The organism is Streptomyces flavovariabilis, assembly GCF_000725785.1.
In the GTDB taxonomy this organism is placed as follows: domain Bacteria; phylum Actinomycetota; class Actinomycetes; order Streptomycetales; family Streptomycetaceae; genus Streptomyces; species Streptomyces hawaiiensis.
On sequence record NZ_JNXD01000009.1, the window covers coordinates 171,001 to 225,375 of the forward strand.

The 54,375-nt window shown below is 69.4% G+C and carries 57 protein-coding genes and 8 pseudogenes (2 of these 65 cut by a window edge); 37 read left to right on the top strand and 28 right to left on the bottom strand.

The features are described 5' to 3' along the window. Positions 1–263 carry the start of an MBL fold metallo-hydrolase gene (locus IO24_RS0117775; RefSeq protein WP_031136848.1) on the bottom strand. It extends 526 nt beyond the left edge of the window, so 263 of the gene's 789 nt are visible here — the first part of the coding sequence; its start codon is at positions 261–263; its stop codon lies off the left edge, out of view. Between the two features lie 91 nt (positions 264–354). On the opposite strand from IO24_RS0117775, the gene IO24_RS0117780 reads away from it, so the two are divergent. The 5 genes from IO24_RS0117780 (at position 355) to IO24_RS0117800 (ending at position 4,922) form a co-directional block, all read left to right on the top strand. Then, the gene (locus tag IO24_RS0117780) at positions 355–954 is read left to right on the top strand and encodes a CGNR zinc finger domain-containing protein (RefSeq protein ID WP_037667979.1); all 600 of its coding nucleotides are present in this window, start codon (positions 355–357) and stop codon (positions 952–954) included. 279 nt (positions 955–1,233) lie between these two features. After that, positions 1,234–2,139 carry an NADP-dependent oxidoreductase gene (locus tag IO24_RS0117785; protein ID WP_031136852.1) on the top strand — a complete coding sequence of 302 codons (906 nt, stop codon included), beginning with the start codon at positions 1,234–1,236 and terminating at the stop codon, positions 2,137–2,139. Between the two features lie 76 nt (positions 2,140–2,215). After that, positions 2,216–3,277 carry an alkene reductase gene (locus IO24_RS0117790; protein ID WP_031136854.1) on the top strand — a complete coding sequence of 354 codons (1,062 nt, stop codon included), beginning with the start codon at positions 2,216–2,218 and terminating at the stop codon, positions 3,275–3,277. Positions 3,278–3,288: 11 nt separating this feature from the next. After that, positions 3,289–3,768 carry a MarR family winged helix-turn-helix transcriptional regulator gene (locus tag IO24_RS0117795; protein ID WP_031136856.1) on the top strand — a complete coding sequence of 160 codons (480 nt, stop codon included), beginning with the start codon at positions 3,289–3,291 and terminating at the stop codon, positions 3,766–3,768. A 698-nt stretch (positions 3,769–4,466) separates the two neighbouring features. Next, positions 4,467–4,922, top strand: coding sequence for a hypothetical protein (locus IO24_RS0117800; RefSeq protein ID WP_157851265.1), 456 nt, complete (start codon positions 4,467–4,469; stop codon positions 4,920–4,922). 445 nt (positions 4,923–5,367) lie between these two features. On the opposite strand, the gene IO24_RS40750 is transcribed toward IO24_RS0117800, so the two are convergent. The 4 genes and pseudogenes from IO24_RS40750 to IO24_RS0117815 form a co-directional block, all read right to left on the bottom strand. Next, positions 5,368–6,177, bottom strand: a complete 810-nt coding sequence (locus tag IO24_RS40750) for a hypothetical protein (protein WP_031136859.1) — start codon at positions 6,175–6,177, stop codon at positions 5,368–5,370. A 40-nt stretch (positions 6,178–6,217) separates the two neighbouring features. Continuing rightward, positions 6,218–6,727, bottom strand: a complete 510-nt coding sequence (locus IO24_RS0117810; protein WP_037667981.1) for a hypothetical protein — start codon at positions 6,725–6,727, stop codon at positions 6,218–6,220. A 57-nt stretch (positions 6,728–6,784) separates the two neighbouring features. Beyond that, positions 6,785–6,991: pseudogene (locus IO24_RS47615) on the bottom strand (hypothetical protein); the annotation flags it as partial. 103 nt (positions 6,992–7,094) lie between these two features. After that, positions 7,095–7,970, bottom strand: coding sequence for a LysR family transcriptional regulator (locus IO24_RS0117815; protein ID WP_031136863.1), 876 nt, complete (start codon positions 7,968–7,970; stop codon positions 7,095–7,097). A gap of 122 nt (positions 7,971–8,092) precedes the next feature. On the opposite strand from IO24_RS0117815, the gene IO24_RS0117820 reads away from it, so the two are divergent. Both IO24_RS0117820 and IO24_RS0117830 read left to right on the top strand, forming a co-directional pair. After that, a complete protein-coding gene (locus IO24_RS0117820; RefSeq protein ID WP_031136865.1) occupies positions 8,093–9,091 on the top strand; it encodes an NADP-dependent oxidoreductase in 999 nt (332 codons plus the stop codon). Between the two features lie 326 nt (positions 9,092–9,417). Then, a complete protein-coding gene (locus IO24_RS0117830; protein WP_031136866.1) occupies positions 9,418–10,251 on the top strand; it encodes an SDR family oxidoreductase in 834 nt (277 codons plus the stop codon). 115 nt (positions 10,252–10,366) lie between these two features. On the opposite strand, the gene IO24_RS0117835 is transcribed toward IO24_RS0117830, so the two are convergent. After that, positions 10,367–10,984: a hypothetical protein gene (locus IO24_RS0117835; protein WP_031136867.1), complete on the bottom strand. Its 618-nt coding sequence runs from the start codon at positions 10,982–10,984 to the stop codon at positions 10,367–10,369. 195 nt (positions 10,985–11,179) lie between these two features. On the opposite strand from IO24_RS0117835, the gene IO24_RS0117840 reads away from it, so the two are divergent. After that, a complete protein-coding gene (locus IO24_RS0117840; protein ID WP_031136869.1) occupies positions 11,180–11,512 on the top strand; it encodes a hypothetical protein in 333 nt (110 codons plus the stop codon). Positions 11,513–11,668: 156 nt separating this feature from the next. Here IO24_RS0117840 and IO24_RS0117845 read toward each other — a convergent pair whose 3' ends face one another. Both IO24_RS0117845 and IO24_RS0117850 read right to left on the bottom strand, forming a co-directional pair. Beyond that, positions 11,669–12,160 (bottom strand): SRPBCC family protein, encoded by a 492-nt coding sequence (locus tag IO24_RS0117845; RefSeq protein WP_031136871.1) that lies wholly within the window; start codon positions 12,158–12,160, stop codon positions 11,669–11,671. Then, complete coding sequence (locus IO24_RS0117850; protein WP_031136872.1) at positions 12,157–12,549, bottom strand: metalloregulator ArsR/SmtB family transcription factor; 393 nt, start codon at positions 12,547–12,549, stop codon at positions 12,157–12,159. Before IO24_RS0117850 ends, IO24_RS0117845 begins: the two co-directional genes overlap by 4 nt. Positions 12,550–12,717: 168 nt before the next feature. On the opposite strand from IO24_RS0117850, the gene IO24_RS0117855 reads away from it, so the two are divergent. Both IO24_RS0117855 and IO24_RS0117860 read left to right on the top strand, forming a co-directional pair. Beyond that, positions 12,718–13,938 carry a HEAT repeat domain-containing protein gene (locus IO24_RS0117855; protein WP_051905930.1) on the top strand — a complete coding sequence of 407 codons (1,221 nt, stop codon included), beginning with the start codon at positions 12,718–12,720 and terminating at the stop codon, positions 13,936–13,938. A 305-nt stretch (positions 13,939–14,243) separates the two neighbouring features. Beyond that, positions 14,244–14,852: a pyridoxamine 5'-phosphate oxidase family protein gene (locus tag IO24_RS0117860; protein WP_051905931.1), complete on the top strand. Its 609-nt coding sequence runs from the start codon at positions 14,244–14,246 to the stop codon at positions 14,850–14,852. Positions 14,853–15,070: 218 nt separating this feature from the next. Here the strand turns inward: IO24_RS0117860 and IO24_RS0117865 are convergent, their stop codons facing one another. Together IO24_RS0117865 and IO24_RS0117870 are read right to left on the bottom strand one after the other, a co-directional pair. Next, the gene (locus tag IO24_RS0117865; RefSeq protein WP_031136877.1) at positions 15,071–15,781 is read right to left on the bottom strand and encodes a hypothetical protein; all 711 of its coding nucleotides are present in this window, start codon (positions 15,779–15,781) and stop codon (positions 15,071–15,073) included. Between the two features lie 267 nt (positions 15,782–16,048). Continuing rightward, positions 16,049–16,396 (bottom strand): annotated as a pseudogene (locus IO24_RS0117870) (LysR family transcriptional regulator substrate-binding protein); the annotation flags it as partial. Between IO24_RS0117870 and IO24_RS0117875 the strand changes: the two are divergent. The 5 genes and pseudogenes from IO24_RS0117875 to IO24_RS40755 all read left to right on the top strand — a co-directional run. Further along, positions 16,389–16,859: pseudogene (locus IO24_RS0117875) on the top strand (LLM class flavin-dependent oxidoreductase); the annotation flags it as partial. The pseudogenes IO24_RS0117870 and IO24_RS0117875 sit on opposite strands and share 8 nt — an antisense overlap. A 27-nt stretch (positions 16,860–16,886) precedes the next feature. Further along, positions 16,887–18,104, top strand: a complete 1,218-nt coding sequence (locus tag IO24_RS0117880) for an acyl-CoA dehydrogenase family protein (protein ID WP_031136882.1) — start codon at positions 16,887–16,889, stop codon at positions 18,102–18,104. A 12-nt stretch (positions 18,105–18,116) separates the two neighbouring features. Then, entirely contained in the window at positions 18,117–18,674 is a 558-nt protein-coding gene (ssuE, locus tag IO24_RS0117885; protein ID WP_031136883.1) for an NADPH-dependent FMN reductase, read from the top strand. Continuing rightward, on the top strand, positions 18,671–19,861 hold the full coding sequence (locus IO24_RS0117890) for an SfnB family sulfur acquisition oxidoreductase (RefSeq protein WP_031136885.1): 1,191 nt from the start codon (positions 18,671–18,673) through the stop codon (positions 19,859–19,861). Before ssuE ends, IO24_RS0117890 begins: the two co-directional genes overlap by 4 nt. A 34-nt stretch (positions 19,862–19,895) precedes the next feature. Beyond that, a pseudogene (locus IO24_RS40755) lies at positions 19,896–21,052 on the top strand (LLM class flavin-dependent oxidoreductase). A gap of 135 nt (positions 21,053–21,187) precedes the next feature. On the opposite strand, the gene IO24_RS0117900 reads toward IO24_RS40755, so the two are convergent. Further along, a complete protein-coding gene (locus IO24_RS0117900; RefSeq protein WP_031136886.1) occupies positions 21,188–21,772 on the bottom strand; it encodes a DinB family protein in 585 nt (194 codons plus the stop codon). A 486-nt stretch (positions 21,773–22,258) separates the two neighbouring features. On the opposite strand from IO24_RS0117900, the gene IO24_RS0117905 reads away from it, so the two are divergent. Then, positions 22,259–22,630: a VOC family protein gene (locus IO24_RS0117905; protein WP_031136887.1), complete on the top strand. Its 372-nt coding sequence runs from the start codon at positions 22,259–22,261 to the stop codon at positions 22,628–22,630. A 216-nt stretch (positions 22,631–22,846) separates the two neighbouring features. Here IO24_RS0117905 and IO24_RS0117910 read toward each other — a convergent pair whose 3' ends face one another. From IO24_RS0117910 to IO24_RS0117935, 6 genes are all read right to left on the bottom strand, one after another. Next, complete coding sequence (locus IO24_RS0117910) at positions 22,847–23,743, bottom strand: aminoglycoside phosphotransferase family protein (RefSeq protein WP_031136889.1); 897 nt, start codon at positions 23,741–23,743, stop codon at positions 22,847–22,849. Between the two features lie 376 nt (positions 23,744–24,119). After that, on the bottom strand, positions 24,120–24,548 hold the full coding sequence (locus IO24_RS0117915; protein ID WP_420823218.1) for a hypothetical protein: 429 nt from the start codon (positions 24,546–24,548) through the stop codon (positions 24,120–24,122). 366 nt (positions 24,549–24,914) lie between these two features. Continuing rightward, on the bottom strand, positions 24,915–26,024 hold the full coding sequence (locus IO24_RS0117920) for an NADH:flavin oxidoreductase/NADH oxidase (RefSeq protein ID WP_031136893.1): 1,110 nt from the start codon (positions 26,022–26,024) through the stop codon (positions 24,915–24,917). A gap of 62 nt (positions 26,025–26,086) precedes the next feature. Next, positions 26,087–26,425: an SRPBCC family protein gene (locus IO24_RS46475; protein WP_051905932.1), complete on the bottom strand. Its 339-nt coding sequence runs from the start codon at positions 26,423–26,425 to the stop codon at positions 26,087–26,089. Positions 26,426–26,456: 31 nt separating this feature from the next. After that, positions 26,457–27,107, bottom strand: a complete 651-nt coding sequence (locus IO24_RS0117930; RefSeq protein ID WP_031136895.1) for an NAD(P)H-binding protein — start codon at positions 27,105–27,107, stop codon at positions 26,457–26,459. A gap of 49 nt (positions 27,108–27,156) precedes the next feature. Beyond that, positions 27,157–27,588, bottom strand: coding sequence for a VOC family protein (locus IO24_RS0117935; RefSeq protein WP_031136898.1), 432 nt, complete (start codon positions 27,586–27,588; stop codon positions 27,157–27,159). Positions 27,589–27,704: 116 nt separating this feature from the next. Between IO24_RS0117935 and IO24_RS0117940 the strand changes: the two genes are divergently transcribed. The 4 genes from IO24_RS0117940 to IO24_RS0117955 all read left to right on the top strand — a co-directional run bounded on the left by IO24_RS0117940 (position 27,705) and on the right by IO24_RS0117955 (position 30,694). Beyond that, positions 27,705–28,373 carry a GntR family transcriptional regulator gene (locus tag IO24_RS0117940; protein ID WP_031136900.1) on the top strand — a complete coding sequence of 223 codons (669 nt, stop codon included), beginning with the start codon at positions 27,705–27,707 and terminating at the stop codon, positions 28,371–28,373. 581 nt (positions 28,374–28,954) lie between these two features. Then, positions 28,955–29,734 (top strand): aminoglycoside adenylyltransferase domain-containing protein, encoded by a 780-nt coding sequence (locus IO24_RS0117945; RefSeq protein WP_157851266.1) that lies wholly within the window; start codon positions 28,955–28,957, stop codon positions 29,732–29,734. A gap of 15 nt (positions 29,735–29,749) precedes the next feature. Continuing rightward, positions 29,750–30,070, top strand: a complete 321-nt coding sequence (locus IO24_RS46485) for a hypothetical protein (RefSeq protein WP_234335252.1) — start codon at positions 29,750–29,752, stop codon at positions 30,068–30,070. 240 nt (positions 30,071–30,310) lie between these two features. Then, entirely contained in the window at positions 30,311–30,694 is a 384-nt protein-coding gene (locus IO24_RS0117955; RefSeq protein ID WP_031136905.1) for an AQJ64_40280 family protein, read from the top strand. Between the two features lie 105 nt (positions 30,695–30,799). On the opposite strand, the pseudogene IO24_RS46490 reads toward IO24_RS0117955, so the two are convergent. Next, a pseudogene (locus IO24_RS46490) lies at positions 30,800–30,925 on the bottom strand (IS630 family transposase); the annotation flags it as partial. On the opposite strand from IO24_RS46490, the gene IO24_RS45200 reads away from it, so the two are divergent. Beyond that, complete coding sequence (locus tag IO24_RS45200) at positions 30,876–31,235, top strand: NAD(P)/FAD-dependent oxidoreductase (RefSeq protein ID WP_338055581.1); 360 nt, start codon at positions 30,876–30,878, stop codon at positions 31,233–31,235. The pseudogene IO24_RS46490 and the gene IO24_RS45200 sit on opposite strands and share 50 nt — an antisense overlap. Positions 31,236–31,333: 98 nt before the next feature. Here IO24_RS45200 and IO24_RS42105 read toward each other — a convergent pair whose 3' ends face one another. Next, on the bottom strand, positions 31,334–31,498 hold the full coding sequence (locus tag IO24_RS42105; RefSeq protein ID WP_157851268.1) for a hypothetical protein: 165 nt from the start codon (positions 31,496–31,498) through the stop codon (positions 31,334–31,336). A 25-nt stretch (positions 31,499–31,523) separates the two neighbouring features. Here IO24_RS42105 and IO24_RS0117965 point away from each other — a divergent pair, with 25 nt between their 5' ends. Next, positions 31,524–31,832: a hypothetical protein gene (locus IO24_RS0117965; protein WP_031136906.1), complete on the top strand. Its 309-nt coding sequence runs from the start codon at positions 31,524–31,526 to the stop codon at positions 31,830–31,832. A gap of 612 nt (positions 31,833–32,444) precedes the next feature. On the opposite strand, the gene IO24_RS0117975 is transcribed toward IO24_RS0117965, so the two are convergent. Together IO24_RS0117975 and IO24_RS0117980 are read right to left on the bottom strand one after the other, a co-directional pair. Beyond that, the gene (locus IO24_RS0117975; RefSeq protein ID WP_031136910.1) at positions 32,445–33,128 is read right to left on the bottom strand and encodes a response regulator; all 684 of its coding nucleotides are present in this window, start codon (positions 33,126–33,128) and stop codon (positions 32,445–32,447) included. 5 nt (positions 33,129–33,133) lie between these two features. Further along, complete coding sequence (locus IO24_RS0117980) at positions 33,134–34,339, bottom strand: sensor histidine kinase (RefSeq protein ID WP_031136912.1); 1,206 nt, start codon at positions 34,337–34,339, stop codon at positions 33,134–33,136. A 143-nt stretch (positions 34,340–34,482) separates the two neighbouring features. Between IO24_RS0117980 and IO24_RS0117985 the strand changes: the two genes are divergently transcribed. Together IO24_RS0117985 and IO24_RS0117990 are read left to right on the top strand one after the other, a co-directional pair. Beyond that, positions 34,483–35,619, top strand: a complete 1,137-nt coding sequence (locus tag IO24_RS0117985) for a glycosyltransferase 87 family protein (RefSeq protein ID WP_051905935.1) — start codon at positions 34,483–34,485, stop codon at positions 35,617–35,619. Beyond that, positions 35,616–36,779: a glycosyltransferase family 4 protein gene (locus IO24_RS0117990; protein ID WP_031136914.1), complete on the top strand. Its 1,164-nt coding sequence runs from the start codon at positions 35,616–35,618 to the stop codon at positions 36,777–36,779. Before IO24_RS0117985 ends, IO24_RS0117990 begins: the two co-directional genes overlap by 4 nt. A 301-nt stretch (positions 36,780–37,080) precedes the next feature. Here IO24_RS0117990 and IO24_RS0117995 read toward each other — a convergent pair whose 3' ends face one another. Continuing rightward, positions 37,081–37,551 carry an RICIN domain-containing protein gene (locus IO24_RS0117995; protein ID WP_031136916.1) on the bottom strand — a complete coding sequence of 157 codons (471 nt, stop codon included), beginning with the start codon at positions 37,549–37,551 and terminating at the stop codon, positions 37,081–37,083. A 309-nt stretch (positions 37,552–37,860) separates the two neighbouring features. On the opposite strand from IO24_RS0117995, the pseudogene IO24_RS47620 reads away from it, so the two are divergent. Next, positions 37,861–38,030, top strand: a pseudogene (locus IO24_RS47620) (helix-turn-helix domain-containing protein); the annotation flags it as partial. Further along, complete coding sequence (locus IO24_RS0118000) at positions 38,025–38,426, top strand: MFS transporter (RefSeq protein WP_420823219.1); 402 nt, start codon at positions 38,025–38,027, stop codon at positions 38,424–38,426. The pseudogene IO24_RS47620 and the gene IO24_RS0118000, both read left to right, overlap by 6 nt. Here IO24_RS0118000 and IO24_RS47380 read toward each other — a convergent pair. Then, positions 38,386–39,168, bottom strand: a complete 783-nt coding sequence (locus tag IO24_RS47380; protein WP_031136920.1) for a Rid family hydrolase — start codon at positions 39,166–39,168, stop codon at positions 38,386–38,388. The genes IO24_RS0118000 and IO24_RS47380 overlap by 41 nt on opposite strands. Positions 39,169–39,240: 72 nt before the next feature. On the opposite strand from IO24_RS47380, the gene IO24_RS0118010 reads away from it, so the two are divergent. Next, positions 39,241–40,149, top strand: a complete 909-nt coding sequence (locus tag IO24_RS0118010; RefSeq protein ID WP_031136921.1) for a LysR family transcriptional regulator — start codon at positions 39,241–39,243, stop codon at positions 40,147–40,149. Between the two features lie 600 nt (positions 40,150–40,749). On the opposite strand, the gene IO24_RS0118015 is transcribed toward IO24_RS0118010, so the two are convergent. Both IO24_RS0118015 and IO24_RS0118020 read right to left on the bottom strand, forming a co-directional pair. Next, a complete protein-coding gene (locus IO24_RS0118015; protein WP_031136923.1) occupies positions 40,750–41,868 on the bottom strand; it encodes a fatty acid desaturase family protein in 1,119 nt (372 codons plus the stop codon). 7 nt (positions 41,869–41,875) lie between these two features. Further along, on the bottom strand, positions 41,876–42,931 hold the full coding sequence (locus IO24_RS0118020) for a ferredoxin reductase (RefSeq protein ID WP_031136925.1): 1,056 nt from the start codon (positions 42,929–42,931) through the stop codon (positions 41,876–41,878). 87 nt (positions 42,932–43,018) lie between these two features. On the opposite strand from IO24_RS0118020, the gene IO24_RS0118025 reads away from it, so the two are divergent. From IO24_RS0118025 to IO24_RS46505, 9 genes and pseudogenes are all read left to right on the top strand, one after another. After that, positions 43,019–44,158, top strand: coding sequence for a PucR family transcriptional regulator (locus IO24_RS0118025; RefSeq protein WP_031136926.1), 1,140 nt, complete (start codon positions 43,019–43,021; stop codon positions 44,156–44,158). Between the two features lie 745 nt (positions 44,159–44,903). After that, on the top strand, positions 44,904–45,443 hold the full coding sequence (locus IO24_RS0118035) for an RNA polymerase sigma factor (protein ID WP_031136927.1): 540 nt from the start codon (positions 44,904–44,906) through the stop codon (positions 45,441–45,443). After that, the gene (locus tag IO24_RS0118040) at positions 45,440–46,240 is read left to right on the top strand and encodes a hypothetical protein (RefSeq protein ID WP_031136929.1); all 801 of its coding nucleotides are present in this window, start codon (positions 45,440–45,442) and stop codon (positions 46,238–46,240) included. The genes IO24_RS0118035 and IO24_RS0118040 overlap by 4 nt, the downstream gene beginning before the upstream one ends. A 31-nt stretch (positions 46,241–46,271) precedes the next feature. Beyond that, positions 46,272–47,066, top strand: coding sequence for an ABC transporter ATP-binding protein (locus tag IO24_RS0118045; protein ID WP_031136931.1), 795 nt, complete (start codon positions 46,272–46,274; stop codon positions 47,064–47,066). Continuing rightward, positions 47,063–48,316, top strand: a complete 1,254-nt coding sequence (locus IO24_RS0118050; RefSeq protein ID WP_031136932.1) for an ABC transporter permease — start codon at positions 47,063–47,065, stop codon at positions 48,314–48,316. Before IO24_RS0118045 ends, IO24_RS0118050 begins: the two co-directional genes overlap by 4 nt. Then, entirely contained in the window at positions 48,313–48,903 is a 591-nt protein-coding gene (locus IO24_RS0118055; protein ID WP_031136934.1) for a hypothetical protein, read from the top strand. The genes IO24_RS0118050 and IO24_RS0118055 overlap by 4 nt, the downstream gene beginning before the upstream one ends. Before the next feature lie 64 nt (positions 48,904–48,967). After that, positions 48,968–49,384: a hypothetical protein gene (locus IO24_RS0118060; protein ID WP_031136935.1), complete on the top strand. Its 417-nt coding sequence runs from the start codon at positions 48,968–48,970 to the stop codon at positions 49,382–49,384. Positions 49,385–49,538: 154 nt separating this feature from the next. Then, positions 49,539–49,700: pseudogene (locus tag IO24_RS45205) on the top strand (hypothetical protein); the annotation flags it as partial. A 140-nt stretch (positions 49,701–49,840) separates the two neighbouring features. After that, a pseudogene (locus IO24_RS46505) lies at positions 49,841–50,089 on the top strand (nucleoside triphosphate pyrophosphohydrolase family protein); the annotation flags it as partial. A gap of 287 nt (positions 50,090–50,376) precedes the next feature. Here IO24_RS46505 and IO24_RS0118065 read toward each other — a convergent pair. From IO24_RS0118065 to IO24_RS40765, 3 genes are all read right to left on the bottom strand, one after another. Beyond that, positions 50,377–51,054: a hypothetical protein gene (locus tag IO24_RS0118065; protein ID WP_234335253.1), complete on the bottom strand. Its 678-nt coding sequence runs from the start codon at positions 51,052–51,054 to the stop codon at positions 50,377–50,379. A gap of 1,207 nt (positions 51,055–52,261) precedes the next feature. Next, on the bottom strand, positions 52,262–53,170 hold the full coding sequence (locus IO24_RS0118070) for a helix-turn-helix domain-containing protein (RefSeq protein WP_031136938.1): 909 nt from the start codon (positions 53,168–53,170) through the stop codon (positions 52,262–52,264). Between the two features lie 443 nt (positions 53,171–53,613). After that, positions 53,614–53,886, bottom strand: coding sequence for a hypothetical protein (locus IO24_RS40765; protein ID WP_031136940.1), 273 nt, complete (start codon positions 53,884–53,886; stop codon positions 53,614–53,616). A 92-nt stretch (positions 53,887–53,978) separates the two neighbouring features. Here IO24_RS40765 and IO24_RS0118080 point away from each other — a divergent pair, with 92 nt between their 5' ends. Continuing rightward, positions 53,979–54,375 carry the 5' portion of a hypothetical protein gene (locus IO24_RS0118080; RefSeq protein WP_031136942.1) on the top strand. The gene runs 128 nt beyond the window's last position, so the window shows 397 of its 525 coding nt (coding positions 1–397); the start codon lies at positions 53,979–53,981; the stop codon falls past the right edge of the window.

The following is a 54,375-nucleotide window of genomic DNA, read 5'->3' on the forward strand; positions in this document are numbered from 1 at the left end:
GCGAGCATGGCCCGGCCGGAGGTGTCGAGGTTGTCGGCGTGCTCGTCGTGCGAGAGGAGCACAACGTCGATGGGACCGAGATCGGCGGGCGCGGCGGCGGAGGGGGCGGTCTTGGTCAGGACCACGGCGGGCGCCTGGAAGTCGCCGGGACCGTCAAAGGTCGGGTCGGTCAGAAAGCGCAGACCGCCGTACTCGAAGAGCGCGGTCGGGCCGCCGAAGACGTGGACCGCGACCTGGTCGGTCACTGCGGAGGGAGAAGACATGAAGAGAGCACCTCACGGATATGTGTCGCTTGAACCGTGAGATGACCGTAGCGGTTTCTCACGGAAGTGTGCAAGCCGTACCATGAGGGCTATGAGCGAGTCCGTGATCGGAGAGTCCGCCCTGCCACCCGCACAGGGGGAGGAGGGGCACCTTTCCCTCGCCCTCGTGAACAGTGCGATCGCGATGCCCGGCGGGCATACGGTCGATCGCTTGGGTACTCCCGCACAGACCAACCAGTGGCTGACGGAACGCGGTCTCGCGCCGGTCGACGCCGGCATGCTGGACATGTGCGCGTCACAGCTGCGCTCGCTGCGCGAACAGATCAGGTCGCTGTTCGCCGCCCGCGCCGCAGCGGTTCCCGCCCTCCCTGCCGCCGTCGCGGCGGTCAACGACGCCATGACCCGCGTTCCCACTGCCCCGCTGTTGCAGTGGGACGACAAGTCGGGCCCCTATCGCGCCACCCCTCACCCCACCACCCAGATCGTCGACCACGCCCTGGCCACCCTCGCCGCCGACGCGGCCGACCTTCTCACCTCCCCCGACGCCGAACGCCTCACCGCCTGCGGCTCCCCGCCCTGCAATCGCTACCTGCTTCGACACGGACGCCGTCACTGGTGCTCCACCCGCTGTGGCGACCGCGCCCGCGCCGCCCGCGCCTACGCCCGCCGCACCCGGCCAGGGACCGCGTGACGAGCCCGGCCGACGAGAGGCGCCCCCTTCTCGCGGGCGGCGAGCTCGTTCCTCGCCATCCGGATGCCGGCAACTGAGGCAATTACGCGAGGAGTTCGTGTCGCGTGCGCTCCCTTTCCCGGGGCTGTAGAAGCGCGGGCGCGGGCCACCGTGCCCGCGTACGCCCCGGTCGTCGTGATCGATGCGGACAGGTCACCCGAATACTTGGCTAGCCACATATTGTCCGCTACATTATGTGTCTAGCCACCTAAACGGGTGGTGCCTCTGAGGAGCGTTGTCATGAAAGCCATCCTGTTCGACCGTTTCGGTGGCACTGAAGTGCTGCACGAGACGGACATCGAGGTCCCCCAGCCCGGCCCCGGGCAGCTCCGCGTCCGCGTCAAGGCGGCCGGGGTGAACGGGCTCGACGGCAAGATCCGGTCCGGGGCGCTGGAGGCCCTGTTCCCGACGTCGCTGCCCGCCGTCCCCGGTGGCGAGCTCGCCGGCGTGGTGGACGCCCTGGGGGAGGGCGTGCAGGACGTGCAGGTGGGTGACGAGGTGCTGGGCTGGTCGGACACCGGTTCGTACGCCGAGTACGCGCTGGCCACCACCGTGGCCCCCAAGCCCGCCGGCCTCGACTGGCAGCACGCGGTCGCGCTGCCGGTGGCGGGGGAGACGGCAGAGCGGGTCCTGAACCTGCTGGGCGTCGCAGCCGGGGAGACCGTGTTGATGCATGGCGCCGCCGGAGGGGTCGGAACCCTGGCGGTTCAGCTCGCCACGGCCCGCGGAGCACGTGTCATCGGCACCGCCGGTCCTGCCAACCAGGAATACCTCGCCTCGCTCGGTGCCACCGCGACCCTCTACGGCGAGGGCCTCGTCGAGCGGGTGCGGGCACTAGCCCCCGATGGCGTGGACGCGGTGTTCGACCTGGCCGGGAAGGGAGCCCTGGAGGACTCCATCGCCCTGCGCGGCGGCACCGACCGTATCGTCACGATCGCCGACTTCCGGGCGCATCAGCTCGGCATCACCTTCGCCAACGGTCCCCACGAGCGCTCGGCTGCCCGCCTGGCCGCCCTGGCGCAGGACGCCGCGGCCGGCAAGGTCGTCACCACCGTCACCGCCTACCCGTTCGACCAGGCCGCCACGGCCCAGCAGGTCAGCGACGCCGGGCACGTCCGGGGCAAGCTCGCCCTCACCCTCGACTGATCACGCCCGCCACTGCGCACCACACCCCCCGCCATCCCGATGACCACCTGTTCATCACCGCACCGAAGGACCACGCATGCTGAATTCCCTGTGGACACCGACCACCGTGGGTGACATCTCCCTGCCGCACCGCCTGGTCATGGCCCCCATGACCCGTGACCGCTCCACGCCGGAAGGCGTACCGACCGAACTGAACGCCGAGTACTACGCCCAAAGGGCCTCGCACGCGCTCATCATCACCGAGGGAACCCAGCCCTCCGCCGACGGCCAGGGCTACCTCCTCACCCCCGGCATCCACCATGACGAGCAGATCGCCGGGTGGCGCAAGGTCACCGACGCCGTGCACGCGGCCGACGGCCGGATCGTCATCCAGCTGATGCACACCGGCCGTATCGCCCACCCCGACAACACCCCCCACGGACGCCGGCCGGTCGCCCCCTCGGCCATCCGGCCGGAGGGCGCGATGTTCACCGCGTCCGGCCCCCAGGAGATGCCGACACCGCGTGCTCTGTCGACGCAGGAGGTCGCAGCGACCGTCGACGACTTCCGCCGCGCGGCAGCGGCTGCCGTCGCAGCGGGCGCCGACGGCGTGGAGATCCACGCCGCCAACGGCTACCTGGTGCACCAGTTCCTGTCCGACAACACCAACCAGCGCACCGACCGCTACGGCGGCTCCCTCGACAACCGCCTTCGATTCGCCGTCGAGGTCGCCGCTGCCGTGGCCGACGAGATCGGCGCCAACCGCACCGGCCTGCGCATCTCTCCCGGCAACCCCTACAACGACATCGCCGAGTCCGACACCGCCGAGCTGTACCCGGCACTCATACGCGCCCTCAGCCCGCTCGGCCTCGCCTACCTCCACGTGCTCCACGCGGGCGACGACGCGCTGCTGCACACCCTGCGCGCGTTGTGGCCGGCCACGCTGATCCTCAACCGGGCCGGCACCGATATGCCCACCCGCGCCAAGGACATCGACAGCGGCGCGGCCGACCTCGTCTCCGTCGGCGCGCTCGCGCTGGCCAACCCCGACCTGGTCGAACGGCTACGCTCTGACGCGCCGCTGAACACCCCCGACCCGGCGACCTTCTACGGCGGCGGAGCGGCCGGTTACACCGACTACCCCACCCACACCGTCTGAGGAACCCCACCATGCCCGCCCCCACACCCCGCACGCCCACCACGGCCAGCGAGGGGCCGATGAGCTACGCGATCTTCCAGCTGGCCCGCACTCACCGCGCCCACGCAGCCGCCATGCTCCGTGAGATGGACCTGCACCCCGGGCAGGAGCTGCTGCTGATGCAACTCCTGGACCGGGACGGCCAGACCCAGTCCGAGCTTCTCGAAAGCGTCGGCCTGGACCACTCCACCGTCTCCAAGTCCCTACGCCGCATGCAGGACGCCGGCCTGCTCGTCCGCGAGCCGGCCGAACACGACCGGCGCGTCATGGTCGTCCACCTCACCGACAAGGGCCGTGCCATGCGTGAGCCCATCGCGGCCATGTGGCAGGCCCTGGAGGAGACCTCCACACGGACCCTGTCGGCGCAGCAGGCAGAGTCCTTCGTCCGCACCGCCTACGCCGTCGCCGACGCGCTCAACAGCCGCGTGCTGCCGCAAGAAGAGGCCAAGTAACCGCCTCCGTTCGCACCGGGGTTGCGGCCCGGCGTTGCGGCCCTGGGTGCACGTCGGCTGCCCCTCCCGGACGGTCGCGTCACCTTCGTCCGGGCCCGCATCACCCGCGTCCGGGCCGCCTCCGATCTCTGCACCGTACCTGCAACGGCGGCGATCCCTGTCACTGATCCGCTCGCCGGGGTCCGGCCCTTGAAGGACCCCGACGGCGCCCACACCCGTGGCCACACCGTTCCGTTCACCCAAGCACTCCACCACCGACCGATGGGAAAGTGACACCCCCATGGCCACCACCCGCCCCGCCACCCTCCCGGTCCTCGCACCATGGCCGCGGGGCGCACCGGATCGAGCCAGGTGGTGAAGAACGCGCGGCTGCTGCGCGAGACACTGGGCTGACCGGCCCTGCATCGCGCTGTCCGCCCGGGCGACTTGCGCAGCTCCGCGAAGGACATCATGACGCGGTGACCGCCGCACGACTGGCTACCCCTTGCTCTTCAGCCGCACTGAGGCGTGCTCGACGGGGTCGTGGCAGGATCGAACGGCGACGGCGACACCCAGCTCTGCTGGTCGTTCACGGGAGACACCTGCCTCAGCCGTGAGAGCTACCACCCGAACCAGACGGGGACCAGCGCTTACGCACAAGCATTCATGAGGGCTGGCCCGATGGCAGCCGTCACACGAGAAAACCAGTGAGGACGAGCATGTCTGATCACGGCACCGTGGCGCCGCAGCACCGCGTAACGGTGCCGGCCCCGGGATGCCTCGTAGCCCTCCTGGCGCCTATCGTCGCGGTGCTGATCGCGGCCCTGGTGCTCATGGTCATGTTCCACCGCCAGGAGCGGGCGAATGAACGAAACGAGTCTGAAGCCCTCAACAGGACAGCGGCCTTGGCCCGGTCGTACGCGCGTGACGTGCTGGCGGCCCCGGACGGCTTCCCCGGCCGGGAAGCGGTGCGCGGCATCGCCGAGCGGCACGACGGCAGGCTCATCTCCTACACACGGTCGGATCGTTCGCTGACCAACACCGTCCGCTTCTTCGGAGAGTACAAGGACACGAGCATGTTCGGCGTGTCGTACTCCCGGGCCTATCGCTGCTATTCCATCGTGCTTCGGGTGGGGGCTGAGGGGTGCGCTGCAGGAGAGTTCAACTCCGCTTGAGAAATGCGATGTCATCTGATCCAGACGAGGACTGTTCTCGTCAGCCGCCCCTCTTCGGGTTCGGTGTGAATGCGGTATTTGCCTGATCGGTGCTTCCGGTGCTTCCGGTGCTTCCGGTGCTTCCGGTGATCCGGTGATCCGGTGATCCGGTGCTTCTGTGCTGAGTGAACCGGAAGCCGTCCGGGCGGTATGCCTCGACATATCTCATCAGCCAGGCGTGGGTGGCTTCGATGGAGTTTGCGGTCCCGGAGGCCAGTACGCCTCGTCCCTCGGCGGCAAGACCCGGTGGGTCAATGTCGCGGCGTGGTTTCTCGCCCTCGCCAGCCCGAACTGCCGTGCGCCGCCGCCCGTATGACCCGCGAGGATGCCGGCTTCATCGTCGCACAGGCCCGCGATCGCACCCCTGGTCGCGAGCAGGCCGCCGCGTCTCAGCAGCGTAATGGTGTCAGTACGCCCCGAAGGACCAGAAGACGCCTACCTCTTCCTCGTTCACCGCGATCACGCCCAGGTCTTCGAATATGTAGAGGCCGGCGATGTACTCGGAGGTGTGGAAGCGGTGGGACGTGGTGCCCTGGAGGCCCGACGCGAGAAAGTCCGGGGCCGGATCGGATGCGGCGGCCGTCGCGTTGGTCCAGTAGCCGGCACCGGGCCCGTACCGGTCGAGCAGGCACCGGGCATCCGCCAACAGGGCGTCCCGGTCCGGGCGGGAGCGGACGGGGGCCGGCTCCGCCTGCCATTCCTCCGCCATGATGGCCAGCGCCGTGACCGCCGACTCTGTCTCCAGGGGGTACAGGTGGGCCGGCAGATCCGCCGGGTCCAGCGGGCCGAAGGGGTAGGCGGGCACCGTCCGGCGCGCGGGGTTGGCGCGGTCCCAGTCCAGCCGGACCCAGCCGCGGGGATCGGCGACCGTCCGGTGCAGCACGGCGTGGACGTCGTGCGCCCAGTCCTCGTGCCGTCGAGGGCCGGTGGCCACGAAGGTGTACGTGTCGTCCAGCAGCCGCAGCGCCGCCGCGTTCCAGGTGCTGCGACGGGAGCGGAACTCCGCGAGCAGGCTGCCGACTTCACGGGAGAAGGCGTCCTTCGGCTCGCGTGGCACGCTCCGGAGCCGGTCGAGGGCCCAATGGACGAGCCCCCCTGCTTCCTGCGCGAGGCCGAACAACGGCTCCGGCGAAAGCGCGTCGCCCGTCGCGTCCCACAGCGCCTCCAGATGAGCGTCCAGCAGGTCCAGGGCGCTCCTATCGGAAGATGCAAGCATCCCGCCACTGTAGGCCGTGACCGTCAGAACGAACCGCTGGTCAGTCCCTCGCCTCGGCTGCCGACCCTTTGCTGAGGAACTGCTTCGCTGCCTCAACCGCTTCCCCTTTGAGTTCCTCGACGGAACCTCCCCAGCTCTCCTCCCAGCAGTCCAGGCTGTGCGCGCAGTGGACGAGGGGTTCGAGTTCCACGGGGTAGCCGAGCTCGTAGGCGATGTCTGCCGAGATGAGGTGGGTGCCGACTGCGGGATCCAGAGTTCCGTCGGCGATCTGACCGGCCACCCAATAGGCCATGGCCCACTTCGCAGCCCGAGGGTCGGCGGGCGGGTGGAAGAGGAGTCCCAACTCCTCCAGCACCTGGTCGAAGAGTGCCGGAGCCTCGGGCTCTTCGCTCCGGAAGAGACCGGCCAGCATGGCGAGGGAGGGACTATCGGCCCCGGCGATCAGCGCGTCCAGCCCAGCCTGGATGAGCCGGTCCGACCCGACGTGCCTACCGAACGCCCGCTCGCGCGCGATGTGGCTGAGCTGCTTGAGAGCGTCGTCGTGGGTCATCACGGTTTCCTCGATAGGCCATCTGGAAAGCTGAGACTCGCACGTTCTCAGACGGTGCTACCACCGAGTTCCTCCTGCGTGTCGGCGATCAGGACATGAGAACCCGTTGCGCAGGGGGGCGAAGCCCGCGCGACCGAACCTCCAGCGCTTGGGCATGTTGATCCTGTTGACATGTCCTTCGACGACACCTGAGTTCCAGGGCAGGGACAGGTCGGCGATGACGGCGCCCCGGTCGCATATGAGTCCTGCGGCGAAGGCGCGGAGCAGACACCCCCTGACCCCGACCGATACCGCAGACGCGCGACGAACACGGCGCGCGCGAGCACCGCTTGGTGCAGTGCGGCGCCAAGCGGTTCGGCTGGTCCGGTCAGGCTGCCGGGGCGGTCAGGACGGCCTCGGCAGCCAGCCGGAGATTCCTGATCATCGGATTCGGGTCGCCCTTGCGGCTGACCAGGACGACCTGGCTGGGGGGAGCGCCCTCGATCGGGAGGGTGACGAGGTCGGAACGGAGTGAGCTACGCCGATCGCCGACCGGCAGCACGGCGATCGCCCTGCCACTCGCGACGAGTTCGAGCTTGTCCTCGTAGCTCTCGATCGGCGGTACGTCGGCCCCGAGGATCCGGTAGGAAGCCCAGTCCGCGGTCTGCAACGCGCACGGCGCCGCCTCCTCGCCGGCCAGTTCTTCCGCGGTCACCGACGCGCGGTCGGCCAAGGGATGGGCGCGCGGGACCACGAGCATCCGGGGTTCCTCGTACAGCGGGGTGGTGAACACGTCGTCGGCGGCGAGCGGCAGCGGGGCCCGCGCGATCAGGGCGTCGACGCGCTTGTCGGACAGTGCCCCGATGTCGCGGCAGCTCAGGTACCGGGTGGCGATCTCGGCGTCCGGGTAGCGGCGGCGTAGTTCCCGTACGGCGGCAGTGATCACCAGGTCTTCAACGTAGCCGATGGCGATTCGTTCGGTCTTTGCTTGTTCACGTACGGCCAGCTCGGCCTGGCGGGCGGCCCGCAGGAGGGCTTGGGCCCGGGGGAGGAACTTCTGACCGGCCGGAGTGAGCCGGGTGCCCTGGGGCACGCGGTCCAGCAGTCGCACGCCGAGATATTTCTCGAGCCGTTGGATCTGGCGGCTCAGCGCCGGCTGGGCCACGTGCAAGTCGGCGGCGGCCCGGCCGAAGTGCTGGTGCGCCGCCACCACGGTGAAGTAGCGCACCAGCCGCAGTTCCAAATCCTGTCCGAGATCGTTCACCCTTCCAGCGTACGCGTCATGCCGTTTCGGAATGATCAGGTTACCGAACCGGTCTTGGACGGCCATGCCGTCCTGGGCCTTGACTGAAGGAGCAACGTTTCCCCGAGAAAGCGACAGGCGCGATGAAGGCGATCCAGTTCCACGCAGCGGGCGGGCCGGAAGTTCTGCAGTATGACGAGGTGCCGGTTCCCGAGATCGGCCCGGGCGAGATGCTCGTCCGGGTGCACGCGGCGGGCATCAACCCGCCGGACTGGTACCTGCGTGAGGGGATGAAGGTCATGCCGGCCGAGATGAGGCCGGCGCTGGAGTTCCCCCAGATCCCCGGAACGGACATGTCGGGCGTGGTCCAGGCGGTCGCTCCGGACGTGCTGGGGTTCGCCGTCGGTGACGAGGTCTTCGGCATGCTCCGGTTCCCCGGATTCGACGGCCGGACGTACGCCGAGTACGTGGCCGCGCCGGCTTCGGACCTGGCTCACAAGCCGGCCGGTATCGACCACGTGCAGGCGGCCGGGGCGCCGATGGCCGTGCTGACGGCCTGGCAGTACCTGGTGGATCTCGGCCACGACGTGCCGTCTCCTTTCACCGGCCAGGTGCACCAGCCGGTGCCGATCACGCCAGACATGACCGTGCTGGTCAACGGAGCCGCAGGTGGAGTGGGCCACTTCGCGGTGCAGCTGGCGAAATGGAAGGGGGCACGCGTCATCGCGGTGGCATCGGGCCGGCACGAGCAGTTCCTGCGCGAGCTCGGCGCCGATGAGTTCATCGACTACACCAGGACGCAGGCCGCGGACGTGGTCAGCGGTGTCGACCTGGTGATCGACACCGTCGGTGGCCCGGACAGTGCACGCTTCCTGACCGTGCTCAAGCGCGGCGGCACCATGCTTCCGGTGTTCTTCGCCCAGTTCGACCCGGAAGAGACGGCGAGTCTGGGCATCACAGTCTCGAACATTCAGGTGCGTTCCAACGGCCCTCAACTCGCCGAGATTGGGCGCCTGTTCGACAAGGGCAAGCTCCAGGTCGGGGTGGACAGCATCTACCCGCTGCCCGAGGCGGGCAGCGCACACACGCGAGCCGCGCGGGGCCACATCCAAGGCAAGATCGTGCTGACGGTGGTCTCGTGATCGCCGAACTCCAGCAGGCGGTGGCGAACTACGCCCACGCCCTGGACGAGCTGAAGGTGCCCGAGCTGGAAGCGGTCGGTCCTGTCCCATACCGACACTCAGCAGTGCCTCTGCTCGGCGACGGTCAGGGTCGGTGAGTTTCGATGTCACTCGGGCGTACGGCAAGGGCACGGGCAGATCGTTGGAGCGTAGTACCTGGCGCGAAGCGCCGGGGTGTCCGTGTGTGTTCCTGGCGCGGGAAGGCCCAGGAGTCTCCTTGACCTGAAGTGCGATTGAGCTTCTAGCGTGTCTTCGAGTTGATCATCTGACGACAGGAGAATGCGCTCGTGATCCTCGTGACCGGAGCCACCGGGAACATTGGGAGTGCGCTGCTGAGGGAGTTGCACGGATGTGGTGCGGGGCCGCTGAGAGGATTCACTCGCGATGCCGCACGGGCCGCGTTCCCTGACGGGGTCGAAGCCGTTGAGGGTGATTTCGCGGAGCCAGAGTCATTGAAGCCTGCTCTGGAAGGGGTGCGCTCGCTGTTCCTGGTGTCGCGTCTGGGTTCGGATGCTGACATCCTCGAGGCCGCCCGGCTGGTGGGTGTGGAGCACGTGGTGCTGGTGTCGTCCATCACCGTCCAGACCCATCCGCACTTGGGCCCCGCCGGCGAGAACCTGGCGGTCGAGCGGCTGCTCCAGGGCAGTGGCATGGCATGGACCATCCTGAGGCCGACGCAGTTCGCCTCGAACGCCCTGATGTGGGCGGCGTCGGTTCGCGACCGTGAGACGGTCCGTGCGCCGTATGCCGACACCGGGCTGCCCACGCTCCACCCTGCGGACATCGCGTCGGTGGCGCGGGTGGCGCTGACCGAGCCCGGCCATCGGGGGCGGACGTATGCCCTGACCGGTCCAGAGCCGGTGACCGCCCGGCAGCAGGTCGAGGCCATCGCGGCAGCACTCGGGCGGCATGTGCCCTTCATGGAGATCAGCCGGCAGGAGGCTCGCGCTCAGATGGCCGCGGCCTTCGGAGACGACGCCGCGGATGCGGTGCTCGACGTTACGGGCGGAGACGTCAATGACGAACTGCTGGTGGTGCGCGACACGGTTTCACGGGTCACCGGCTCCCCGGCCAGACCGTTCCGGCAGTGGGCTGCGGAGAACGCCGACATCTTCCGCTGAGACACCCGGCCCGTCAGAGCCGGTCGTGCCTCAGCAGACGGGAACCACCACGGTCCACCGCCCGCTTGCTCATGGTTCCGTGCAGTGGTCCCGAGCGGCTGGCGGCCGTAAGTGCTCAACTCCGCAGGCCGATGACGGCCCAGTCGCGGTGGGCGGCCTGGCTGACGACGTCACCCCATTCGGTGATAAGTCGGGAAAATGATGTGAAGTCCGTAATCCAGCCGATGGGTTCGGTGAGGTGGCGGTCGAAAGGCTCGCGCAGTGAGCCGAGGTGCGGCCCGACCTGCCCCCAGAAGTGATGCAGCGCCGCCACCTCCTCCGGCAACAGCCAGAGCATGACATCGAGTCGAGAGTTCCAGTCGCAGGCGTCCGGCTCTACGGTCGGGGAGAAGCCTGAAGTCTGAGACGCGTAGGTGTATCCATCCCAGAACAGCGGGGCGCTGAACTGATCGAGAGCGTCCCGCAGCGGCGTGTCGACGAAGGCGCGCAGGTCGTTCCAGCGTTCGCCGGCCCAGAAGTGCGCTTTGTACGAGGTCATGGTGTCGAGGAACTCGTAGCGTGCCCACCACCGGGCCTCCGTGGGGTCGGGCCATGTCCACCCCGGCGGAAGGTCGTAGTCATACGCATCGTCCGGGCCGAACGCGGCTGCCTCAACCAGTCCGTCCCGCTGGCCAGCCGGCACCGACTTCAGATGGGCCCAGTCGACGATCAGGACCTCCATGCACACGCCCACGCGGTCAGCATACGAACCGGCTGGCCCCCACCGGAGGCGGTTTGAGGAACGCCGAGTCGCGACGTGCCTCGTGACCCCAGCGCAGCGACACCAGCAGCGTCTGGGCACACCCTGACATACGTCAGGTGCCCAGGGCCGCCGCCGTGCCCTTCACTGGTCAGCACATGCAAACCGCAACCTCTCGGGGGCACGAAAATGATCCGACGTAAGAAGATGGTCGCCGCAGGTCTGGCCACGACCGTCTCGGCGGTGGCCCTTTCCGTCGGCGCCATGGCCGCCCCGGCGTCGGCCGCGGGCTCGGTCGACTGCCGTGGCGCGGTCCACGGTGTCGACACGGACCGGGGCATCGCCAGCTGCACGAACAACAGCGACCGCACCATCCGGTTCCGCGCCGAGGTCGTCTGCGGCCAGGCACTCGACGTCTCCGGTGACTGGGTGACCCTGAACCCGGGCCAGTATGGCCAGTCCTCCGCCACTTGTGCCTGGTACAGCACGGGTGTCGGCAGCGTCGGCTGGACCATCGAATAGTACCCGGACGAACGGGGGAAGGAGCGGCGGCCGGATGCTTGCAGGAGTACGGCCGCCGCTTCTTCCCCCGGGGCTTACCTTGTGATTCGACGCCCTGACGTGAGCGGTGCGCACCCTTCTCGGTGGCCCTTCGAGCTCGGAGGTTGGGAGACGAGCTCAGGCCAGGGACTCGAAGTATGCCTTCTGCGCGGGGTAGTAGTCCTCGAAGTCAGGCCGTGGCCCGCCCGTGCGTGCGGCGGTGAGCATGTCCAGGTAGTACTCCCAGCCCGGGCCGGTCTCGCCGAGGTGCTCTGCGGAGGCGAGATGCTGGATCAGCCGGAGTTCGGTGGTGCCGTCGCTTTCGGCCAGCAGCAGCTCCATGGACCAGGATCCGGCCTCGTCCTCCATCGAGACGGCGAGTCGGCGCGGCGGCTCGCAGGCTTCGATTCGCAGTGGGCACCAGGGCGCCGACTCCTCGAACACCATCTGCACTTCGACGGTGCGCCCGGCCGCCGCCTGGCCGCGCCACGGGCCGAACCAGCGGGCGGTGCGCTCCGGATCGGTGACACTCGCCCATACGTCGTCGGCGGAGGCGCGGTAGCTGCGGGTGAGGATCAGGTCGTGCCCCGTCGGCGTGGGGATGAGTCGCCCGGTGGGCTCAGGGGTCATGCCGTGTCCTCCTTGGGGTGGCGCGCGGTGGGCTGATCATTGGCGGGCTCAGCCCGCTTGCGGTCCCGTCGGGTGCGGTGAACCTCGGTCTCCAACGCCGCCAGTCGCTGCGACCAGTCGACACGCTGGGTGTCGAACTGAGCGAGCCAGGCGGCGAGGTCGCCCAGCCGGGAACGGACGAGGGAGTAACGCCGATGGCGTCCGATCTGCTGGTCCCGGACCAGGCCGCTCTCCCGCAGGACGCGCAGGTGACGGCTGACCGCGGGTCGGCTGATGGCGAACCGGGCAGCGATGTCGCCCGCCGTCAGTGGGGTACGGCGCAACATCATCAGGATCTCCCGGCGCACCGGATCGGCGATGGCGTCGGCCACCATGCTCAGGTCGTCCACAACCAAAGCGTAACCTATAGGTTACGCGTCAAGATGGCGAGCGTCGGTGGGGGAGCTGCTGCGGGCCGTTCCGCCCCCTAGGCGACCGACGTCGTGAGCTCTTTCAACTGTGACGAAGCAGCGTTGTCTGTGAGCGATCGCAGGGGAGGGGGCCTGGCCGGGGGCCCGATGGTGCGCGATAGCCTGATCGGCCGCCTGCGCTTCCCGTACGGCCCGCACGGCAGGCCGGTGCGGGAGTCGTACCCGTCCCAGACAGCGTGTGTGGTGGCCTGCGCGGTCGTCCGCGAGAACCCGGGGCTGTTCGACGGTGCGCAACTGCGTCCGGTTCTGAGGAGGCTGCTGCTCGCCGAGGGGACACCTCGACCGGTGCGGCAGGCCGCGGCCGAGGTACTCGGGGCGCTGGGCGGCGACAGCGCGGTCGGCATCCTGCTGGACGCGCTGGGCAGCGACCGGGTCGACGAGGGTGTCGCCAGGGTCCTCGCGGGGCTGCCCGAGCCGCCCACCGGGCTGCTGCTGGACCTTCTCGACGGCGTGGGCGGCCCGCATCGCCGCCGGGGCGCAGTCATGGCTCTGGGGTTCCTGCGATGCACGGACGCCGGACCGCGCCTTGTGGATCTGCTCGGACCCTCTCAGCCAAGGCCACTGCGCGTCGCGGCCACCGACGCCCTGGGCCTGATCGGGCATCGGCCTGCGGTCGGGCCGCTCGCGGACCTCGTCGCCGACGAAGCGGAGGCGCGCGGCCTCCAAGCCCGCGCGGTGCGGGCGCTGGGGCTGATCGGCGCCCCGGAGTCGGTCGTGGCGCTGTTGTCGGCGACGCGTTCGCCCTCGCAGGCGCTGCGGCTGAGGGCGGCCGAGGCCGTGGGCTCCTTCCCCACAACCGAAGTGGTCGCAAGGCTGGAGGAGATGGCGGGAGAGGACGACTCCGAGATCACACGGGCGGCGGTGCGATCGCTGTGCCGGATCGGCTCTGGCGACGGGCTGGTGCTGTCCGCGCTGGTCGGGCGAGCGGCCTGGTGGCCGTTGCCGATGCAGCGGATGCTGGTGGCGGCGCTGGCCGATTGCCAGGCGGCCGAGGCGACCGCGGCCCTCGGACGTCTGGTCGACGGTCCCTTCGGGGAGGAGATCCGGGCCAGGGCGGTCCAGGCGCTCGGCAGGCGACGAGCTCCGCAGAGCGTCGCTGCGTTGCTGCGCTATCTGGACGATCCACGGACCCCGTACCTGTGGCGAGGCCACGCGGCGCGTGCCCTTGCGCTCACAGGCGATGAGCGGGCCGTCGAGCGTGTGGTCGCCCACTTCGAGAGCCAGCGGTCCTTCACCAGCAGCGACTTCCGGGACCAGGCACGCCAAGCGCTCGGCATGGTGGCAGCAAACCACGTCACCCGCGCTTAGACCGTGGCGATGGGGCCGGTCCCGACCCGGATCCGGCCCGGCGCCGAGGCCCGGCCCGAGCCCCTCGGCCGGCCTGCTCTACCCTCATGGGCACGGCCGGTGCGATTTTCGGCCTGAGTAGCGCTGCAATCAGGTCACGTGAGTTGTGTGCACACCGGGAGCCATGGCCCGGACACAGGCGCTCGCACTCCCTCGGCCCAGTGGACCGCTGCACTCGACTGAATGCCTGTCAGGGAGGACCGTTGCACCACGACGAACGGGCAGACCGGCCCGGAAGCCACGGAGAACACCAGATCCAGCAGGATATGGGCACCGTCGACCGCGCGGACCGGTTCTACGACGAACAGGTGCTCGACCGGCTCAACCCGCGGATGACGGAGTTCATAGCCCGCCAGGAGATGTTCTTCCTTGCCACGGCCGACAGGCACGGGGAGTGCGACAGCACGTTCCGGGCCGGACCGCCCGGTTTCCTCCAGGTGCTCGATGCCGCGACCCTGGCATACCCGGAGTACCGCGGGAACGGTGTCATGGCCTCGCTCGGCAACATCCAGGAGAACCCACACGTCGGCATCCTGATGATCGACTTCTCCCAGGACCGTATCGGTTTGCACGTCAACGGCCGCGCCCAGTTGGTCACCGATGAGGACATGCGCCGCACCCACCCTGGCCTGCCCGTCGATCCGGTCCCCGGCCGCCGTCCTCAGATGTGGGTGGAGGTAGAGGTCGAGGAGGCATACATCCACTGCTCGAAGCACATACCGAGGCTGGTCAAGGCGCCACTGCGGCCAAGCGCCGACGGGGCGCAGGGACCGTCTGGTGACGGCGGGCAGGCATGGGGCACGGACGACGTCAGGCGCAAGGGCGGCGACTACTTCGAAGCGGCGGCCCGACGACACGGGCTGGCTCCCCGCTGAGAGGAAATACCGAAGCGGCGCTTCTCACCGGGGGGTGTCCTACGCCCGACTCCGTGGCCGTGGCCGTGGTCTTGCGGTTGCTCGGCGCCGCCGCGCTCGCCGATCGCTCGTCTGGGGCGACGTAGCGTCACGCTGAGCAGTTCACGCCCCGCGTCGGCGACGGCGACAGTTTTGGGACAGAGGTCTTGAACGGCGGGTCAGGACCGTCTGAGGTCGATCTATCGGTGCAGCCAGATCCGCAGTGGACCGACCGGTCCGAAGCCATGGCGCATGGCGGCCTCGAGGCCATCACCGTGCTCATAGCCGACCACCGGCAAGGCGGGGAACAGCCGGTGCACCGCCTCCAGTACGACCGGCCAGGCCGCATCTGGTCCGCCGTCCGTTGCGAAGAGGTTGGAGACTCCAACCACCTGGTCGCTGCGGTTCGCCACCGCTCCGGTGACCACCCGGCCGCTGGCGGACCGTCCGGCGAGTACGAACGTGGCCGGGTCGTCGAGCAGTTCGGGCCGGAAGAGGTCCGCGTTGCCGTTACCGTCGTCCCAGGCCAACGCCCAGGCGTGCAGCGTGTCAGGGTCGGTGGCCACGTCCCAGGCAAGATCCGACACGATAGCGGGTGCGCTCGCCGGGCGGTGGATCCACTGCGCCTCGAACAGGACGTGGAAGCCGGCCTCGGTCAGATCGAGGTCGGCGAAGCTGTCCTTGACGGAGGCGCCGGCCGTGGTGGTGTCGATCCGGGCCGCCAGCGCGGCCGGGTCGACGCCTGGCACGAGCGTCACCGCGTCGGGGTAGTACAGCGGTGTGCGGGCCGGGGCGGCCCAAGCCTGCGGCCCGAACTCGCTCATCAGGCCGTGCGATCGGCTCATCGCCGCGCACCACTCGGCGTTGTTGCGGGCGGCAGCCCGGATTGTCAGTTGTTTCGGCGTCGTCACGAATACGGATCCTGGCTTGTCCCGGCTCGGACGGTCGAGCGCTTTTCCGTTTCCCTGCAGGATGGCCGCCTCGCCGGGAGGTCCGCCGGTCATTTTCCAGGCGAATCATGTGATCGTCCAGCACTGCCAACGATCAAGGTTTCCCCATCTCGGCGGTCTGAGTGCTATGTGATTCTCTAGTCAGAATCCTCCGGATTGGTCATAGGTAGCGCGGAGGCCGGGTCTGAGGGACCTGGTCGTCGCGAAGCTGCCCTGGCACTGCCGCCGTCACGCGCCCGAAGCGGCACGGTACGCCCCGGCGTTGCGTACGAACAGCTCGTGCAGATCGCGGACGGCCCGCGGGACGGAACCGGCATGCCGGCGCTGCAGAACCAGCAGCACCTCGGTGGCCTCCTCCGCGAGCGGCCGTACGGTGAGCGTGCCCCGCCGCTCCAGCGGGTCCCCGACGACACTGAAGTCCGGTAGCACCGTCGCCCCCAGTCCCTCCGCGACCATCAGCTTTCCCATCTCCGCTCCGTCGGTGGAGTAGGAGAAGACCGGAGCGCGGCCGCGGAGCAGACGGTGCAGGAAACGGTGCATGACGTAGCCGGACCGCATCACGACCAGCGGCTCGGCCGAGCAGATCACCGTCGTCCGCGCCTCCGCCGCTCAAGTGGGCCGGATGGCACCGAAGTTCGGCCTCAACGGCTTCCTCATCGCCCGTGACACCGAGGCCGAGGCCCGCGAGACGCTCCGCGAGATCGTCGCGAAGGCCGACACGCCTGCCGTTCACGGATTCCGCGACGCCGTCCGGCAGGCTGGGCAGTCCACCGCCGACGGCAAGGGCATGTGGCAGGACTCGAGCTTCGAGGACCTCGTCCAGTACAACGACGGCTTCCGCACCGGTCTGATCGGCACGCCCGAGCAGATCGCCGAGCGGATCGTCGCCTACAAGCGACTCGGCGTGGACCTCCTCCTCCTCGGCTTCCTGCACTACCTCGAGGAGGTCGAGTACTTCGGCAAGCGGGTGCTGCCCCTGGTGCGCGAACTGGAGGCGCAGCAGCCCGAGACCGAACCGTCCGCCGCCGCACACGTCTGACCACCCCCCACGAAAGGAAGACGCCCCATGAGCACCGTCGCACGCACCGACTGGCAGACCGCCCCCCTCCCGAAGGACGCGCAGGGCTGGATCACCCGCGCCTCGGAGGTCGCCGCCGTCCTCGCCACCGACGCCGCAGCCCGGGACAAGGCCGCCGCCACCCCCTACGAGGAGGTCCGGCTCCTGAAGGACTCCGGCCTGGTCACCCTGCTCGGCCCGGTCGAGCATGGTGGAGGAGGCCAGGATTGGCCCACCGCCTACCGCGTCGTCCGCGAGGTCGCCAAGGCGGACGGCTCCATCGGCCAGCTGCTCGGCTACCACTACCTGTGGAACTGGGCCGCCCGTCTGGTCGGCACCCGCGAGCAGTGGGAGCAAGTGGAGGCCGAAGCCGCACGCAACCGTTGGTTCTTCGGCGGCGCCGTCAACCCGCGCGACGCCGATGTGGTCGTGCGTGACGAGGGCGACACTCTCACCTTCACCGGACGCAAGACCTTCTCCACCGGCAGCAAGGTCTCCGACGTGACCGTGCTCGAAGGCGTCCTGGAGGGCACCGACGACCACGTCTTCGCCATCGTCCCCTCCGACAGCGAGGGCCTGACCTTCCACGACGACTGGGACAATATCGGCCAGCGCCTCACCGAGAGCGGCGGCGTCACCCTCGACGCCGTACGCGTCCCCTGGTCGGTCGCCGCCGGGTACGTGGACAAGCGGTTCCGGCCCCGTGTGTACAACACGCTCAACGTGCCGACCATTCAGCTCGTCTTCGTCAGCTTCTACCTCGGTATCGCGGCCGGCGCCCTGGAGACCGCCGCCACCTACACCCGTGCCAAGTCCCGCCCCTGGCTGCACGGCGGCCACGACCACGCCGTGGACGAGCCGTACGTCATCGACACCTACGGCGACCTCACCGCCAAGCTGTGGGCGGTCGAGGCACTGGCCGACGCCGTGGCCGCCGAGGGCCGGAAGCTGCACGACGACCCCGACGCGGTCACCGAGCAGGCCCGAGGCGAGTTCGAGGTGCGGGTGGCGGCGGTCAAGGCCCGCGCCACCGACGTCGCCCTGGAGATCACCAGCCGCATCTTCGAGGTGACCGGAGCCCGAGCCACCGCCTCCGCCGAAGGCCTCGACCGCTTCTGGCGCAACGTCCGCACCCACACGCTCCACGACCCCGTCGCCTACAAGCGCCGCGAGGTCGGCCGCCACGTCCTGACCGGCGAACTGCCGCAGCCCACCTGGTACTCCTGAAAGGTCCCTCCCATGGCCACGATCCTGTCCGTCTCCGGCAGCCCCTCCGCCACTTCCCGCACCGCGCGCCTCCTCCTTCACCTGGACCAGCGGCTCACCGCGCAGGGACACGAGGTGATCCCCTTCGACGTCCGCGACGTGCCGGCCGAGGCCCTGCTCGGGGCGGACTTCCGGCACCCGGCCATCGTCCAGGCCACGGCGCTGGTCGCGCAGGCGGACGGAGTCGTGGTCGGCACCCCCGTCTACAAGGCCGCCTACTCCGGCCTGCTGCAGTCGCTCCTCGACCTGCTCCCGCAGTACGCACTGACCGGCAAGACGATCCTGCCGCTGGCCACCGGCGGCTCCACCGCCCACGTGCTGGCCATCGACTACGCGCTGCGTCCCGTGCTCAGCTCCATGGGCGCCACGCACATCGTCCCGGGCTGGTTCACCCTCGACAAGGACATCACGGCGGGCGACGACGGCACCCTGGCCGTCGCGCCCGGCGCGGCGGAGGCACTGGCTCAGATCACGGACCAGTTCTCCGCCGCCGTGGGCGGCCGCACGACAGTACTGGCGGCCACGGGGTGAGCGCCGCACACGTGATCGCCGACGACGCCGAGGCCCTCGCCGCCTCACTCGCGGCGGAGTTCCGTAAGGGTGCCGCCGAGCGGGACGCCCGTCGCCTGCTGCCGCACGCGGAGGTGGAGCGGCTCTCGGCGTCCGGGCTGCTCGCCGTGTCGGTACCGGCCGAGTTCGGCGGCGCCGACGTCGGCGCCACCACACTCGCCGAGATCTTCCGGCTGCTGGCCACCGCCGACGCCAGCCTCGCCCAGATCCCGCAGAGCCACTTCGTGTACGTCAGCGTGCTGCGCCGGCAGGGGACGCACGAACAGCGGAAGTTCTTCTTCAGCGAGGTACTGGCCGGCAGACGGTTCGGCAACGCCCAGTCCGAGGCGGGAACCCGGCACGTGCAGGACCTCCGCACCCGGCTCGCGCCGCAGGCGGACGGCTCGTACGTCCTCGACGGCGTCAAGCAGTACTCCACCGGCGCTCTGTTCGCCGACTTCATCCCCGTCCTCGCCCGCGCCGAGGACGACACCCTGCACGTGGCGTACGTGCCGCGGGACGCCCCGGGGCTCACCGTGGTCGACGACTGGGACGGCATGGGGCAGCGCACCACCGCCAGCGGAACCGTCCGCCTGGAGTCGGTGCCCGTCCCAGCCGACCGTGTCGTCCCGCACCACCTCACCTTCCGGGGGCCGCAACTCCACGGCGCTGTGGCCCAGTTGCTGCACACGGCCATCGACACCGGGATCGCCTCCGGTGCGCTGGCCGAGGCGGTGGAGTTCGTCCGTACCAAGAGCCGTCCGTGGTTCGAGAGCGTCGACGAGGGGCACGCCACCGCGGCGGAGGACCCACTGCTGATCCAGCGGTTCGGTGAACTGGCGATCCGGGTCCGGGCAGCCGAGGCGCTGCTCCGCGAGGCGGCCCGCGCTGTCGGCACTGCGGACGTCGACCTGACCGACGACTCGGCCGCCGCCGCCTCCATCGCCGTGGCCACCGCCAAGGTGGCCGCGGCCGAGGCGGCCGTGGAGCTCGGCAGCGCCCTCTTCGAGGTCGCCGGGACCCGCTCGGCCCTCGACTCCCTGGGCCTGCACCGCCACTGGCGGGACGCCCGTACCCACTCCCTGCACGACCCGGCCCGCTGGAAGGTCCAGCACATCGGCCGCTACGTGCTCAACGGCACCAGGCCGCCCCGGCACGGACTTCTCTGACGAACACCCCCAGCGCACCTGATCGGAGCCCCGCGTGTCCCTCACCTTCCACTGGTTCCTGCCCACCAACGGCGACAGCCGGCATGTCGTCGGCGGCGGCCACGGCACCCCCGCGACGGAGACCGGCCGCGACCGGCCGCCGTCGGTCGGCTACCTGAGCCAGATCGCCCGTGCCGCCGAGGACCTCGGCTTCGTCGGCGCCCTCACCCCGACTGGCGCCTGGTGCGAGGACGCATGGCTGACCACAGCCATGGTCGCCCAGCACACCGAGCGGCTGAAGTTCCTCGTCGCCTTCCGGCCCGGTTTCGTCTCGCCGACACTCGCCGCGCAGATGGCCTCCACCTTCCAGCGGCAGACGGGCGGACGCCTGCTGCTCAACGTCGTCACCGGGGGCGAGCCCATGAGCAGCGCGCCTACGGCGACTTCCTCGACAAGGACGCCCGCTACCGCCGCACTGGCGAGTTCCTCCAGGTCGTACGCGAGTTGTGGGCCGGCAAGACCGTCGACCTGCACGGCGAGCACCTCCAGGTCGAGGACGCGCGTCTGGCGCGGGTGCCCGACCCCGTTCCCGAGGTCTACTTCGGTGGTTCCTCGCCGATCGCCGGAGAGGTCGCCGCCCGGCACGTCGACGTGTACCTCACCTGGGGTGAGCCCCCTGCCCAAGTGGCCGAAAGGATCGCCTGGATACGGTCGCTGGCGGCCCGGGAGGGCCGCCGCATCCGCTTCGGCATCCGGCTGCACGTCATCACCCGCGACACCTCGGAGCAGGCCTGGGCGGAGGCGAACCGGCTCCTGGACGGATTCGACCCGGAGACCGTGGCCTCGGTCCAGGCCGGGCTCGCCCGCAGCGAGTCGGAGGGGCAGCGGCGCATGCTCGCCCTGCACGGCGGCGGCAGCCGCGACCGCTTGGAGATCCATCCCAACCTGTGGGCCGGTATCGGTCTGGTGCGCGGCGGCGCGGGCACCGCCCTGGTCGGCAGCCACGACGAGGTCGCCGAGCGGATCCAGGAGTACGCGGCCCTGGGCATCGAGGAGTTCGTGCTCTCCGGCTATCCGCACCTGGAGGAGGCGTACTGGTTCGGCGAGGGCGTCCTGCCCAGGCTTCAGGCGCAGGGACTGTGGCAGCATCCCTTCGGCCCGCGGACGGCCCCCTCCGCGCAGGTGCCGTTCGCCGGCACGGGGCGTTCGTGACAGCACGTGCGGCTTGCAGCCCTTCTTGCCGCGATCGACCGGGTGCGGCCCGGTCAGCGATCCCCCCTTTTGGCGCGAACGGAGGCCGCGTCGACGATCGCCGAGGACCGGTCCATCAAGTCACGTAAACGACCTCTAAGCCTCGATTGGTGCGGCCGACCTGGCGGCCTGCTCGATCTTCGCGCAGTAGGCTGCACGGGCTGCCTCGTCGATCTGCTGCTCGTGTTCGGCGCGCACCCCGGTCCGGCCGTCGAGGCCCTCGCGCAGAATGTCAGCGTGCCCGGCATGCCGGATGGACTCGCCGAGGACATGGACCATGACGGCGAACAGGTTCGTGTTGGGGTAAGGCTCCGGCCACCACGGCACGTGGCCGGGGGCGTCGAGGGGGAGCTCGTTGATCGTCGCGTCCGAGTGTTCCCACGTGCGCCGGTAGAACCCGATGATCTGATCGCGGGTCTCGTCCTCGGTCGCCCACAGATCGCCGCCGTTGTGGTCCTGCCATCGGGGCAGCGGTTCCGGGGAAGGGCGGTCGAAGACCTCGCCGAAGTACCTGGCCTCGACGGTGGCCACGTGTTTGACCAGGCCGAGGAGGTTGGTCCCGGTTGCTGTCAAAGGTCGGCGGGCGTCGTATTCGGACAAGCCGTCGAGTTTCCAGAGCAGCGCCTTGCGGTCCCGCCGCAGTCTCCCGTGCAGGTCGCCTTTCGCGAATTCATCGATCATGCGGCATGAGCCTGCCATGGGCTGCTCGTGGTCTCAAGATCCCGCACGTGGTCCGCAACGACTGGCAGCTCGCGAACTTGCCACGTGAGACACCGCCTTACGGTCCCTCTCCGCATTGAGCCACGGCCACCGCAGACCCAAGGCCCGGCCACTGCGACGGACCAGGCAGGGATCGGAACCCGCGAGATCTGCCCACCACGACCGTCCGATCGCATGGTTGGCAGGTTGGCAGGTCGGCAGCGGGGCCCCTTTGGCGGGCCCCGGCGTGCCGACCCAGGCCAGGTGGCCGGCTGGATCGGCTTCCGCAATCAACGCGGTGAAGTCACGTTCCCGAGCCACTTCTCTCGCCCAGTTCCCCAGCTCGTACAGAACCCATTCCACGGGCTGTACTCGGCGGGGGAGGTGCACCCACTGAGCTCGCTCTCAACATGGGCTGGACACATGCCCTTCGGCCCGCTCACATGCGGCTGTGGCAAAGTGAGCCGGATGATCGGACGCCTGTACACCGTCGTCATCGACTGCCCCGACCCGGGGGAGCTCGCCGGCTTCTACGAGAAGCTGCTGTCGCTGTCACGGCAGGAAGACGCTGGCGACTTCATCGTGCTCCAGAACGCCGCGGGCACCCCGGTGGTCGCCTTCCAGCGAGTGGAGAACTTCCGCGCTCCACGGTGGACGGACTCCGCGCGCCCTCCGCAGATGCACATCGACGTGATGGTCGCGGACCTCAATGTAGCCGAGGAACAGGTGCTCGCCCTCGGTGCGACGCTGCTTGATGGTTCGGACAAGCCGATCGGTTACCGCGTGTACGAGGATCCCGTCGGCCATCCCTTCTGCCTGATCACTCCCGAAGAAGCTTGACCTCGGCGCCTGAGCTCCGGCGTCGAAGTGTGTCTTGAACCAGGTCGCTGACCTGTGGATTCTCCGGCCGTGGAGGTGGCGCGATGCTGCGGGCACCCGGCCCGGCAGCAGCGGGGGAGAGGTGGTCACACGCACCGATCGCCATGAGGATGACGACTCCGAGTTCGTCCAGGGCGAAGGAGCCGAAGTCGGTGAACATGTTCAAAGAAGCGCGCGTCAAACGCCCTTCAGAACACGATCGAGTGCCGCCCGGCCTACAGGGCCCCAGTTCGGCTTGCCCCCGGGAAGACCCCGCTCTCCGTTCTGCCCCATGAGCATCAGGAAGAGGCTCTTCATAGTGGCCAGCCCGCGGGCGCGCCGGATCGCCGCCTCGTCTGCATGCGCGTACCTGTCGAAGAACCGTGAGGCCGTGCTCGCGGGTAGCAGCACCCATGCGGCGGCGAGGTCCCAGGCCGGATCGCCGGCGCACATGGCACCGAAGTCGACGATGCCCGAGAGCGTTCCGTCCGAGACGACGACGTTCGCGGGATGAAGGTCACCGTGCACCCAAACCGGCGGACCCTCCCACTCGGGCGCCGCAACGGCATCATCCCAGACGGCCCGGACCTCGTCGGCAATGCCGGCGGGGACAACGACTTCAAAGAAGTGATCGAAGCCGTCCGTGCACTTGTTGGGGTGAGCGCCGAAGTCCGAACTGGTCGGCGCCTCAGCGGGCGCCTCCACGTGGAGCGCCCGGAGGAAGGCCGCCAGCGTGTCGGCCGCGTGGTCGCCGCGGCTGATCGAGCCGTGGTCCAGCGGCTCGCCGGGAACCCACGTCATCACGGTCCAGTGCTTGGGGAAGCGCTCGGACGGTTCACCGAACCGCACCGGAGTGGGCACCGGGAGCGGCAGGCGCGGAGCCAGCACGGGTAGCCACCGCCGCTCCTTGAGCTGGAGCTCCGGGGTGGGGTCCATGCGCTGCATGCGCACGGCCAACTCGTCCCCGAGACGCCACATTTGGTTGCCCCAGCCGCCCGCCACCTCGCGGATGGCCAGCCCTGCAAGGTCTGGATGTTGCTCCAGCAGCAGGTCGCGAACCAGGTCTGCGGTGATCTCGATCTCGGTGTCGGTCATGCGAAGTCACAGTACCGAGGCGACAGGCGGAGCGGCTCTCGCTCTGCGGAACAACTCACTGTGATTCCTCTGGCATCACCGATTCGGTTTCAGAGAGCTACTGATCAGAGGCTTCGGGACGGACCTCTCCTCCAAGTTCGGTGCAGCCTGCGTCCGTTCGGGCGCGGCGTAGTCCTGGTCGGCGGCGGAGACCAGGCCACATGATCCGCTCGGTGCTCTCTCGCGATCGCCTGCCAGGCAGCCCTGCACCTTGCGGGCATCACCACGGACAAACCAGGCTCCGACACAGCGCTTCGTTGATCGGCTTCATGAAGGGCACTACGCACAGGGGGCGCCGCGTTCTCAAGGGACCGCGTCACGCCGCTTCACCCACTCGTCACGGCGGAACATGACACCGCAGCCCCACCACGCCCGCTCCGCGAAGGCCCTGGCCGTGCAGACTGGTCAGGGCAGTGCCCAGGGCAATCAGGATCACGGCGCGGATGCTCACCTTGGCGACGGCCTGGCGGCCGGCCAGGCCGGTCTTCGGTGTGCGGCGCCCGGTGATGAGGGCGACCGCGAAGCCGGCCAGCACGGCGAACAAGACGGAGGAGCGGCCTTGCGTCAGCTCCATCAGCAAGCCGATGACACCGTCCTGACCCGGGGCGGGGCCCACATGGACCGCGTACATGCCGAAGACGGCCAGGCCCCGGGCCAGGTCCAGTCCGACCAGCCGGCCCACGCCGGGCGGGCCCGGCGTGGGCTCACCGCGCTCGTGTTCAGGGGATGGTGCGTGGGTCGGCGGGGAGTCTGCGTGCTGTGTCATGGCTCTCAGGCTGGAGGCCGGGCGAGCCGCGGACTATCCGGCGGGAGGCTGCCGTGCCCCTGCCGACTGGAGGGCGATACCCCGCCGGGTGGTTGGAGCTGGCACGAGACGCTGCAGGGACGCTCCGGGGCTCAGGGTCGAGGCCGTAGTGCGTGGCCTTGCCGCGGACGTACCCGATCACCTCGTCGCCCGGCCTGAATCCCGTATGCCGCCGCGGTGCCGCTCGCCAGCCCAGCCCAGCCCGGACTGGACTGGGAGGTCCCGCACGCCCCCGCCTCTCTCGTGCCAGAGGGCTGACTCCATCAGCGACGAGCCACTCCCCGACGCCGGCGTCGGCCCTTGAGGCTGTGCAGGGGTGAGAGAGGGTCAGCGCTTGCGGCGCTTGACGACGTAGGCGTACTGGTCGGGCCAGGTCGGCTCGGCGTCGAGTGCGAGCGCGGCGTGCTGGGCCCAGTAGGGGTTGCGGAGCAGTTCGCGGCCGAGGAAGACGGCGTCGGCCTGCCCGCTGGTGATGATGTCCTCGGCCTGCCGTGGCTCCGTGATGATGCCGACGGCGGCGGTGGGGATGCCGGTGGCCTGGCGGGCCTGAGTGGCGAAGGGGACCTGGTAGTTCGGTCCGGGGACGATCTTGGCGTCGCGGACCGTGCCGCCGGTGGACACGTCGAGCAGGTCTACGCCGCGGGCCTGGAGTTCCTTGGCGAGGCGGACGGTGTCGTCCCCGGTCCAGCCCTCGCGGGTGTCCTCGGGGTTCTCGGTCAGCCAGTCGGTGGCCGAGGTGCGGAAGAAGACCGGCAGGTCCTCGGGCCACACGGCGCGGACGGCGTCGACGACCTCGAGAGCGAAGCGGAGCCGGTTCTCGAAGCTTCCGCCGTAGGCGTCGGTGCGGTGGTTGGAGGCCGGGGAGAGGAAGGAGTTGATCAAGTAGCCGTGGGCGCCGTGGACCTCGGCGACCTGGAAGCCGGCGGCCAGGGCGCGCCGGGCGGAGTCGGCGAAGTCGCGTACGAGCTGCTGGATCTCTTCCACGGTCAGCTCGTGCGGGACAGCAAGGCCGTCGTAAGCGATCGCGCTGGGGGCGACGGGCTGCCAGCCGCCCTCGGACCCGGACAGGTAGCGGTCGGACAGCCAAGGCTTGTCCACCGATGCCTTGCGGCCGGCATGGGCGAGCTGAATGGCGGGGACGGCGCCGTGGGCCTTGACGGCCGCGGTGATGCGGGTGAACGCCGCCTGCTGGCGGTCGTTCCACAGGCCCAGGTCCCAGGGGCTGATGCGCCCGTCGGGGCGGACACCGGTGGCCTCGGCCATGACCAGACCGGCGCCGCCGGCGGCGCGGGAGGCCAAGTGGGTGAGGTGGAAGTCGGTCGGCACCCCGGTCTCCTCGCCTTCGGGGGCGGCGGAGTACATGCACATCGGGGACATCCACGCCCGGTTGGGTATCTGAAGGGAACGCAGGGTGAAGGGGGTGAACAGGGAACTCATGCGGGGGTGCTTCTTTCGTGGTCGGTGATCGATGACAGCGCGGGCCCGGCTGCCGTCGGAGGTCAGGCGATGATCGTGTGGAGGCCCGCGACGGCCGGGGCGTAGGCCGCTTCGAGAACCGTGGTGGCTTCCTGGCCGGTGGCTCCCTCGGCCGGATCGAAGCTGGCGTGCCGGCTGAGGAAGGCGCCACCGGTATCGGCGACGGGCTGGACGTGCAGCGTCGAGCGGTACAGCCGGGTGTCGATGACGAAGGCGGTCTCGATGAGCTGGCCGGGGAAGGTGGGCGACGCCGATGGCGCTGCTGGTGGGGCGGTGGTCGCCGAAGTAGCCTTGATGGCCTGGGCGAAGCCGAACTCGCGCTCGCCCGAGACGCCGTGGCCGTACGAATCGATCGCAGTCATGGTGGCCGTCCTTCTCTGGTGGGGGCCAGGCTCAGGCGGTGAGGCGGGCGACCGCGTCTGCGACGGGGGTGTCGCCGGAGGTCAGCTCGACGATGACGCGGCCCAGGGTGAGCTCATGCAGGGCGGCGTCAATGAACGCGGCGACATCGTCGCGGTGCACGTCGCCGTACTCGACGGCCGGGCCCGCCGTGACCCGGCCGGTGCCGGGGGAGTCCAGCAGGGTTCCGGGACGGACGATCAGCCAGTCGAGATCGGTGCGCGTCAGGTACACGTCGGCGCTCTTCTTGACCTTGATGTAGTGCTCGAACCCCTCACCGGCCTCGCCGCCGCGCAGCGCGTCGGGGAAAACCGAGACCAGGACGAACCGCGTCACCCCGGCGAGCGCGGCCGCGTCGGCGGCCTTCTGCAGGCCCTTGCCGTCGATCAGGGTCGTTTTGTCCATGCCGGTGCCGTGCGCGCCGGCCGAGAAGACCACCGCGTCATGGCCCTGCATCTTCTGCGCGAGGTCGTCGACCGTGTCGCTGATGAGGTCGCCGATCACCGGTTTCCCGCCGGCCGCTCGCACGGTCTCGCCCTGATCGGGCCCGCGGTGCATGCCGGTCGCCGAGTCCCCGCGCGCTGTGAGGAGTTGGGTGAGACGGCGGCCGACTCCACCGGCAGCGCCGATCTGGAAGACCTTCATGAGTTCGTCCCGTCTTTCGTGGGTGGAAAAGGGGTGTGGTGTCTGCCGGTCAGGCAGCGAACACCTGGGAGTCGTCAGCGAACGCTTTGAACTCCAGGGCGTTGCCGGCCGGGTCGAGGAGGAACATCGTGTGCTGCTCGCCTTGCTGGCCCTCGAAGCGGACGTAGGGCTCGATGACGAACTCGGTGCCCGCCGCACGCAGTCGGTCGGCGAGGCACTGGAAGGCGGGGATCGTCAGGATCAGCCCGAAGTGCGGTACCGGGACGTCGTGACCGTCGACCGGGTTGTGTATGCGCTGCGCGCGCTCCGGTGCGAGGTGCGTGACGAACTGGTGGCCGTGCAGATTCCAGTCCACCCAGGTGTGCGCACTGCGGCCCTGCTCCAGACCCAGCACGTCGCCGTAGAAGCGACGCGCGGCGGACAGGTCGTCGACCGGCACGGCCAGGTGGAACCGCGGGATCGGGGACGCAAGAACGCTCATGACACTGCCTTCCGAGAGTGGGGTCCAGAGGGTTTAGCTAGTTGTCCTAATGTTAACAATGAGACACTCGAATGATGTTAACATTAGGACGTGCTCGGAGGAGGTGCAAGCCAGACATGAGTGATCAGGGCAAGGTGTCTCCGGCCCGCCGTCGCGGCCTGTCCGACGAGGTCGCGGACCGGATCCGCGAGGCCATCTTCAGCGGGGTCTACGCCCCCGGTGCCCAGCTCCGCGAGGTGGAACTGTCCGTCACGATGGATGTCAGCCGCGGCCCGGTCCGTGAAGCACTGCGCGTGCTGGAACGTGAGGGGCTGGTCCACTGCGCGTGGCATCGCGGAACGACAGTGACGACGGTGTCTGCCGAGGATGTCGCGGAGCTCGACAGCCTGCGTGGCGCACTGGAAGACCTGGCTGTCCGCCAGGTGATCACGCGCGCCTCGGACGAAGACCTCGCGTCCCTCGCCAAGACGGCCGAGGTCATGAAGCACGTAACGGACGCGCACGAGATGGTGCGACTGGACATCGCCTTCCACGACGCCGTCTTCGCCGCCGCAGGCCACCAGCGCCTCGCCGACGCCTGGGACGGCATCCGATGCCAGGTCCACCTGTTCCTGCTGACCCGCATCAACCTCAGCACCGACGGGTACCTCGGCTGCATCCCGCGCGAACACCACGGGCTCGTGACCGCGCTGCGCTCCCGCGACACCGAAACCGCGCTCGACCTCTTCGCCGCACACCGCCGCCACGCCGTCGACGTAGTGACCGCGAACGCCGACCCGAACTGACTGCTGCAGGCGGCCGTCCACAGCCAGTCGGCCCAAAGTTTCCGAGGGCCACGGCTACGCCACCACGGATGACGCCTGGGCGACCCACCAGGCACCCCCAAAAAAGCCGACTCCCCCCGGGCAGGGCGAGGCACCGGGCGGCGTGCTGGCCATCGACCCGGATCACGCCGCCGAGCGGTACGGCGAGCCCGAAGTCGTCTTCTGCATGGACGAGTTCGGCCCGCTCGGCCGCGCGGATCCTGGGCGGTCCGAGCTCCGGAGGACTCATCCGGCTGAGTGCCGGGGAAGTCGTCGTCGAAACTGGCACGGACAGCCTCCCGGTGGGCATCGACGGGGAACACGTCGTCCTGCCGTCACCCGTTGTGTGCCGCAGCGCGCCCGGGGTGCTCCGGGTGCGTGTGGCGCGCCGTCGCCCCCACCCACCGCGAGTCGGCGGCGGGGCGGCCGACTGGCCGCGTGTGGCCCGGCTGGCACTCGGCCGCCTCTCCCCGAGCCGGCGACAGGACGAGAGCCTTGACTGAGCGGCCAGGGCACTCCCGGAGACCTGCCGCTTTCGGAGGGTCGCCAATATGCTCGGCCCCGTGGCTACCCATGCTCATGTTCCGTCTGAAGTCGTCTGTTATGTCGCTGAGGTATCGCTAGGTCTCGCCGCTGTGCGCCCAGACCTAGTTGGTGTCTATGTGCATGGCTCGGCTGTACTGGGCGGATTCAGTGCTGCGCGCAGTGACGTGGATGTGCTGGCCGTGGTCGCTGAGCCCGGCACTGAGGTCGACCAGCAGGCGATGGGCCGGGCGGTGGTGGAGACCGCAGCGCGGTGCCCCGGCACAGGACTGGAGATGAGCGTCATCACCGCAGCGACCGCGGCCGGTCTCGATTCCTGTCCGTTCGAGGTCCACATTCGCGCCAACGCGACTGAGACCGCGGTCATCCCCGGAATCAACCTCGCCGGTGATACTGACCTGGTCTTGCACTGTGCCGTGTGCCGGGCACATGCGCTCGCCGTCTACGGTCCCCCAGCTGCCGAGGTCTTCGGGCCCGTTCCTGCCGACCGCGTCAGTGCGGCGATGATCAGCGAACTGGAGTGGGCACTGGAGCATGCGAACGCAACGTATGCCGTCCTCAATGCCTGCCGTGCGCTGCGATTCGCCGATGACGGGCAGCTGTGTTCCAAACTCGACGGCGGCCATTGGTACCTGGCCCGCCACGGGGCCAACGCGGTCGTGGCCGCGGCCATCGACCACCAACGTGACGGACGTACAGGACCGACGACGTCCGCAGCCGCCGCGTTTGTGACGGCTGCGCGTGGCCGACTGGGCCAGCGCGGGCCTGCACTGGATTCCCAGGACAGCAGTGACCGATAGTCAGGGATGACGGGCATGGCCGTGTCACCTGCAACACGTCAGCTCTGCGACACCACCTTCTCGTATGACGATGCTGCGAAAGCCCTGTCACTCCTTGATCTCTATCCAGGCCCGGAGTGTGAACGCGTGCACCAGGCCGCGGTCCGGCTGAGCGGAGGACGGCTCGGCAGACTTCGTAAGTGGCTCGATGAGGCCACACGCAACACCGAGACCGTCCTGTGGTTCGGCGAGTCGCCTTCTGACGTCTCCGCGGACACACACGCCTTCGGGGTGGAGTTCATCAACGCCTTCCTGGACAAGCACCCAGATACGCCAGCGGAGCCTGGGAGCGAGTGACAGCGTCTGTCTGCGAGAACGACGCCCTCTTCGGGGTGTGGATGCTCCTGGACGGGGACTGGACGGAAGTAACCCTGCCACGAATCGTGCGTCACGAAGCGTTGGGGCAACCTTCGCGAACGCCAAGCGGTCTTGCCTGGTGCCGGGGCCGGGGCCGGGGCCGGGGCCGGGGCCGGGGCAGTGCCGTTGCCGACGGGTCGGCACATGGGCAGAAGACGACTTGCCTGAGCGAGGGTGGAGATGACGAATCTGAACACCGCGGTGACGTGGGTTGACGCACGCGACAGACTGCCCCGGAGCGGTACACCGGTGGCAGCAGCGATCACGGGGCGGTATCCGGCTGACAGCGTCACTGAGTCCGATACGGCGTTGGGTGAGGAATTTTGGCTGGTGAGGCCGATGTACTTCACGACTCTGCACTGGAGTGAGGACGGGGCAGAGCACAGAAACTGCTTCGTCGACTCCGACGAAGTCGTCCGTTTGCCCTACGGCCTTACCAGTGACGAAACCGTGACTCACTGGGCAGAGCTGCCCACCCTGCCAGGCGGGACGACGCACATGGTTCTCGGGAAGGACGTGCAGACAGCTCTCCAGAACGTGTGGGGCCTTCATCCCCTTACCTGACCCACAGCCTGCTCGGACACTCTGCGCGAGTGCCCACATAGCTGACCGGTCCAACTCGTGCTGCGACGGCGTAGTTCGCCGTTTTTGTTCAGACCGCGGTTTTGAGGGGGCATCCGCCCAGCGGATGCCTCTCTCGCTTCGGACGTGGGCGCGTTCCTTGCGCTCGGCGGCCAGGACGCTGCTGCGGCGGGCATCGGCGTTGCGCCGACGCAGCCAGGCGTGCAGGGCACGGTGCGCCGTCGCGCCGGGCGGCGCGCATCGCAGCGAACTCGACGCGGCGCTGACCGAAGCCGCCGCCGCGGCAGGCGCGGAGGTCCGGGACAGCACCGCGCTGACCACCCTGCAGCAACAGGGCGACACCGTCACCGTGAAGACCAACCGCGGCGACACGCTGCGCGCCCGAGCCGTCGTCGGCGCCGACGGCAGCGCCAGCAGAGTCGCCCGATACGTAGGAGTGCGGTGCGCACAGGTCGACCTCGCCCGGAGGCCGAAGTGCCGGTCGACACACGGACGGCCGACCGCTGGCGAGGCCGTCACCTGATGGAGTGGGGGCCGCTGCCGGGCTCCTTCGGCTGGGTCTTCCCCAAAGGTGACGTCTGCACCGCCGGAGTGGTGGCCGCCCGCGGCGAGCCCGCCGCCCTACGCGCCTACAAGGACGACTTCCTCGAACGCCACGGACTTCTCGGTCCCCGTCCCCTCCATGACACCGGCCACCTGACCCGGTGCCGCCACCCCGGCTCCCCACTGGCCCGCGGGCGCGTACTCGTCGCAGGCGACGCCGCGGCTCTCGTCCGTCCCGCGCACACCTACCATGCTTCGGAGGCAGCCCATGATCGATTCCGGTAGCTCTGAGACGGTTCGGGAGTTCAACCCGGCTCAGTACATCGCCCCCTACCTCCTGCTCATCATCGGCAACGCCGGTGTGCAGAGAGCGCCCGCGAATGACCGGCCCGTGCTCTTCTGGGTGTTCACAGCGATCACTGCACTCGGTGCCGTTTCCGCCGTCGTGCGCCTTCCACGCACGTGGCACACCCATCAGCGCCGAACCCTGCCCGCGTGGACACGATTTCTTGGCGCGCTCCTCGCCCTGTATGGGCTGTACGTCGCCTACTGCGTCATCGACGGCATGGCTGTATAGAACGGCAAGATCTGTACGGCGTCGGCGTTCCTCGTGTCGACGGAGACCAGCGTCCGGAACCCGCCCCATTTCATCTCCGCGGCCCGCCCCGGCCGCCGTCGCGGCTCGGGTAGGGGCGTAGCTCAGCATCGGTTCCGGCAGCGTCCACGTCACGCACCATGTCTTCCACAGCGGCCGAGGGCCGCTCGACTGCTGTGAGAGGGCGTTGAGTCCGTTTCGGATAGGGGCCTCGTCCGGGTTGAGTGAGGAAGTCTTGTCGGGAGAGGCGTCCGAGGCGGCTACGCGTGACGTTCAGGATGGTCTGGTAGGCGGTGGTCGTCTCGGGTGGAGCCGGTGCGGTCCCGGCGGTGCGAGTTCGGCGATGACCTTCCGGGTGGTGTTGAGGTCCGCGAGGCGCGCTTCGGTCTCGCTGAGGGTGGCGGTGAGGCGCTCGATCTGGTCCCGACTTCGCCGGCCCGGGTGGTGGCCGCGTCGTGGCGGGGCCTGAAGGCCGGTGAGGAGTTCGGTGATGTTCACGCGGCCGCCTGGGGGGCTCGCGCCAGGACGGACTGGGCATGGTGAGGCGGCGAGTCATGTCTGCTGTGGAGGCCCAGTAGGCCGGGAAGAGATCCCTCAGCCGACCCCGCCTCCCACCCGCACCAGCCCCAACTCATAAGCCATGATCACGGCCTGCGCCCGATCCCGCAGCTCCAGCTTCGCGAAGAGCCGGTTGATATGGGTCTTCACGGTGTGTTCCGTGATCGTGAGCCGGCTCGCGATCTCCGTATTGGACAGCCCCCGAGCGATCAAGGTAAGCACCTCCGCCTCACGCGCCGTGAGTTCCCCCACGGAGTGAACCGGCAGCCGCGACGTCCGCGCATGCACGAACTCGCCGATCACCCGCTTGGTGATCTCGGGCGAGAGCAGCGCGTTCCCTGCCGCCACCACTCGCACCGCGTGCAGCAGTTCGGGAAAGGTCGCGTCCTTGAGCAGGAAGCCGCCCGCGCCGGCCGCGAGCGCGTCGTACACGTACTCGTCCAGGCCGAAGGTCGTCAGCATAAGAACCCTCGTCGTGCCCCCGGCCCCGGCCAGAATCTCGCGGGCCGCCTCGATGCCGTTCTTGTGCGGCATCCGGATGTCGAGGAGCGCGAGATCGGGCCGGGTCTCGGCGGCGATGCGTACCGCCTGCACACCGTCCGCGGCCTCACCCACGACCTCGATGTCCTCCTGAGTGTTGAGGAGGTTCACAAAGCCGGTGCGGACGACCGCCTGATCGTCGGCGACCAGTGCCCTGATCACACCCAACTCCTTCTCCATGCCGATCACCCGGTCGTCCCCCAGGGAAGCTCCGCCTTCACCAGAAAACCTCCGTCCGGGCCCGCGCCCGCGCTGAGCCGACCGCCGACCAGGGCCGCCCGCTCCCGCATCCCGGTCAGGCCATGGCCCGCGCCGGAGCCTGAACCGGGTGCCGGGCCCGGGCCGTCGTCTTGGATGCGCAGCGTGAGCAGCCGGTCGGCGCCGTAGTCGATCTCCACAACGGTACGGGCGTCGGGCGCGTGCTTGCGCGCGTTGGTCAGCGCCTCCTGGGTGATCCGGTAGGCGGACAGCTCCCACGCGGCGGGCAGCGAGACCTTCTCCCCGGTGACCCTCAGCTCGGCCTCACCGCCCACCGCCCGGTGCTGCTCGACCAGTTCGGCGAGATGGTCGAGGGTCGGCTGCGGGGTGGTGAGGGCCATGTCCCCCTCGCCCTGGGGGGTGCGCAGGACACCGAGGAGGCGGCGCAGTTCGGCCATCGAGGAGCGGGCGGTGCCGGCGATCTGCTGAAAGCCGTCGCGGGCCTCGGGAGTGAGCCCGGGGGTGGTGTACGTGGCGCTCTCGGCCTGCACGGCGATCATCGACACCGAGTGCGAGACGATGTCGTGCAGCTCACGGGCGATGGCGGCCCGCTCGGCCTCGGCGGCCTGCTGCCGCTCCAGGGCGATCAACTGGGCCTGGGCCAGGTTCCGTTCCTTGCGGGTCTCCTCCCGGGAACGTACCGCGTCACCCATCATCACGGCCCCGAAGATGACCACGGTCAGCAGGAACGACTCGGCGAACAGACTGAGCGAGCCCTTCTCCCAGAGCGCGGGCACCGGCAGTTCCATTCGCGACCAGGTGTTGATGTGCACCAGGTTCACGCACAGGGCCCCGAGCGCGGCGCCCGCGACGGTCACCGCGGGGTGCAGTACCCGGTTACGGCCCAGGGTGTAGCAGCCGATCAGCCCGCTCGCCATGATCGAGACGTACAGGTTGACGTCCCCGGCGAATCCGAGCAGCCCCGCGGCGACCGTGAGTACCGCGACGGGCGGGAACGACCGTCGCCACATCAGCGAGGCGGAGGAGACGAGGACCCCGATCGTGGTGGTCACGGATCCGGGAAAGACGATCAGCTCCGCCACGGCACCGACCGTCAGGGCACCGCCGGTGACCCAGGGGTAGGCGGGCGCGGCGATCCAGGCGCGGAACCGCTGCTGAAGGGACGTGCGCATACATCCATGGTCCGTGCCGGCACGGGGTGCGCGCATCGCCGCACGGGTTGAGCCTGCGGCCGGATGTCATGCCACGGGTTGAGTCCCAGGTCCGGAGTCTTGGTTGACGCCCTTCGACCTGCGGGTTCCTACCGTCGATGGACATGACGAAGAGTCTTGAACGGTACGTGCGACACATCCAGTACTTACGTCACGAGCGGTACGCGTGGGCCGGCTGCGCGGTCGTCGCGCTGGCGCTCGCCCTGGCATCGGATCTGGGACCGCACCGAGTATGGGGGGTGGTGGCGGGGGCGGGCTACGCGGTCGCGGCGGTCCTGGCGTGCGGTGCGCGCTCCCGTCCCGCCGCCCGGGTGGTCGCGGTGGCGGGGGCCGTCGTGGTGCCGCTCGTCTGTCTGGTGACGGCCGGGCTCGGGCAGCTGGAGGTCGCGGTCGTCGAGCGGTCGGGGCAGCTACTGCTCACGACCGGCAGCCCGTACGTCACCGCCCCTACGGCCGTCGCCGACTTCAACCCCTACCTGCCCGGGATGGCTCTCTTCGGTGTGCTGCCCGGGGATGCGCGCTGGTGGCTGGGCGGTGCATTCGTGGCGGCCCTCGCTGCGGCCGGCCTGCACCGAGCCTGGCTGCTCGCCTGCCCTCTGGTCGCGCTCCCCCTCACGGTGGGCGGGATCGACCTTCCGGTCGTCGGCCTGATGTGCCTCGGCGTCGCACTCGCCGGGCAGGGGCGGCCGGGCCGCGCGGGGCTGGTGCTCGGCGCCGCCGCCGCGCTCAAGTGGACAGCCTGGCCCGCGCTGCCCGTGGCGCTGGCGCTGATCGCGGTACGCCGGGGCGGCCGACCCGCACTGCGGTACGCGGCCGTGGCCCTGTCCACCGCGACGGCGGCGGTGCTGCCCTTCGCCCTCGCTAACCCCTCTGGCTTCTACCGGAGCGTCATCGCCTTCCCGCTGGGCCTCACCGACACCACCTCGCCGGCCGCGAGCCCGCTGCCCGGCCATCTGCTCGCGACGTACCTCCCCGGCGGCAGGGTGATCGCGCTCGCGCTCCTCGCGGTGAGCGCGCTGCTGATCGCGGTGTCGCTGGTGGTGCGGCCGCCGGGGACGGCACGAGTGGCGGCCGCCCGGCTCGCGCTCGGTCTGGGCCTGGCGATGGCCCTAATGCCCGCGACCCGTTTCGGCTACCTGGTCTATTCGCTGGTGCTCGGGGCGCCGGCGTACCGGATGTCGCTGCGCGGCAGCACCACTGTCACCCCTCTCGCCCCTTCCAGGGAGAAGGCCCTCGTATGACGAACAACTCCCGCCCTCGCACGCTGATCGTCACCAACGACTTCCCGCCCAGGCAGGGCGGCATCGAGACGTTCGTCCGTGAGCTGGCCGACCGTTTCCCACCCGACGAGGTGGTCGTCTTCACCTCGACGCCGAGCCCGGCCACGGCGGAGTCGGCATCCGACGAGTCCTTTCGATACGCGGTGATCCGCCACCGGGTACGCACCCTCCTGCCCACTCCCCGGGCCACCGCGCACGCCGCATACGTGGCCCGCCGGTACGGCTGCGACCGGGTGTGGTTCGGCGCGGCGGCGCCGCACGGCCTGATGGCGGGCCGACTGCGGCAGACGACGGACATCCGTACCGTCGTCGCCACCACGCACGGCCACGAGGTGTGGTGGGCCCGCACCCCCGGGGCCAGGGCCCTGCTGCGCCGCATCGGCTCGGAGGTCGACGTCCTTACCTGGCTGGGCGCGCGCACCCGCCGGCCGATCGAGGCGGCCCTCGCTCCCGGGACCCGCACCGCACGTCTGGTCCCCGGCGTGGACACCACGGCCTTCCACCCCTTCCTGGACGGCGGCCCGGTGCGGGCACGCTACGGCCTGGGCCGCCGCCCGGTGATCCTGTGCGCGGCCCGGCTGGTCCCGCGCAAGGGCCAGGACACCCTGATCAGGGCGCTGCCCTGGATCCGCAGGGCGGTCCCGGACGCCATGCTCCTCCTGGTCGGCGACGGCCCTTACGCTCCCGAACTACGCCAACTTGCCTCAGACGAAGGTGTATTGGACTCGGTTGTCTTCGCAGGCGGCCACTCCCACCACGCTCTCCCCTCCTTCTACGCCGCCGCCGACGCCTTCGCCATGCCCTGCCGCACCCGCAGACACGGCATGGAGGTGGAGGGCCTGGGCATCGTCTACCTGGAGGCCGCCGCATCCGGACTCCCCGTCCTGGCAGGCGACTCGGGCGGTGCCCCCGAAGCGGTACGCGACGGCGAGACCGGCCATGTCGTCGACGGCCGCTCGGTGGCGGCGACGGCGGACCGCCTGACCAGACTCCTCCGCAACCCCGAACTCGCCCACGAGATGGGCGCGAAGGGCCGCCACTGGGTCCAAACGGAATGGACCTGGGACCGCTCCTACACAACTCTGGCGGGGCTGCTCCATACAGCGGGAGCAACAGGGTGAGTGTGCGCAAGCCGTACCCGAGCGACCTGTCCGACGAACCTTGGGCGCTGATCGAGCCCGATGATCCTGGTCACCGAAGCCGCGGGCGGCCGGCACCACCTGGTCGCGGTCCAGATGCCGGTGAGCCTGGTGATGATGACTCCGATCACGCAGGCCCTCCACGGCCAGGGCCCGCTACCGGCCGCCGGGGCCGACGCCTTTCGTTCAGGTGGCCGGGTACGTCGGACAGGCCGGACGGGCGGCAAGAGCTGCAAGGGCGGCCCGAGCGGCTCCAGCGTGGCGGCGAGGGTCTTCCGACCTCTTAGCCTTCCCACCAGTGCCAGCGCTGGGAGGGGCCGCCGGTGCACGTCGAGGTGGAAACAGGGTGTTTCTTTCCGTCATACGGCATTCGCGCGAGACACTTACGGCTCACGGCATTCATGATCGTCGATCCGGCGCCCGGGTCGGAGGAGACGAACCACATGGCGGCGTCATCGTCCGCGTTGCAGGGCTTCATCGTCAGCACGCCGTTGCGCAGCGTGAGGCACAGGCGGGTTGCCTTCTGCCGCAGTGCGGTGACCTCGTAGTCGTCGTCCCAATACCACCACTGGTAGGCAGTCTTGTTGCACCCGAAGGCGTACGGACCATAGTCGGCCCTGTAGTCCAGGCACAGCCTGTCCGGCATTGCACTTTCGAAGAAGGTGCTTCTCGGTATCGCGCCCGCCGGGGTGGTGTTCAGGCTCACCGCGAGCCCGACCGCTGCGCCCACTACGGCCAACCTCTTCAGAAGCATGTAGCCCCCTGCACTTGGCGTGTTGCACCCGTATGTCATTCAAACTAGACCCTGGCGAGCGAGGATTGTCTACACCTGGGCAGGTAGCTCCCCATGCCCCGATGGATTCCCCACCGGTTCCCCCAACCTGGAAACGGCGTTCGCGCTCCCCGGCCGGGCATGGGGCAGCAGTGTGAGAGGTGGATCGAGCACGGAGCTTTTCGGCGCGGGCCCTGACCGGGTGACGAGGCCGCAGGGCGCAACACACAGGGCTCCCGGGGCCGTGGAGGAAGGTGTTCGAAGTCTCAACCCACTGGCACAGGAGCCTTGTTGGTTCCCCGTCCTGCCGCACTCGACCTCCCCCCGTGCGCTGGTCGAGTGGGTCACCAAACTCATCGTCACCCGCGAGGGTGATCCGCCGCTGCAAGCTACCGCCGCACCAGCGTGCGCTGGTCGCCCTGGTGTACCTGCGCAGGCACGAAACCAACGCGCAGATCGCGGCGGTCGCCAGGAATCACAATCCGGCGCTTACACTGACCGCCTTCCTGTTCGGCACCGCAGCGGGCCAGCTGGTGCTCGGTCCGCTCTCCGACCGCTACGGACGGCGCATGCCGATCCTGACCAGCGCCGCGGTATGCACCCTGGCCACGGCGCTGTGCGCGGCGGCTCCCAACCTCGGGGTGCTCATCGTGCTGCGCTTCGTGACCGGCTTCAGTGGCGTGGCCGGCCTCGTGGTTGGCTGGGCGGTCATCTTCGATGTTGCGACCGGTGCCGTCGCGGCCAGGCTCTTCGGCGTGCTGATGGCCCTCGGCGGCATCGCCCCGATCGTGGCCCCCCTGGCCGGCGGCGCCGTCGTCAGCCTGCTGTCGGGCTCTGCGGGTCCTGCGCTCGCGTGAACCCGTTGCTGCGTTCCACTTTCGCCACATGCAGTGTGTAGCGCTGGTACCACTCGGCTCGCCCGCGCTGTTGCGCCGCGCGGTGCTCGGCGTTGGTCCGCCACCGGGTGAGGGCGTCGGCGTCGCGGAAGTAGCTGACGGTGATGCCAAGCCCGCCGGGAGTCTGAGCGTGGTCCATCCCCAGGTACCCGGGGACGTTCTTCACCAGGTCTTCCAGGCGGGCGTCGGTCTCGCTGTAGCCGCTCTGGTCCTGGGTTCGCACCGTAGTGAAGACAGCCACGTAGTACGGGGGTTCATACGCTTCGACGGGCGCAACAGGCGCTTCCGAGTGATGGCTCATGGCGCCACCGTGAGGCGGGAAGCGCCGCCGCGCGGACACCTCTATTTCGATCTTCATCCGTGGGTCGGCGAGACCGCACACGAGCATCGTGGCGGCCGGCTGAACGTCGCCGAAGGAGCGTCGCAGGACCGGCCAGCAGGGTTCGAAGTCCTCGCGGTCGGGCAGTAGGTAGCGCACACGCACCACGTCGGCGAAGGTGCACTCCGCTTCGGCCAGGGCGGCCTCGATATTGCGCAGGCACTGCTCGGCCTGCTCCACCACGTCATCGGAGATCGTCATGGTGGCGTAGTCGAACCCGGTCGTCCCGGACACATGCACCCAGTCGCCGTCGACCACAGCACGGGCATAGCCGATCTGCTTCTCAAAGGTCGAGCCGCTGAGGATGGCGCGTCGCTCGGTCATGCGCCGAACGCTAAATGACCAACACTGATACGTCTAATACGGTCGCATGCACGGTCTGATATCTCTAAGCGTATGGAGCGCCCCGAACTCCCCCTACCGCAGCTGCACGCTTTCGTCGTGCTCGCCGAGGAACTCCACTTCGGCCACGCGGCCGCCCGCCTGGGCATCGCCCAGCCACCGCTGAGCCAGCAGATCCGCCGCCTGGAGGACAAGGTTGGCCACGCGTTGTTCACCCGCGCCCCAGGGCGGGTCACCCTCACCCCAGCCGGCAGCGAACTGCTGCCCGCCGCCCGGCGGGCACTCACCGACCTCTCGGACGGCCTGGCCGCAGCCCGGGCCGTCGGCAGTGGCCGGGCGGGCCGCCTACGGATCGGCTTCGCCGCCTCCCTCGCCCTGACGATCCTGCCCGGCCTGCTGCGCACCTTCCGTCACCAGTTTCCTGGAGTGCACCTGGACATCCACGAGATGACGACCGCTCCGCAGATCGCTGCCCTGCATCACCAGACCATCGACATCGGTCTACTACGCGAACCCCCCACCGATGAGACAGGGCTCGGCTTCAGGACGGTACTCAGCGAGCCTTTCGTGGCCGTACTGCCGTCCACCCACCACCTGGCAGCCCAACGGGTCGTACAGCTTGCACAGTTGGCGGACTCGCCCTTCGTGCTGCTTCCCCGCATGGTCGGCCCGCCACTGCACGACCAGATCATCGGCCTGTGCACCGCAGCAGGGTTCACACCGCAGGTGGTCCAGCACGCGGTGGAGTGGCAAACCGTGTGCGCCCTTGTTGAAACCGGCCTGGGCGTCTCCCTGGCCCCGGCGAGCATCCGGCGCATCCGCCTCAAAGGCGTCGCCTTCCGCAGGATCGAACCCGACACCGCCCGTACACGAGTGGCCGTCGCCTGGCGCGAGAACAATCATGATCCCCTGCTCACACACCTGCTGGCGACCATCAGCCAAGATCCGCCGGACAGGTCCTAGTGCTGTGACCACGTAGGTTCGCCGAGCTGGTTGGTTGTGGCGGTTGGATGTGTGGTGCTGTTCGGTCCGACCGCTGGAGTCGCGCTCTGGAGGGGGAGCAAGGCAGTTGCCCAATCGTTTGGTGCTGTCCTCGTTCCGGCTCAAGCAACCTTCGCGAACACCAAGCGGTCTTGCGGTCTTGCCTGATGCCGGGGCCGGGGCAGTGCCCTTGCCGACGGGTCGGCATATGGGCAGACGCACCAGGACGGTATCGAGGGTGCGCTGCGTTCCCCAGCCTGCCGAGAACGTCCAGCCCGTCCACGGATGCGCGCCGAGCGGCGGGGCCAGCCGGTCGGCCACAGCGCGGCCGGCGGCAAACCGAGTGCGCGTACGTATCCGACCACCGGCCCGACCATGGCGGGTCAGCGCACTACAACACCTCGGCGGGGGCTGTGTGCTGAGTTCCTGGCGCACGTCCAGGTAGCAACGCAGCCGGACACTCGCTGCCCCGGATCCCGTGTCGTACGGTCTGACGTCGCGGTCGCCCACCGTCCGCAGCGGATCTCACCGAAACCGGCGGTGCCGCCGGTACGGCCGAGAGATCTGAACCAATACCGGGAATCAGGCGGCGACGAGCTCCTGCTCGCGGTCCGGCGTCTTGACCTTGGGCTTCTTGTTCGGCAGCGAGAGCCGGAAGACCTTGTGCCACGCGGAGAACACCTGCTTGGGCAGCGGGCCGGTGACGTACTCCAGCTCGTACTTCTCGAACAGCGCGCGCACCTTCACCGCGACCTCGGCGTACCGGTTGCTCGGCAGGTCCGGGAAAAGGTGGTGCTCGATCTGGTGCGACAGGTTGCCGGTCATGAAGTGCATGGCCTTGCTGCCGCTGATGTTCGCCGAGCCCATCATCTGGCGCAGGTACCACTGGCCGCGCGTCTCGCCCTTGATCGACCGGCGCTCGAAGACCTGTACGCCCTCGGGGAAGTGCCCACACATGATCACCGAGTGGGTCCAGATGTTGCGGACCAGGTTCGCGGTGAACGTGGCGGCGAGCGTGGGGAGGAACGACGGGCCCGACAGCAGCGGGTGGATCACGTAGTCCTTGAGCACCTGCTTGCGGATCTTGCGGCCCACGGCCTTGGCCCGCGCGCGGAACTCCGGGTTCTTGCGGCGCCGCTTGTTCAGGTTCTTGCCGAGTTCCAGGTCGTACGCTGCGATGCCGTACTCGAAGAAGCAGGCGTTGAGGAAGTTCCACAGCGGCTGGCCGAGGTGGAACGGGTGCCACTTCTGGTCCTCGTCGACGCGCATGATGCCGTAGCCGAGGTCGTTGTCCTTGCCGATCACGTTGGTGTACGTGTGGTGCAGCTCGTTGTGCGAGTGCTTCCACTGGTCGGACGGCGAGACGTGATCCCACTCCCAGGTGGTGGAGTGGATCTTCGGGTCCCGCATCCAGTCCCACTGGCCGTGCAGGATGTTGTGGCCGATCTCCATGTTGTCCATGATCTTCGCCACGGACAGACCGGCGGTGCCGAGCAGCCACGCGGGCGGGAACATCGAGAACAGCAGCACGCCCCGGCTGACCAACTCGAGCTTGCGCTGCGCCGAGATGACCCTACGGATGTAGGCGGCGTCCTTCTCGCCGCGGCCGGCGATCACCTCGTCGCGGATCGCGTCCAGCTCGCGGCCCAGCTCCTCGATCTGCTCCGCGGTCAGGTGGGCGGTGGGGTCGATGGCGGTCAAGGTGCTCCTACCGTTCGATGTCGCAGGGGCCCGCCGCGGCGGACACGCAGGTCTGGATGAGGACGCCCGGCTCGGCCTCGGTGATCTCGCCGGTGCGCAGGTCGCGGACGGCGCCCGCCTTGAGCGGCGTGACGCAGCCGAAGCAGATGCCCATGCGGCACCCGGAGGGCATGAGCACGCCGGCCTCCTCGCCGATGTCCAGCAACGGCGTGGCGCCGTCCGCGTCCACGGTCTTGCCGGTGGCGCTGAACGTGACCTCGCCGCCGTCGCCGGCGACGACGATGCTGGGGCGGAAGCGTTCGGTGTGCAGGCGCTCCTGTACGCCGTGCTCGGTCCAGTGCTCTTCGACGGCGTCGAGCAGGCCCGCGGGCCCGCAGGCCCAGGTCTCGCGCTCGGCCCAGTCGGGCACGAGTTCGTCGAGACGGGCGATGTCGAGCATGCCGTCTGTGTCGGTGTGCACCTCGGTGAGCCGCAGCCTCTTGTCGGCGACCAGGTCGTGCAGTTCGTTGCGGAAGATCACGTCTTGCGGCTGTGGCGCGCAGTGGACCATGACGACGTCGTCGAACTCGGTGTCGCGCAGCATGCCCATCACGGGCGTGATGCCGCTGCCGGCCGTCAGGTAGAGGACCTTGGCGGGCTTGGCCTGCGGCAGCACGAAGTCACCGGTCGGCTGGTCGAGCCGGATCAGCGTGCCCGGTTTCGCCCTGCGGACCAGGTGGTTGCTGACCTTGCCGTCCGGGATCGCCTTCACGGTGATCGTGACGCGGCCGTCCTGGCGGCTTGTCGGCGAGGTGAGGGAGTAGGCACGCCACAGGCGCACCCCGTCGACATCGACCCCGATCCGCACGTACTGACCGGCTGTGTGGCCGCGCCAGCCCCGTCCCGGCCTGATCACGATGGTCGCGGCGTCACCCGTCTCGGGGTGCACGGCCTCGATGCGCCCACGCAGGTCAGCGCCCGCACGCAGCGGGCTGACCAGGTCGAGGTAGTCCGACGGCAGCAGCGGCGTCGTGACCATCTCCAGCAGTTTCCACGCCCTGCTGCGGAGGGCTGCACTCGTCATGACTCCAGCTTGCTGCGCCTCAGGGCGTAAAGTCCTGACCGCAAGACGTAAATCTGGTCGGCTGAATTGTTCGCAGGGAACAAAAACATGAGCCATGCAATCCAGAGGGCCAGTGAGCTGGCCCTTGACGAGACGACGGTCACGGCACTTCGGGCCGCGCTGAAGACCACCGCCGACGAGGTCGTCCAGGCGATCATCGACGAGGTCCCTTCCTACGCCAACGCCCTTTCGGGCCACATGGGCGCCACCATCCGCCGAGCCGTCCGCACCGCCCTGGGGCACTACCTGGACCTCGCGAGCGGGAACGCCACAGGCGGCGACGCCGGTGACGCAGCCTACGAGCTGGGCCGCGGCGAGGTGCGCGACGGCCGTTCGATGGACGCCCTGCTCAGCGCCTACCGCGTCGGCGCCCGCGTGGCCTGGCGATGCCTGGCAGCGGGTGCCGTACCCGCAGGTCTGCCCGCCGCCGAGGTCGCCAAGTTCGCCGAGCTGACCTTCGCCTACATCGACGAGCTCTCCGCCGCGAGCGCCGCGGGCCACGCCGACGAACTGGCCGCCCGGGGCAGGGACCACGAGCGCCACCTGGAACACCTGGCCCGCGACCTCCTCGCCGGTGCGAGCCCGGACGTGCTGCTGGCCTCTGCTCAGCGGGCCGGGTGGCAGCATCCGGTTTCGCTGACCGCGGTCCTGCTGCCCGCCGCCCAGGCCCGGCCTGCCTACCGCGCGCTCGACCCGAGCACCCTCGTCCTCGACGATCTGCCGGACGTCACCGGTGTGCTGCTCGTCCCCGACGCCGACCGATCACATCTCTTGCGGCAGCTGACCGACCGCACCGCCGTGGTCGGCCCGGCCCGGCCATGGACTCGAGCGTCCGCCTCGTACGCACGAGCCGTACGCGCCCGCTCCCTCTCCTCTGATATCCGCGACACCGAGGACCACCTGCCCGAGCTGGTGCTGAGTGCCGACATGGACGCGTTCGCAGACCTGCGTGCCCGAGCCCTCGCACCGTTGCGGACCTTGCCTGTCACGACTGCACGGCGGCTGGAGGAGACGTTGCGGGCGTGGCTGCTGCACCAGGGCAGGCGGGACGAGGTGGCGGCGGCGTTGTTCGTCCATCCCCAGACAGTCCGGTACCGGATGTCGCAGCTGCGGGAGCTGTTTCCGGATCTCGCATCGCCACACCGGGTCCTTGAACTGACGCTGGCGGTCGGTCTCCGGGTCAGCTGACGCGTACTGCCTCGTTCTCGGTGCCATCAGCCGGCTCATGCGGCGGGGAAGAGCGGTATGAGCCAGCTGAGACCGGGGGTTGCCGTGAAGACCAGACAAGGCCTCGGGAAGCCCGTCGGGGGCGCTGTCTCCGAGAAGCGCGATGACGGATACTGCTCGGGGCTCCGGTGGACGATGCGCACCGGCCCGCTCGTCGACGCGCTCATTGAGCACTGTGCATCGTGAAGTTGCTGGTCACGGGTCTGGTGTGGGCGGGGGCCGGAGTGCTCGTCCTGATCGTGGGCGGATGACTTCGGCGTAGATCATCGGTCGCCGGGAGACTTCGCGGTTCGTCAGCACCAGCAGGGCCCGCACCAGGGCGGTCGCCCCCTTCGGGGTCGGTGCGGATCTTGCTCGGACGGCGGCGAGGGCCTTGTCGGACAGTTTCTGACCGCGGGTCAATGGGCGGTTCCGGGCGGCCTTGTAACCAGTGATCACGGCGGGGTGGGCGTCGGGGGCGCTGTCGTCGAGGCCGGCGAATTCGGCGAACCCCTGCGAGGGTCGACTTGGCGCCCGGTAACGACGCCAGCTAGCGCGGGGCCCGCGTACGCGAGGCGATCCCGGGCAGCTGCTCACGGTGCGATTCGGGCCGGTCGGCGATGTGGACGACCTCGCGCTCGGCGTAAAGCGCTGTTGCTTTCGGTAGCCGCCGAAGCGTCCGAGAACCTGAATGGACGGTCGTTTCGTCTCCCTGATCGTGAAAGGGATGGCAGACCTCGACGAGGCAGAACTCGTGCGTCGCGTCGCCGGTGGTGACCGGGCAGCGTTCGACGAGTTGTATCGGCGTACTTCGCCCTGGTTGGCGGTGCGGCTCCGCCGCCGCTGCGCCGACGACGACGTCGTCGCCGACGTGCTCCAGGAGACCTACCTGGCGGTCTGGCGTGCGGCCGGCAGCTATGCGGGCTCCGTGACCGAGGGCAGTGCGGTCGGCTGGCTCTGGGCGATCGCCGCGAACCGTCTCGTCGACGCGTTCCGCCGACGTGCCCGGCAGGAGCGGGTGCCGACGGTTGCCCTGCTCGATACGACCGCGCCGGCCGCCGAGGACGAGGTGATGGCGAACCGCGTCGACCAGAACTTCGAACAGGCGCTGCTGCGGCTGCCACCGGAGTTGCGGCAGGTGCTGCAGGCGATGGTGCTCGATGATCTGTCGGTCCGTCAGACGGCGGTGCTGCTCGGTATGCCGGAGGGCACGGTGAAAACCCGCGCGCGGCGGGCTCGGATGGCGTTGCGGAAGGCGCTCTCATGACTCATCCCACCACCACGATCCTGGCCCGCTACGCGGACGGCGGGCACGGACTCGACGACGCCGCGCTCTGGTCGATCGAGGTCCATCTCGACGCGTGCGCCAACTGCCGTGAGTCACTGGCCGCCAAGGCCACCCCTGCCACGACGGATCTGCTCGACCGTGTCGCCGTCTCACTCGGCCAGGCGATCGAAGCGAGCCCGTCGCCGACCTGGCAATGCACACCAGCAGCGGCCGTGCACCGACGCTGGCTCGCGTGGACGCTGCTGCCCTGGCTCGCGGTGACCGTCGCGGTGCTGGGCTGTGGCGTACTCCTGGACTCCGCCGAGCCGAGCCTGCCGTCGCTCGTGCTGCTGCTGGCCCCGGTGGCTCCGCTGCCCGGCGTCGCGGTGGCATGGAGCCGGCGGAACGACCCCGCCTGGGAACTGATCGCCACCACACCGGCAGCCGGCCTGGCCATGGTGCTGCGGCGGACGCTCGCGGTGCTCGTCGTCGTGCTTCCGGCATTGCTGGTGGCGGGTGTGAGCACCGGAACCTCGCTGGCCCTCACCCTGCTGCCGTGCCTGGCGTTCACGGGGGCCACCCTCGTGCTCGGCGCCCTCATCGGCGTACGGCGCGCGGCGATCGGACTCGCGGTGGTCTGGTCCGCGGCAGTCCTGCTGCCGAGTGTGGCGGCCCAGTCCCTGTCCCCGGTACTGCAGCCGGGCAGCACCGCCGACTGGGTGGTGGCCACCGTGGCCCTTGCCGCTATCACACCGCTCGCCGCCACGCACTTCCACCGCCTGACCAGTGGCAACTGACCCCCATCAACAGGATCAACAGGAGAGACCCATGCGAGCGGTGCATGCTGCCGAAACGGCTCCCACCCTTCATCCCTGGCTCGTCCACGCAAAAGAACTGCGTGTCCGGGCCGGCCGGCACCCGGCCGTCGACGGACTCGACTTGACGCTGACTGCCGGCGTGCAGGGTGTGCTCGGCCCGAACGGCGCCGGCAAGACCACGCTGATGCGCGCGCTGTCCACCGTCGTCAAGCCCGCCAGCGGCTCATTGACGCTGCTCGGCGCGCAGGTGGACGGCCGTGCCGACCTGCGCGAGGTGCGTCGCAAACTGGGGTATCTGCCGCAGCAGTTCGGCTTCTACCCGCGGTTCACCGTCCGCGAGTTCGTCGCGTACATGGCCTGGCTCAAGGAAATGCCCAAAACCGCGATACCCGACGCCGTACAACGCGCGATCGATCGGGTGGGTCTCACCACCAAGGCCGACGCCAAGATGAAGACGCTGTCCGGCGGCATGCTGCGCCGGGCCGGCATCGCCCAGGCCATCGTGAACGACCCCGAACTGCTGCTGCTCGACGAGCCCACCGTCGGACTCGACCCCGAACAACGTCTCGACTTCCGCGACCTGCTGCGTGACCTCGGCGCCGACAGCTGTGTGATGGTCTCCACCCACCTCGTCGAGGACGTCGTCGCTGCCTGCACCGACGTCATCCTCATGAACGAAGGCCGACTCCTCTTCCAGGGCACCCCCGACGACCTGATCGCCCGCGGTGGGCAGGGCGACGCGGGCGACAGCCCGGCGGAGCGCGGCTACTCCGCACTCCTGCGCCAGCACCGGAGCAACGCATGAACCGCATCCTCGGCATCGAGCTCCGGCGCTCGGCCGCCCTCGGCGCCGCGCTCCTGATCGCCGTCGCTGGCACGATCGTCCTCCACGCCACCGCGGGGCGATGGTCCACGGGGTGGATGGCGCTGGCCATGACGCAGCGCGAATACCTCGCGGTTCTCTCGCCCCTTGCGATGGCCGCCGGCGCCTGGCAGTCCTATCGCGAGCACCGGGCGAACGTCGCCGAACTGCTCGCCGCCGTGCCCCGCCCGAGACCGCAGCGCATGGTGCCGATCCTGGCCACGACGGCCCTGGCGGTGCTCGTCGCCTACCTGGTCACGCTCCTCGCGGCGGCACCACGGATCGCCGACACGGCGCGCTACCTGCCGCCGGCCGCGTTTGTCGTCGTGGCCGTCGGGCTGGTCGCGATGATCGCCTCGGTCTGGCTCGGGTTGGCCGTCGGACGCCTGGTGCCGGCGCTCGCCACCGCACCCGCGCTGGCCGTGATCGGCTTCGCGCTACTGATCCTCGGGCCCCACGCCCTTCCGGACGGCGGATTCACGGCGGCGTTCTCCCCGGCCATGGGGATGAGCATGTTCAGCGGCTACGACACGGTCGACGGCGGAGTCAGCGCCGCCCAGGCACTCTGGATGGCCGCGGTTGCGGTGGCCGGCGTCGTGCTCTTCGCCGTCCAGAACCGTAAGTTCGCGTTCGCCGCGCTGCTGCCGCTGGCCATCGGGGCCACGGCCACGGCCCTGGTGGTGCCGACCGGCGATGCCTACGACCAAGGGACGCTCGATCCGGTCGCCCAGGAACTGGTGTGCACCGACGACACCCCGCGGGTCTGCGTCAGCCGGGCGCACGAAGGGTTGCTGCCCGAGGTAACCCCCAAGGCCCGGCACGCATGGGAACTCCTGACGAAAACATCAATCGTCGAGGCACATGAGGACACCTCCACGTTCTCTCCTGCTACGTCACCGAGGCCGCGGGCCGACACCGCGCTGATGAGTATCACGGTCGACAAGCACGGTCACCTCGCCCACCCGGGACGGCTCGAACCGACGATGCTCACCGGAGTGGCCTACTGGCTGCTCGACCGGGAGCCGACCGCCGGTCCCGATGGCCTCGAATTCCATGACCCGGACGCCGTCAAGCTCTGGAAGGAACTGCAGGCACTGCCGCGAGCCGAGGCCGAAGCCCGGGTTATCGCCGTCTATCAGGCCGCCCAGAAGTGCCAGGACACCACCGACCTCCTGAGCCGAGGCGCCCGATGACAGGACTGACGCTCTACGTCCGCTCGCGCCAGGTGCCGGCGGCGCTCGGCGCGGCCGTCGCGGGCACTGCCATCGCGTGGCTGCTGGCGACGGCCTTCAGCGTTGAGGGCGAGGTGAGCAGCACCGTACTCGCCCTGACGGTCCTGCTCCTGGTAGCCGTCGCCACCACCACGCTCGGAGGCCCCGACGACACCCTGGACCGCACGGCGGCGAGGCCGTGGGGGTGGCTGCGGATGTCCCACCTGGCCACGGCCCTGGGATGCGTACTCATGCTGCTGCTGGCCACACTGCTCACCGGCACGCGGTTCGGGCCGTTCGGATGCGTCGTCCGCGACGCGGCCGGCCTGCTGGGCCTGACCGCCCTGGGGGCGGCCACGGTCGGCACCGCTCGCTCGTGGTTCCTGCCTCTCGGGTGGACGCTCGGCGCGGCGGCGTTCCCGGGCATGGGCACCGCGGGGGAGGCGCTGACCTGGCAGACACAGGCCTCCGACAGCCGTCCCGCGGCCGTGGTCGCAGCGGTACTCACCGCCGCCGGAACCGCCGCCTACGTCAGCCGAGGCCCACGTACTACAGCCGGAGATCTGTGACGGAGCTCGTGTGGTGTCGTTGACCGGGCATGATGCTGGGTGTGACGGCTGAGCAGATACCCGAGTGGGATGCCGAACTGTCCGCGTTGACCGGTCCGTTGGGGTTCTTCAACTGCCCGACGTCGGCGCCGACACCCCCGAACACCTCACCGCCCGCGACACCCTCGTCGGCGCCTGGGCCGCCTTCGCCGCCACCGGCTCCCCGGGCTGGCCGCCGTATGCCCCGGAAGGCGCCAGCAACTCCCGGGCCATCGGCGGCTCCCCGCCCGAAGCCGACCGGATGATCACCGAACCCCCAGCCGACGACGTCACCGGGCTCGAACGCCGCTGGAGCGCCGCTGGGCCGCCTCTCCAGCGGCAGGAAGCCGTCGAGGAGTGGGAGACCGAGACCATGCGCGCACGGTTGATCCCGCCCCGCGCAGCCCAGGGCGCCTACTGCCCGTCGGCCCCACTCGGCCTCACACCGCGCGGGCAAGGCTGAGCACAAGCAGAGGGTCCGTGCCGGCTGTGTCCGGCACGGACCCTCGCGTGGCAAGCCTCCCATGCGGCTCTGTGCCACTGCCCAGTCGAGTCCGAGTGCCGACGGCGAGGAACGGGGCCTCGATGGCAAACGGCCCCAATGCCTGTATTGCGACATGCCAGCCGGGCAGTGCCGGCCTGGCGCGGGTCGGTCGCAGCGGATCGAAGACGATCTCGATCCGCGAGGGGCCGCCACGGTAGTGCTGACCGGGGGAGCGCAGCCGTGGACGGATGATCCGATCCTGTCGCGGTACCGGTTCACCAACTGTTACTGGGCTGCGGACCGGGTCAGTCAGGCACTGATCGGTGACGTCGTCTACGGCGGTGAGCAGGCCCACCCCCCAGGACGACGTACCGTCATCGTCCTCACCCGTGAAGACGGCACCTCCGCCGGCGCCCCCTCACCAGCGCATCCCACATCGAGGACGACTACCGCTTTCACGACGCTTTCCACCTCGCCCACGCCGCCGTCCTCGGCTGGTCCCCCGTCACCCGTTTCCTGCTCGGCCGCAAACGCAAGAACGGCCCCCGCACGGACGAAGCGGAAGATGGCGGCCGCGCCATCGCCATCGAGGAAGGCATCTCCGCCCTCGTCTTCTCCTACGCCGCACGCCACCGCTACTTCGGCGATATCAAGCACATCGACAACGAACTGCTCACCACCATCGGCCACATGACCGCCCACCTCGAGGTCAGCGTCTGCCGTGCCGCGGACTGGGAACACGCCACCTCACCGGCCACACCGTCCGGCGCCAGCTCCGCAGCAGAACGGCGGCACCGTCCAACTGGACCTCGACCGGCGCACCCTCACTGTTGCCCCCGCGTGATGCCGTCCGTCGAGGTGCCGAGGCAGTCGCCGGGACTGCCGGCGGGCAGTCCTTTCATTCTGAAACGGTCAGTTGGGCCGCACGCCACGCGGCGCGTCAGCTGCGAGCGGGGCGCGCCGAAGCCGGATCAGGCGCGCAGGGTGACACCGAAACGGGTCCTCATCCGCCGCAGTTCCCACAGCGAAACGGCCGTTACCGACAGCGGCCCCCCCAGCATGGAGCAATACTGGACGACGGGCGGGCCCCCCGGCATGCCGTCGCCGATCAGGTTGAAGACCGCGAACACCCACACCAGCGCCAGGGTAAGGACGGGCGGCAGCATTGGGTGGACCTGGGCGCTGTTGAAGGCACTGCGGGCCGAGTACAGCGACGCCATGAAGAAGAAGGGGAGACCCCACACAATGACGATGAGCGCGGCGACGGCCAGTACGTATTCCCACCAGCTCTTCCCGTCGCGGTCGTCGATCTGGCCCGCAAGAACGAGGACTCCCCCGATGACGACCAACGTCAGCACGTACCAGCCGACCGCCTTGAGCGGAGCGCGCAGCCGGGAGCGCAGATGGGGTCGCAGGTGCGGGGGCGCGTAGTAGATGAATCCGAGGATGACCAAAGGCCCGGCGATGAGCAGCACGAACGGAGCGACGATGAGGTTGGCGACGCCGCCCCAGGCCGCGTCCTCCCAGCGGTTCCGGTCCACGTTGTAGGCGAGGACCAGGGCGATGGTGGCGGCAGCACCGAGCACCGTGCGGGCCAGCTGGACGCGGTCCACGACGCGGTCCACGATCCGGCCTTCACCCTCCTGCACGAAGAGCCTGGCGGCGACGCGGTGCGCGGAGCGCAGGATCGCGGAGACCAGCCCGAAGAGTGAGACGTACGACAGGCAGCCGCGGGAACGCCGGACGGGAGGCCTCGTGGGCTGGGGACCGTAGGGGTACGCAGGCTGGTTCGGGTACGGGCCCGGATTCGGTGGTGGTGGACCATACGGGCCGCCCTGCGGTGGTCCATGGGGAGCGCCCCAGCCGCCCACGCCTCCCGGTCCGTTGCCGCCAGCTTGACCGGGGTCGTTGCCCGGCCCCCATCCCCCCGTAGCCATGCCGCTCCCCCTTCATCCCGGCCACTTGCTGTGGGCGTCCTGTGATGCCACGGCGCAGTGTAGTGACACAACCCGCGACAGAGGCCGCGCTCGTTGCCGATCGCACCACCTAGGCGCACCGCCCGCCGCCGGCGTCGACGCGTGTGCACCCGTGGGGCCGCGCCCCACGCCGCGTGCGGAACGGCCGCGCCCGGCCTGGACCCGGTTCAGGGGGGGGTAAGGCTCACGGGCTACTTACGTGGGGTGGATGCGTGACGATCTCTGGAACGTCGGCGGCAGCAAGGTGTGGTGCGGTTTCTCGTAGCGGCGCGGCCGGGGCCCCTGTCTCACGCAGAGACGGGGGCACTCGTACGTCTCAGCTGAGCTGGTACGAGCCGGCGCGGTCGTACCAGTTGACGGATGGGCAGTCTCCGGTCCCTGAATCGCCCAGGTGAGTGCACTGGTCGATCCATTCCGAGGAGGCGCCGGTGTAGTCGCGCCGTCGAAGAGCCGGATGTCGCAGGACCGTGCCGTGTAGGTGCTCCCCGAGCGGCAGTGCGGTGTGTCCTCATCAGTGGGCGCGGAGTGTGGCGCGCCGATCGTGAGATGCCGTGTTCGGCTGGTGGCACGGCTCTTACCCGTACCTCAAGATTCCCGTGGGTTCAGGGAAATTGGAGGTCCTTCAGCGCGTACCCACGGGTCCACCGGTGTGCGTCAGGCCAATGCATCCGTGGGTTCGGGTGAAACACGAGGATGCTGAGCGATCCGAAGGGTCTCGGCGGTGACGTCGGCCTGGGTGTCCTCGGTCATCACGACCCCCTGCCGAACTGCCAGTTGTGCACCCAGGGCCGGCGCGTGCCGTGTCCGGGTCCGGCCTTCGGACCTACGCCGCAGTCCCCAGCCGGGGGGGGGGGGGGGGGGGGGGGGGGGGAGCACCAGGTCAGGTCTGATCCGCGGCGCGCAGGGCCCGCGCCAGCCATTCCAGCTCCTCGGTCGCGTCGGGCGACGAATCCTGCCCGCGCACACGGGCGACGAGCCTGCGGTAGTGCTCCGCTCCTGCCTCGATCCCGGCTTCCAGGCTGCGCAGCACGGCGGCCCGATCGGCGTCACCGAACAACTCGGACAGCACCTCGGCCGCTGCCGGCCCCTCGGGAGCGACCCCGCCTTTTCTGACCTCCGCGACGGTCTGCACGATCTGCCTGGCCCACCAGATGGACGCCCCGGGGGGACGGCCCTGCCCCGGTACGGGCGTGTTGAGCTCCATCCATGTGCGCAACCGGGAGCGGAAACCGGGGTCCCGCACCAATTCGGCCAGTTCGATCCAGGCGTCGACCTGCTCAGGTGTGGGATCGTCGGGCAATTCGATGCTGAAGGTGCGCATGCGGTCGCGCAGGCGCGGGTCGTCGAGGCCGCCGAACACCTCCTCCTTGAACTCGTCGACGATCTGTTTGCGCTCGGCGGCGGAAAGCCGCGCCAACCGGTTCATCAGTGCTGTCTCCTCAACGGTCGAACTCCGTTTCGCCACGGTGGACAGGACGGCCCGGCTCACCTTGAGTGAGCGGATCTGCGCGTCGAGCGCGGCCACATGCGCGTCGGCGACCTCGGCGACCGTGGTGCGGCCGCTCAGGACGCGGCACACGTCGTCGAGCCCGAGGCCCAGCTCCCGCAAGGTGCGGACCAGCTCGACGCGGGCCACGGACTCGGCGTCGTACAACCGGTAGCCGCCCGCGGAGCGGGCCACAGGCGGCACCGCCCCCTCGTCCGACCAGAAGCGCAGGGTACGCACCGGAACTCCAGTGCGGTGCGCGAGCCGGCCAATGGTGAGCACGTCGGGGCGTTCGTCGTCCATGAGTAAGATCCTGAACCCTCCGGCGGCTGGAGACTCAAGTGCCTCAGTGCGACATCCCGTGAGTTCTCCAGAGCTCTGCCGAGCTTTCTCACCACCGTCAGCGCCGACAGCATGCGCCTCCTCGTCTTCGACCAGACCGCAGACTGATCAAATCGGCCGAGAAAGCTTCTGGAATCCCGAAATCACGTCCCTGACCGGCCGATCACGTGCACGAGAGAGAAGCCCCAGGCCTGGGGCTCGGAGTTCCGGCAAGAACCAGGGGAACCCACGGGATGTCGCACAGCCGCTGTGGCCGGCGGCGGCGACGTCTCGATGGGGCCCCGGTCCGCGTGGCCAAACGTGTGTCCAGGAAGTGTTTCGACCGAACCGTTTCGAAGTCTAACTTGTCTAACTTGCCTGACGCCGGCGCACCCGGTCTGACCTGTGCATAGTTCCCTCTAACCCTAGATAACCGGTGGGGCCAGGTCGCCGGCGGTGCCGCGGCCGCGGGTGTGAAGGCCCAGCCGGTGGTCGCCGGAACCGTTGAACGACAAGACGAGAAGTTCTTCGTCCAGGTCGTCCATGATGCCGCGGTCCACGAGCTCTCCGGAGGCGGAGTGTGCCGAGATTTCGACGATCTCCTGCCAGTCACCGCTGTCAGGCGCGGATTGGGTTTCGTGGACGGTGACGGTGACGTCGACGTCTCCAGTGAGCGTTGCCCGGCACACCGGGACCACCAGCCTCCACCTCTGCACCTGCGCCGCAGTGCGAGCGGGTCGGGCTGTATCGGCGCCGGCATGCCGTCGGCCGACCGTGGGAAAGCTGAACTATGGCTACGGATGGTGGGGTTGCGGCGGCTGGCGTGCAGGTCTGCTCACTCAAGGTCGATACACCTCAGCTGATCTCGCCGGGCACCGCGTACAAGATGGTCCGGTTCCCCTTCGGAGCGGCCGAATCGACGGACCAATTCGCGATGCACCAGGCCGTCCAGCCGGACGGCTATGTGGTGAGTGACTGGGCGACAGACGACCGCAGCGGTCTGATCTGGCCGTCCAAAGCCGGCTGGGGCCACCTGCACGCGATGATCCAGTGGGAGGCCGCCAGCGGCACGACCAGCTACACGGAGCTGCGCGACCAGTACGTCCGTGACCCGCTGGGTCTAACGCCCCACCCCAACGACACCACGGCGACCGAGCACCGCACGCCGACGCCCGGTGGCCAGTACT

Bases quoted from the DNA above. Each gene is read 5' to 3' on its own strand.
- IO24_RS0117780 (WP_037667979.1), top strand. From the start codon at position 355: ATGAGCGAGTCCGTGATCGGAGAGTCCGCCCTGCCACCCGCACAGGGG.
- IO24_RS0117785 (WP_031136852.1), top strand. From the start codon at position 1,234: ATGAAAGCCATCCTGTTCGACCGTTTCGGTGGCACTGAAGTGCTGCAC.
- IO24_RS0117790 (WP_031136854.1), top strand. From the start codon at position 2,216: ATGCTGAATTCCCTGTGGACACCGACCACCGTGGGTGACATCTCCCTG.
- IO24_RS0117795 (WP_031136856.1), top strand. From the start codon at position 3,289: ATGCCCGCCCCCACACCCCGCACGCCCACCACGGCCAGCGAGGGGCCG.
- IO24_RS0117800 (WP_157851265.1), top strand. From the start codon at position 4,467: ATGTCTGATCACGGCACCGTGGCGCCGCAGCACCGCGTAACGGTGCCG.
- IO24_RS40750 (WP_031136859.1), bottom strand. From the start codon at position 6,177: ATGCTTGCATCTTCCGATAGGAGCGCCCTGGACCTGCTGGACGCTCAT.
- IO24_RS0117810 (WP_037667981.1), bottom strand. From the start codon at position 6,727: ATGACCCACGACGACGCTCTCAAGCAGCTCAGCCACATCGCGCGCGAG.
- IO24_RS0117820 (WP_031136865.1), top strand. From the start codon at position 8,093: ATGAAGGCGATCCAGTTCCACGCAGCGGGCGGGCCGGAAGTTCTGCAG.
- IO24_RS0117840 (WP_031136869.1), top strand. From the start codon at position 11,180: ATGATCCGACGTAAGAAGATGGTCGCCGCAGGTCTGGCCACGACCGTC.
- IO24_RS0117845 (WP_031136871.1), bottom strand. From the start codon at position 12,160: ATGACCCCTGAGCCCACCGGGCGACTCATCCCCACGCCGACGGGGCAC.
- IO24_RS0117855 (WP_051905930.1), top strand. From the start codon at position 12,718: ATGGTGCGCGATAGCCTGATCGGCCGCCTGCGCTTCCCGTACGGCCCG.
- IO24_RS0117860 (WP_051905931.1), top strand. From the start codon at position 14,244: ATGGGCACCGTCGACCGCGCGGACCGGTTCTACGACGAACAGGTGCTC.
- IO24_RS0117880 (WP_031136882.1), top strand. From the start codon at position 16,887: ATGAGCACCGTCGCACGCACCGACTGGCAGACCGCCCCCCTCCCGAAG.
- ssuE (WP_031136883.1), top strand. From the start codon at position 18,117: ATGGCCACGATCCTGTCCGTCTCCGGCAGCCCCTCCGCCACTTCCCGC.
- IO24_RS0117900 (WP_031136886.1), bottom strand. From the start codon at position 21,772: ATGATCGATGAATTCGCGAAAGGCGACCTGCACGGGAGACTGCGGCGG.
- IO24_RS0117905 (WP_031136887.1), top strand. From the start codon at position 22,259: ATGATCGGACGCCTGTACACCGTCGTCATCGACTGCCCCGACCCGGGG.
- IO24_RS0117910 (WP_031136889.1), bottom strand. From the start codon at position 23,743: ATGACCGACACCGAGATCGAGATCACCGCAGACCTGGTTCGCGACCTG.
- IO24_RS0117915 (WP_420823218.1), bottom strand. From the start codon at position 24,548: ATGACACAGCACGCAGACTCCCCGCCGACCCACGCACCATCCCCTGAA.
- IO24_RS0117920 (WP_031136893.1), bottom strand. From the start codon at position 26,024: ATGAGTTCCCTGTTCACCCCCTTCACCCTGCGTTCCCTTCAGATACCC.
- IO24_RS46475 (WP_051905932.1), bottom strand. From the start codon at position 26,425: ATGACTGCGATCGATTCGTACGGCCACGGCGTCTCGGGCGAGCGCGAG.
- IO24_RS0117930 (WP_031136895.1), bottom strand. From the start codon at position 27,107: ATGAAGGTCTTCCAGATCGGCGCTGCCGGTGGAGTCGGCCGCCGTCTC.
- IO24_RS0117935 (WP_031136898.1), bottom strand. From the start codon at position 27,588: ATGAGCGTTCTTGCGTCCCCGATCCCGCGGTTCCACCTGGCCGTGCCG.
- IO24_RS0117940 (WP_031136900.1), top strand. From the start codon at position 27,705: ATGAGTGATCAGGGCAAGGTGTCTCCGGCCCGCCGTCGCGGCCTGTCC.
- IO24_RS46485 (WP_234335252.1), top strand. From the start codon at position 29,750: ATGGCCGTGTCACCTGCAACACGTCAGCTCTGCGACACCACCTTCTCG.
- IO24_RS0117955 (WP_031136905.1), top strand. From the start codon at position 30,311: ATGACGAATCTGAACACCGCGGTGACGTGGGTTGACGCACGCGACAGA.
- IO24_RS0117965 (WP_031136906.1), top strand. From the start codon at position 31,524: ATGATCGATTCCGGTAGCTCTGAGACGGTTCGGGAGTTCAACCCGGCT.
- IO24_RS0117975 (WP_031136910.1), bottom strand. From the start codon at position 33,128: ATGGAGAAGGAGTTGGGTGTGATCAGGGCACTGGTCGCCGACGATCAG.
- IO24_RS0117980 (WP_031136912.1), bottom strand. From the start codon at position 34,339: ATGCGCACGTCCCTTCAGCAGCGGTTCCGCGCCTGGATCGCCGCGCCC.
- IO24_RS0117985 (WP_051905935.1), top strand. From the start codon at position 34,483: ATGACGAAGAGTCTTGAACGGTACGTGCGACACATCCAGTACTTACGT.
- IO24_RS0117990 (WP_031136914.1), top strand. From the start codon at position 35,616: ATGACGAACAACTCCCGCCCTCGCACGCTGATCGTCACCAACGACTTC.
- IO24_RS0117995 (WP_031136916.1), bottom strand. From the start codon at position 37,551: ATGCTTCTGAAGAGGTTGGCCGTAGTGGGCGCAGCGGTCGGGCTCGCG.
- IO24_RS47380 (WP_031136920.1), bottom strand. From the start codon at position 39,168: ATGACCGAGCGACGCGCCATCCTCAGCGGCTCGACCTTTGAGAAGCAG.
- IO24_RS0118010 (WP_031136921.1), top strand. From the start codon at position 39,241: ATGGAGCGCCCCGAACTCCCCCTACCGCAGCTGCACGCTTTCGTCGTG.
- IO24_RS0118020 (WP_031136925.1), bottom strand. From the start codon at position 42,931: ATGACGAGTGCAGCCCTCCGCAGCAGGGCGTGGAAACTGCTGGAGATG.
- IO24_RS0118025 (WP_031136926.1), top strand. From the start codon at position 43,019: ATGAGCCATGCAATCCAGAGGGCCAGTGAGCTGGCCCTTGACGAGACG.
- IO24_RS0118035 (WP_031136927.1), top strand. From the start codon at position 44,904: ATGGCAGACCTCGACGAGGCAGAACTCGTGCGTCGCGTCGCCGGTGGT.
- IO24_RS0118040 (WP_031136929.1), top strand. From the start codon at position 45,440: ATGACTCATCCCACCACCACGATCCTGGCCCGCTACGCGGACGGCGGG.
- IO24_RS0118045 (WP_031136931.1), top strand. From the start codon at position 46,272: ATGCGAGCGGTGCATGCTGCCGAAACGGCTCCCACCCTTCATCCCTGG.
- IO24_RS0118050 (WP_031136932.1), top strand. From the start codon at position 47,063: ATGAACCGCATCCTCGGCATCGAGCTCCGGCGCTCGGCCGCCCTCGGC.
- IO24_RS0118055 (WP_031136934.1), top strand. From the start codon at position 48,313: ATGACAGGACTGACGCTCTACGTCCGCTCGCGCCAGGTGCCGGCGGCG.
- IO24_RS0118070 (WP_031136938.1), bottom strand. From the start codon at position 53,170: ATGGACGACGAACGCCCCGACGTGCTCACCATTGGCCGGCTCGCGCAC.